This is a genomic window from Thalassobellus citreus, from assembly GCF_044385915.1.
GTDB lineage: Bacteria > Bacteroidota > Bacteroidia > Flavobacteriales > Flavobacteriaceae > Thalassobellus > Thalassobellus citreus.
Map to the genome: position 1 here is coordinate 403700 of NZ_JBISCC010000129.1, position 49484 is coordinate 453183.

At 31.8% G+C, this 49484-nt stretch carries 41 protein-coding genes (1 of these 41 cut by a window edge); 28 read left to right on the forward strand and 13 right to left on the reverse strand.

Going from position 1 to position 49484, the window contains the following annotated elements:
• The 6 genes from ACH5TX_RS17580 to ACH5TX_RS17605 form a co-directional block, all read left to right on the forward strand.
• On the forward strand, positions 1-466 hold the end of the coding sequence (locus ACH5TX_RS17580; protein WP_439340801.1) for an aldo/keto reductase. It extends 521 nt beyond the left edge of the window; only the last 466 of its 987 coding nucleotides appear in the window; its start codon lies off the left edge, out of view; it ends in the stop codon at positions 464-466.
• A 75-nt stretch (positions 467-541) separates the two neighbouring features.
• Positions 542-1480: a family 43 glycosylhydrolase gene (locus ACH5TX_RS17585; protein ID WP_439340802.1), complete on the forward strand. Its 939-nt coding sequence runs from the start codon at positions 542-544 to the stop codon at positions 1478-1480.
• An 11-nt stretch (positions 1481-1491) separates the two neighbouring features.
• Positions 1492-3435, forward strand: a complete 1944-nt coding sequence (locus ACH5TX_RS17590; protein ID WP_439340803.1) for a DUF5060 domain-containing protein — start codon at positions 1492-1494, stop codon at positions 3433-3435.
• A gap of 165 nt (positions 3436-3600) precedes the next feature.
• Entirely contained in the window at positions 3601-5259 is a 1659-nt protein-coding gene (locus ACH5TX_RS17595; RefSeq protein ID WP_439340804.1) for a DUF5060 domain-containing protein, read from the forward strand.
• A gap of 175 nt (positions 5260-5434) precedes the next feature.
• On the forward strand, positions 5435-6562 hold the full coding sequence (locus tag ACH5TX_RS17600; RefSeq protein ID WP_439340805.1) for an alkaline phosphatase: 1128 nt from the start codon (positions 5435-5437) through the stop codon (positions 6560-6562).
• An 81-nt stretch (positions 6563-6643) separates the two neighbouring features.
• Complete coding sequence (locus tag ACH5TX_RS17605; protein ID WP_439340806.1) at positions 6644-7261, forward strand: MarC family protein; 618 nt, start codon at positions 6644-6646, stop codon at positions 7259-7261.
• 115 nt (positions 7262-7376) lie between these two features.
• Here the strand turns inward: ACH5TX_RS17605 and ACH5TX_RS17610 are convergent, their stop codons facing one another.
• From ACH5TX_RS17610 to ACH5TX_RS17620, 3 genes are all read right to left on the reverse strand, one after another.
• Complete coding sequence (locus ACH5TX_RS17610) at positions 7377-9437, reverse strand: DUF3857 domain-containing transglutaminase family protein (RefSeq protein WP_439340807.1); 2061 nt, start codon at positions 9435-9437, stop codon at positions 7377-7379.
• A gap of 365 nt (positions 9438-9802) precedes the next feature.
• Complete coding sequence (locus ACH5TX_RS17615) at positions 9803-11515, reverse strand: leucine-rich repeat domain-containing protein (protein ID WP_439340808.1); 1713 nt, start codon at positions 11513-11515, stop codon at positions 9803-9805.
• 176 nt (positions 11516-11691) lie between these two features.
• Entirely contained in the window at positions 11692-12327 is a 636-nt protein-coding gene (locus tag ACH5TX_RS17620; RefSeq protein ID WP_439340809.1) for an alpha/beta hydrolase, read from the reverse strand.
• Positions 12328-12513: 186 nt separating this feature from the next.
• Here ACH5TX_RS17620 and ACH5TX_RS17625 point away from each other — a divergent pair, with 186 nt between their 5' ends.
• The 5 genes from ACH5TX_RS17625 (at position 12514) to ACH5TX_RS17645 (ending at position 17317) form a co-directional block, all read left to right on the forward strand.
• Complete coding sequence (locus tag ACH5TX_RS17625; protein WP_439340810.1) at positions 12514-12939, forward strand: PaaI family thioesterase; 426 nt, start codon at positions 12514-12516, stop codon at positions 12937-12939.
• Between the two features lie 3 nt (positions 12940-12942).
• Positions 12943-14064, forward strand: a complete 1122-nt coding sequence (locus ACH5TX_RS17630; protein ID WP_439340811.1) for a chorismate-binding protein — start codon at positions 12943-12945, stop codon at positions 14062-14064.
• A 50-nt stretch (positions 14065-14114) separates the two neighbouring features.
• The gene (menD, locus tag ACH5TX_RS17635; RefSeq protein WP_439340812.1) at positions 14115-15797 is read left to right on the forward strand and encodes a 2-succinyl-5-enolpyruvyl-6-hydroxy-3-cyclohexene-1-carboxylic-acid synthase; all 1683 of its coding nucleotides are present in this window, start codon (positions 14115-14117) and stop codon (positions 15795-15797) included.
• A gap of 100 nt (positions 15798-15897) precedes the next feature.
• Positions 15898-16236, forward strand: a complete 339-nt coding sequence (locus ACH5TX_RS17640; protein ID WP_439340813.1) for a DUF2853 family protein — start codon at positions 15898-15900, stop codon at positions 16234-16236.
• A 250-nt stretch (positions 16237-16486) separates the two neighbouring features.
• Complete coding sequence (locus ACH5TX_RS17645) at positions 16487-17317, forward strand: CvfB family protein (RefSeq protein ID WP_439340814.1); 831 nt, start codon at positions 16487-16489, stop codon at positions 17315-17317.
• Here ACH5TX_RS17645 and ACH5TX_RS17650 read toward each other — a convergent pair.
• Positions 17309-17737, reverse strand: coding sequence for a hypothetical protein (locus ACH5TX_RS17650; protein WP_439340815.1), 429 nt, complete (start codon positions 17735-17737; stop codon positions 17309-17311). The genes ACH5TX_RS17645 and ACH5TX_RS17650 overlap by 9 nt on opposite strands.
• A gap of 352 nt (positions 17738-18089) precedes the next feature.
• Here ACH5TX_RS17650 and mnmE point away from each other — a divergent pair, with 352 nt between their 5' ends.
• The gene (gene mnmE, locus ACH5TX_RS17655) at positions 18090-19487 is read left to right on the forward strand and encodes a tRNA uridine-5-carboxymethylaminomethyl(34) synthesis GTPase MnmE (protein ID WP_439340816.1); all 1398 of its coding nucleotides are present in this window, start codon (positions 18090-18092) and stop codon (positions 19485-19487) included.
• Positions 19488-19594: 107 nt separating this feature from the next.
• On the opposite strand, the gene pcaF is transcribed toward mnmE, so the two are convergent.
• From pcaF to pcaH, 9 genes are read right to left on the reverse strand one after another with little or no spacing between them, the layout of a single operon-like run.
• Positions 19595-20806 (reverse strand): 3-oxoadipyl-CoA thiolase, encoded by a 1212-nt coding sequence (gene pcaF, locus ACH5TX_RS17660; RefSeq protein ID WP_439340817.1) that lies wholly within the window; start codon positions 20804-20806, stop codon positions 19595-19597.
• A gap of 6 nt (positions 20807-20812) precedes the next feature.
• Positions 20813-22159 (reverse strand): 3-oxoacid CoA-transferase, encoded by a 1347-nt coding sequence (locus ACH5TX_RS17665; RefSeq protein WP_439340818.1) that lies wholly within the window; start codon positions 22157-22159, stop codon positions 20813-20815.
• Positions 22160-22170: 11 nt separating this feature from the next.
• Positions 22171-23361, reverse strand: a complete 1191-nt coding sequence (locus ACH5TX_RS17670) for a 4-hydroxybenzoate 3-monooxygenase (protein ID WP_439340819.1) — start codon at positions 23359-23361, stop codon at positions 22171-22173.
• Positions 23362-23372: 11 nt separating this feature from the next.
• Positions 23373-24497: a bifunctional 3-oxoadipate enol-lactonase/4-carboxymuconolactone decarboxylase PcaDC gene (gene pcaDC / locus ACH5TX_RS17675; protein ID WP_439340820.1), complete on the reverse strand. Its 1125-nt coding sequence runs from the start codon at positions 24495-24497 to the stop codon at positions 23373-23375.
• Positions 24498-24517: 20 nt separating this feature from the next.
• The gene (locus tag ACH5TX_RS17680) at positions 24518-25501 is read right to left on the reverse strand and encodes a PDR/VanB family oxidoreductase (protein WP_439340821.1); all 984 of its coding nucleotides are present in this window, start codon (positions 25499-25501) and stop codon (positions 24518-24520) included.
• Positions 25501-26568: an aromatic ring-hydroxylating dioxygenase subunit alpha gene (locus ACH5TX_RS17685; RefSeq protein WP_439340822.1), complete on the reverse strand. Its 1068-nt coding sequence runs from the start codon at positions 26566-26568 to the stop codon at positions 25501-25503. The genes ACH5TX_RS17680 and ACH5TX_RS17685 overlap by 1 nt, the downstream gene beginning before the upstream one ends.
• A gap of 35 nt (positions 26569-26603) precedes the next feature.
• Positions 26604-27914 carry a 3-carboxy-cis,cis-muconate cycloisomerase gene (gene pcaB, locus ACH5TX_RS17690; protein WP_439340823.1) on the reverse strand — a complete coding sequence of 437 codons (1311 nt, stop codon included), beginning with the start codon at positions 27912-27914 and terminating at the stop codon, positions 26604-26606.
• A 12-nt stretch (positions 27915-27926) separates the two neighbouring features.
• Entirely contained in the window at positions 27927-28469 is a 543-nt protein-coding gene (gene pcaG / locus ACH5TX_RS17695; RefSeq protein WP_439340824.1) for a protocatechuate 3,4-dioxygenase subunit alpha, read from the reverse strand.
• Positions 28470-28471: 2 nt separating this feature from the next.
• The gene (gene pcaH / locus ACH5TX_RS17700) at positions 28472-29179 is read right to left on the reverse strand and encodes a protocatechuate 3,4-dioxygenase subunit beta (RefSeq protein WP_439340825.1); all 708 of its coding nucleotides are present in this window, start codon (positions 29177-29179) and stop codon (positions 28472-28474) included.
• Positions 29180-29386: 207 nt separating this feature from the next.
• Here pcaH and ACH5TX_RS17705 point away from each other — a divergent pair, with 207 nt between their 5' ends.
• The 16 genes from ACH5TX_RS17705 to ACH5TX_RS17780 all read left to right on the forward strand — a co-directional run.
• On the forward strand, positions 29387-30256 hold the full coding sequence (locus ACH5TX_RS17705; RefSeq protein ID WP_439340826.1) for a helix-turn-helix domain-containing protein: 870 nt from the start codon (positions 29387-29389) through the stop codon (positions 30254-30256).
• A 292-nt stretch (positions 30257-30548) separates the two neighbouring features.
• Positions 30549-31307 carry a cyclase family protein gene (locus ACH5TX_RS17710; protein WP_439340827.1) on the forward strand — a complete coding sequence of 253 codons (759 nt, stop codon included), beginning with the start codon at positions 30549-30551 and terminating at the stop codon, positions 31305-31307.
• Positions 31308-31414: 107 nt separating this feature from the next.
• Entirely contained in the window at positions 31415-32323 is a 909-nt protein-coding gene (locus tag ACH5TX_RS17715; RefSeq protein ID WP_439340828.1) for a helix-turn-helix domain-containing protein, read from the forward strand.
• A 297-nt stretch (positions 32324-32620) separates the two neighbouring features.
• Complete coding sequence (locus ACH5TX_RS17720) at positions 32621-35485, forward strand: TonB-dependent receptor (RefSeq protein WP_439340829.1); 2865 nt, start codon at positions 32621-32623, stop codon at positions 35483-35485.
• 126 nt (positions 35486-35611) lie between these two features.
• On the forward strand, positions 35612-37240 hold the full coding sequence (locus tag ACH5TX_RS17725; RefSeq protein WP_439340830.1) for an arylsulfatase: 1629 nt from the start codon (positions 35612-35614) through the stop codon (positions 37238-37240).
• A gap of 12 nt (positions 37241-37252) precedes the next feature.
• On the forward strand, positions 37253-38464 hold the full coding sequence (locus ACH5TX_RS17730; protein WP_439335753.1) for an MFS transporter: 1212 nt from the start codon (positions 37253-37255) through the stop codon (positions 38462-38464).
• Positions 38465-38576: 112 nt separating this feature from the next.
• Positions 38577-38870 carry a DUF3861 domain-containing protein gene (locus ACH5TX_RS17735; protein WP_439340831.1) on the forward strand — a complete coding sequence of 98 codons (294 nt, stop codon included), beginning with the start codon at positions 38577-38579 and terminating at the stop codon, positions 38868-38870.
• A 6-nt stretch (positions 38871-38876) separates the two neighbouring features.
• Positions 38877-39506 carry an O-methyltransferase gene (locus tag ACH5TX_RS17740; RefSeq protein WP_439340832.1) on the forward strand — a complete coding sequence of 210 codons (630 nt, stop codon included), beginning with the start codon at positions 38877-38879 and terminating at the stop codon, positions 39504-39506.
• Between the two features lie 176 nt (positions 39507-39682).
• Positions 39683-40675, forward strand: coding sequence for a VOC family protein (locus ACH5TX_RS17745; RefSeq protein ID WP_439340833.1), 993 nt, complete (start codon positions 39683-39685; stop codon positions 40673-40675).
• A 45-nt stretch (positions 40676-40720) separates the two neighbouring features.
• A complete protein-coding gene (locus ACH5TX_RS17750) occupies positions 40721-41836 on the forward strand; it encodes an alpha/beta hydrolase family protein (RefSeq protein ID WP_439340834.1) in 1116 nt (371 codons plus the stop codon).
• A gap of 25 nt (positions 41837-41861) precedes the next feature.
• On the forward strand, positions 41862-43001 hold the full coding sequence (locus ACH5TX_RS17755; RefSeq protein WP_439340835.1) for an FAD-dependent monooxygenase: 1140 nt from the start codon (positions 41862-41864) through the stop codon (positions 42999-43001).
• A gap of 17 nt (positions 43002-43018) precedes the next feature.
• Positions 43019-43978, forward strand: coding sequence for a fumarylacetoacetate hydrolase family protein (locus ACH5TX_RS17760; RefSeq protein ID WP_439340836.1), 960 nt, complete (start codon positions 43019-43021; stop codon positions 43976-43978).
• 417 nt (positions 43979-44395) lie between these two features.
• A complete protein-coding gene (locus tag ACH5TX_RS17765) occupies positions 44396-44842 on the forward strand; it encodes a hypothetical protein (RefSeq protein ID WP_439340837.1) in 447 nt (148 codons plus the stop codon).
• Positions 44843-45054: 212 nt separating this feature from the next.
• A complete protein-coding gene (locus tag ACH5TX_RS17770) occupies positions 45055-46392 on the forward strand; it encodes a beta-helix domain-containing protein (RefSeq protein WP_439340838.1) in 1338 nt (445 codons plus the stop codon).
• Between the two features lie 62 nt (positions 46393-46454).
• Positions 46455-47894: a T9SS type B sorting domain-containing protein gene (locus ACH5TX_RS17775; protein ID WP_439340839.1), complete on the forward strand. Its 1440-nt coding sequence runs from the start codon at positions 46455-46457 to the stop codon at positions 47892-47894.
• Positions 47895-47897: 3 nt separating this feature from the next.
• Positions 47898-49484 (forward strand): PorP/SprF family type IX secretion system membrane protein (locus ACH5TX_RS17780; protein WP_439340840.1); only part of this gene is annotated, 1587 nt, incomplete at its 3' end.

Consider the following 49484-nt stretch of genomic DNA (forward strand, 5'->3'; position numbering starts at 1 on the left):
TTTTAATGTATTCCGTCAAAAATTAGTAAACGAATTATTTCCAAAAGCAGAAGAAAAAGGCGTTGGTATTATTGTGCGTTTACCATTAGCTAGTGGCTTACTTACTGGAAAATTTAATGCTGAAACTATTTTTCCAGAAACCGATCATAGAAATTTTAATAGAAATGGAGAATGTTTCAATGTTGGTGAAACTTTTGCAGGTCTACCATTTGAAAAAGGATTAGATATTGTAGAAAATATTAAAAAAGATATTTTACCAAGTGATTTGTCTATGGTACAATTGGCATTACGATGGATTTTAGATCATGATGCTGTGAGTACTATTATTCCTGGTGCAAGTTCAACAAATCAAGTCATTTCAAATGCTGAAGTTTCTAATTTAGATGTTTTGTCTTCTGAAACACATGAGGCTTTAATTCATTTATATAAAACAACTATTCATAGTGAAATTCGTGGTGGATATTAATATTTAAGATAAAGTTATTTTCATTTAATATATTCGTAACAACCAATTAAAAACCAACCAAAGACTATAATAATTATGAATAGATTTTCATTGTCAGCTATCTGTTTTTTATTAGGGAGTCAAGTTTTTTCTCAAAACCCATTTATTACACATATGTATACTGCCGATCCCTCAGCCCGGGTTTTTAACGATACATTGTATGTTTACCCATCTCATGATAAAGACGATGCTGTAAAATTTACTATGGAAGATTGGCATGTGTTTTCCACTACTGATATGGAAACATGGACAGACCACGGTAAAGCATTTTCTTTAGATAACCTTAATTGGGCAAGTTCTCAGGCTTGGGCACCAGATTGCATCAAGAGAAATGGTAAATATTATTTTTATTATCCTGTAGAGCATAGTAAAATTGGTGTTGCCGTTGGTAATAAACCCACAGGTCCATTCGTAGATCCGTTAAGTAAGCCATTAATTCATACTAATACAGAAGGTGTGGTTTGTAATCGCGATTTTATTGATCCTGCTGTTTTTATAGATGATGACGGACAAGCTTATTTATATATGGGGCAACTGGTTGTAAATGCTATAAAACTAAATCAAGATATGATTTCTTATGATGGAGAAGTTCATTTATTAGAAGGAACCGATGATTTTTTTGAAGCCATTTGGATGCATAAATACAAAGGCAAATATTATTTATCTTATGTAGGCGAAAGTGGTGAGATTAAATACGGAATGAGCAATAATCCGTTGGGGCCTTTTGAGTATAAAGGTGTTATTTTACCTAAAATGAATAGTGGTACAAATCATCATTCTATTGTTGAATATAAAGGGCAATGGTATATGTTTTATCATAATTCAGATTTGTATTATAAAAATAATCCAGATGTTGAACGTAAGTTTGGTTGGGGACATAAATCGAGTCCACATCCATATCGAAGATCTATTTGTTTTGATAAACTATTTTATAATGAAGATGGAACCATAAAACCAGTCATACCAACCAAATAACTAAACACAAAATGAGAATTACTTATTTAATTTTTTTAACCTTTGCTTTTGCAGTATTTAGTTGTGCAAAGCCAGAACCGCTAGAGCAAATTGGCTTGTATCGCACGTTCGAGAAAACTTTAGAGAATACCAATGTGTATGCTAATAAGTTTAATGATGTTCAATTGAATACAACTTTCATTTCACCTTCAGGAAAAACAACCGAGTTTTTTGGTTTTTTTGATGGAGATGGAAAAGGTGGAAGAGATGCATCTACAGGTAATATTTGGAAAATGCGTTTTATTCCGAATGAAATTGGCATATGGACATACAAATGGAGCTGGAGTGATGCGACTGAAGGCGGAAAAGCAAAGTTTGAATGCATTTCAGAAGAAGCAGGTAAAGGTGTTTTACAAGCTTATAAAGAAAATTCGATAGAAATTAAAAGAGATACAACAATACTTATACAAAATGATACAACTAAGGTGTACACCTTCAATCCAGTAGAATGGAATATAAAGCAAGGGGTTGTAACTGATGCCGAAGCTTTAGAAAATACTAAAAATATTAATCTAGCACTGCTTGACTATAAGCAAACCGGTAAAGAAGTTTTTGAAATAGGAAGTTTAGATGCTTATTTTAAGGTAGATGTTTATAGTACAAATAGGCAAAAAAACACTAGAGTTTCAATAAAAATACCATCAAATACTCATTTTAAAATGAGTAGTGATACTTTTTTAAGAGTGCAACCAACAGCTGCTCCTGCTTATACTTTGTTATCTGCTACAAGAGAAGATAATGTGTTAATAACTGGGGGTAATTTAATTGGTGATAGATATGAGCATGATTATAGTCCTGTTAATGATGATAAAGGTCGTCAACGTAATGAGCATGGTTATGGTTTTTTAATTTGGTTTATTGGTACTCATAACGCAGTAGTTGATGGAGTTTATACTTTTGGTTCTATAGGAGAAAATATATCTTGTCATGGTACAACTGTTAGAAATCGAGACGGAACTATTAAAATGGGTGAGCGTGAAACTTATAATCTTCTAATAAAAAATTGTATTATTGATGAAGCAAGGAGAAATGGTATTAGTTGTTTAGATGGAACAAAAATAATTATAGATAACTGTGATTTTATAAACACAGGAAAAGGTGAGCAAGCTTATGATGTTGAAGGTAATAGAATATTTAGTAGTTCGGGTACACCTCCATGTTATGCTATTGATTTAGAGGTTTATAGGGAGCGAGATGATGATGGTACATTATTAGAAACATCTAAATTAACTGATATAGTAATAAAAAACTCTCATTTTACCGGTAGTGGTAAAGGTGATATAGATTTATATACTGTTAGTAATGTTTTAATTGAAAATAATTATTTTGAAAGTTGGATAGCTAATATAGCGGCTAACGATATTATTATTAGAAATAACGTATTTATAGGTAATAACAATACAGGAAAGACACCTTCTAAATATGCTATTCTTTTAAAATCTAACATAAATGATTTAGGAGAAGAAATGAACTATAATTATAAAATTTATAATAATTTAATTACAGGTTATTTTAATGCTTTTACGCTAAGTGGAGATAATTATGACGTTTATAATAATGTTATTTCAGATTTTCAATCAGGATTAATGATAGGGGCTCTGTCTAATTCAAAAATACATGATAATGTTTATAATTCTTCATATGAATTAAGCTATGGGCTAAAGTCTAGAGCTACAAAGGCAGGAGTAAACACTGTAATATATAATGAAAAATTTAATGTAAATCACAGACCGATAGATTTTAGAAGATTTAATTCTGATGGTTTAAATCAATTAATAATTAAAGATTGTGTTTTTAACACATCAAATACTAATTTTAAGTTACATGTTACTGATTCAAATAATATATTATTTCAAAATATAACTACAAATACAGATTTTGATTTAAAAGGATCTATTAATATAATTGTCGAATGACTATAATAATTGAATTTCTGAATTTGTTTTATGAGACTTAAATTTAAACTAAAAAGTAATTAGATAAATAGTGATATTGATGTCTAAGTATATTTATGTATATTTTTATATAAATTATAAAGTTATTTCATAACCAGTCATGCCAACCAAATAACTTACCACAAAATGAGAATTACTTATTTAATTTTTTTAACCATTGCTTTTACCGCATTTAGTTGTGCAAAACCAGAACCTTTAGAGCAAATTGGTTTGCATCGCACGTTCGAGAAAACTTTAGAGAATACCAATGTGTATACTAATAAGTTTGCAGATGTTGAATTGAATACAACTTTCATTTCGCCTTCAGGAAAAACAACTGAGTTTTTTGGTTTTTTTGATGGCGATGGAAAAGGTGGAGGCGATGTTACTACAGGCAATATTTGGAAAATGCGTTTCATTCCAAATGAAATAGGCGTGTGGACATACAAATGGCATTGGAGTGATGCTACTGAAGGTGGACAAGCAAAGTTTGAATGTTCTTCAGTTAAAGCAGGTAAAGGTATTTTACAAGCCTACAAAGAAAATCCGAGGTGGTTTGCTTATAATGGAGAAGAACCTGTTTGGTTAAAATCGTATTATGAAAGTGGTCATGGCTCTATTGCACAGCCTTTAGATTGGGTTACAGAAAATGTATACCAACCTATGATAGATCATGGGTATAATCATTTACAAGTTAATTGGCTATTATCTTTATGCTGTTTCGAGCAATATTATCATGATGGACCAGAACCAACAACGCAAGACTTAACATTGTATAAAGAAGGCAAAGCATCAAGTACCATGCGTTTAGATGTCTGGAAACTTATGGAAAACCATGTAGAATGGTTAAATAACAAAAACATAGGCTTACACATGTTTCTTGGTTTTGATGGCAGTAGAAATGATGGCCCAAAATGGACAAGTTTAAGTGATGCTGAAAAAGATTTTTATGTACGTTATGTAGTTGCCAGATTAGCACCTTATGCAAATATTGCAGGTTGGGGCTATGTTTGGGAAGTTCCGGGAGACAGACAAGAAGAAGAACTTGGTTGGGCACAATTAGTTAAAAAATACGATGTGTTTAATCATTTACGTACTTATGAAGATGAGTACCCCATTAATAACGAATACCATCGTGAAGCATACAATTTTGCTGCTATAGAAAATCATTATATATTTTCTGAAGAACGGGATATAGATAGACCTTATTGGAAAGAGCCTTGGACACATCATGAGGCATGTTTAGCTGGCTATGTTCCTGGAAAACCTGTATATATGATTGAAGGAAACGCACTATGGAGACGTTTTTGGCAGAAACGCACAAAGGCAACCTTAGACGATTTACGTCAAGCAGCTTGGGCATGTGTCACTGCTGGTGCTTCTTTTAATTGGTGCGGACAAGCAGGCGAAGATGAGCTGGTCGCTTTTGGTCCTGAAGGTTTACCGTTTTTTAAAGATGATAATCCGTACTTAGCGTCTACTTTAGAATTAGATATTTTAAGTGATGTCATGATGAATGAGATTATATTTCACAAGATGAATCCAACGGATGCTTTACTATCTAATCATGATGCTAAAAAAGTGTGGTGTTTATCTGAAAACGGAAACCAATACTTAGTGTTTACAACAAGTGGAAATCCGTTTGATTTACAATTAGAAGCAGGTGATTATAAAAATGCTATTTGGTTAGATGCTAAAACAGGTAATAAAACAACTTTAGATGCTATTTCTATACCCAATAACGAATCTGTTACTTTTACAGCACCAAATACTTTAACCGATTGGGTTTTGATTGTTAAGAAATAAAAAAAAACGAAAATGTTGTGATGTTTCAGTCATTCCTCTTTTCGACAAGACAAACGTATGGTTTTACATTATCGAGTCATTTCTGCTTTAGGAGGAATTGTATAAAAATCAAAAAAAACATTTTAGTGACATTGATTTAATTAACTTTATCGCTTCAAATTTTAATATATAAATAATGAAATTCATAAAGTATATTTTGTTCATTAGTATCATTGCTTTTTGTTCTTGTAAGCCTACCGAAACGTTAACAGAAACCAAAAAGAATACACCTAAAAACGTCATTCTTTTAATAGGTGATGGTACTGGTTTGTCACAGGTGTCTTCAGCTTTTTATTTTAAAGAAACAGCGCCTAATTATGGTCGTTTTAAACATATTGGATTAATTAATACGTCTTCTTCTAGTCATGATATTACTGACTCTGCAGCTGGAGCTACGGCCTTTGCAGCTGGTGTAAAAACATATAATGGGGCCATTGGTGTTACTAAAGATTCAACAGAGGTAACCTCCTTGGTCGAAATTGTATCACCATTACAGATTAAAACTGGTGTTATATCTACATCATCTTTAACGCACGCAACACCTGCTAGTTTTTTAGCACATGCTTTAAGTAGAAATTTTGATGAAGAAATTGCCTCAGATATAGTAGAATCTGATATTGATTTTCTTGCTGGTGGTGGAATTAAGTTTTTTAATAAAAGGAAAGACGAAAGAAATCTTTTTGATGATTTAACGGCTAAATCATTTAAAATTGACACAACAGCTTTGGGTAGTATTGAAAGTATAAAATCGGCATCAAAGTTTGCATATGTATTGGGTGAAAAACATATGCCGGCAGTAGCAAAAGGAAGAGGTGATTTTTTACCTAATGCAACAGAACTTGGAATTCAATTTTTGAATAAAGATAATTCTAATTTCTTTTTAATGGTTGAAGGTTCTCAGGTAGATTGGGGCGGACATGCTAACGATAGCGATTTTCTTATTTCAGAATTAATAGATTTTGATAATGCTATTGGAAAAGCACTAGATTTTGCCAAACGCGATGGGAATACTTTAGTTATTGTAACTGCCGATCACGAAACAGGAGGATTTACGCTGGCATCTACAAAGAAAAAAGATGAAGACGGCAAAGAATATAGCGATTATAACGATATTACTCCAACATTCTCTACAGGAGGGCACTCAGCAACTCTAATCCCTGTATTTGCTTATGGTCCAGGAGCTGAAGAATTTATTGGTGTGTATCAAAACAATGAGATTTTTCATAAAATATTAAGGGTTACTAACTGGAAACCTAAGAACTAAGCTTTCAACATTAATATAAACACTTTACCAGTCTTGATAAATTAAAAAAAGGATGATTGGTTAATAACTTTAGGAGATTAAATGGATAATATTTTATCATTTTCATTTACAGTATTTACAGGTTTTTTCGCTATTACAAATCCAATTTCTAATATGACGATATTTATGTCGTTGGTTGGAGATTCCGATGAGAAGACTAAGCGAGATATTAGTAGAAAAGCTGCTTTTGTGGCTTTTATAATTGTGGTGCTTTTTGTTGTTTTAGGAAACTTTATTTTTCAATTTTTTGGTATAACCATTCCAGCTTTTAAGATAACAGGTGGTATTTTAATTTTTTATGTTGGTTTTGAAATGTTGGAGTCTAAAAAATCAAACGTTAAGCATTTAAACAAAACGAATATAGATGAAGATATTGCTATTTCTCCATTGGCTATACCCATTATTGCGGGGCCAGGTACTATTGTAACCGCTATGAATTTTGTGTCTAATGCTAATTTTATTAAAATAGGCATCGTTATTTTAATTTATGCTATTATGTGTTTTTTAAATTATACGGCCTTTAATTTAAGTGATTTTATTGTTAAAAAACTTGGCAGAAATGTAATATCTGTAATTGGTAAAATTATGGGGCTTATTATTGCTATTATTGGTACCAACATGATAATTCAAGGCTTAAAAATTTCTTTTAATTTGGTGTAGCTAAAAATTTGATTCTCTGGGCTGGGTACTAAATTTTTATGAGGCGTGTTCTGCGATGTCTTAATCGCACCTCATTTTTATATAATTAATAAAGGTACTTTAGGAAAATCTATAATTAATCTTTGTCCTTATTCATTTTCCAATAAATTAATATTACAATAGCAATAATTACAGCTAAACCTATTAAGAGCTTAATAATGTTCATTATGCCATTCATTATTAAATTGGAAACGATAGGAGCACTGCTGTTAGAATAATTTTCCGGTGCATATAATAAATATGAAATGCTTTGATCTAGCTTATTAATGTCTTTAGTATACTGCTTATATTCTTCAGGAGAAATGTAATCTTTTTGAGTTTTAAAAAAATGAGAGATATCTATTATTTTATCTCTTTTTTGATAATTAACATCCAATTCATAATAAAATCCAGAAGAATTTATATCAATGTCTAATTTTTCAATAGGCCAATCAGTTGGAATTTTTAATCTAATTCTATGTGATCTAGATATAGGGTAGTACAAAGCATAATCTTCGTTTCTAGTTTCTTTTTTTGGTTCAAAAATGACATTAACTAAACTTGTTGGCATAAAAGTAGCAGACACATAACCTTTTTTTTCAATCATAGGCTGCCATAAACTATCTAATTGGTATTCTTCATTTAATGTAAATATATTTTCTTTTATATTATCTGTGTATTTAGGAGGGTTAACCGACGACACATTAAAATAATATGTGGAGTAAAAAGATTCAAGTTCTTTTTTTATAGCACTAATACTATACGATTTAAAATAGTTACGCATATTATCGGCTTCACTTTCATAATAAGTTGTAGTTACTTTTAAATTCGCTCCCTTGCCAATATCTTCTAGGGTGTATTCTTCCATAGTATCTACACGATTATCAAAAGAAGATACAATATCATCAAAAGTACTATTATCTTTAATTAAAACTAAACCACATTCATAATTTGGAAAATACGTGGTATTATATTCGCCTCCTTGATTTGAAATAGTAGGATCGTACCAAAACTCATTTCTAGCCCCATCAATAATTTTTACTACGCAATGATTAAAAAATTTAGGAGATGGTAGTAAAGTTTTAGTAGTATGCTTTAAAGTTGTATTAACAAACATTGGATAACTGGTAATCCCCATTTTATTAAGCATAGTTGCCATTAATAAACTTTTGTCTTTACAGTCACCAAATCGTCTTTCAAAAACGGTGTTTGGTGAAAAAGGTTTATAAGCACCAATGCCAGATTCTAAACCTAAATACCTAACATCGTTTTGTACAAAATTTAGTGTGGCTTTTATTTTTTCACCTTCCGTTTTATAGGTTTTATTTATCTCTTTTATTTTTTTTAAAAGTTCAGGACTTAAAGGTTCTTTTATTTTAAAAAGCTTTACACCCCAATTAACAACCTCTTGCCATGAGTTGTATTCGCTAACAAAAACGGTTGCAAAAAGAAGTTTCCATTCTGGTGTATTCTCTTCGTAATCTAACTTTTTAGTATTTGTGGTGAGCCATTTGTATTGTTGTAAATTTCCTTTTTTAGAAATCTCAGGTTTAACCTCTGTGTTAACCGATTTAATATTTAATGTGTTTGCAGATAAAATACTGCCATGAATTTTTCCAATAGGTACTAAATCGTTTAGGTAAAAAGAAACCGAAAATTTTTTATGTAACGGGTTAAAACCTTTTATTGTAAACGAGTAGTCTATAATATCACCAGCTCTAACATCAGAAATATTTAAAACAGCCGAGAGCGACCCGTCATATAAATACATTTCGGCATTAGGTTCTCGTCTCATTACTTGAAAATTTGCAATATCTAATTTGTTTAGAATCTTTCCGTCTCTAATAATATTAACCTTATGTAAGGCTAGGGTTTGGTATGTAGGATCGTAATTTATAGTAATAGTAGAGGCATTTTGTAAACCAATATTATCAATAATTTTGGTGGTTAATCTAGAATACGCTTCTTGTTTGGGTATATTAACTTGGTTGTCATAAAGTAAGGTAACAGAGCCTTCTGCAACGTCATCTTTATTCATTTCAGATTTATAATAATCTACAGTATCTATCCAAGATGGTTCTTTTTTTTGAGTGACTTGAGAAAATAAGGTAGACGAGTTTATAAAAGTAATTAGGATAGCAATAACGACGTTTTTCATAAAAAAGTATGTGTCAATTTCGTAGAGTAAATGTAAATGTTTGAAAAATCTTATCAAATATATTTTTGAAATTAAATTATTTAAAAGAGAAAATAATAACACGGTTTTGTGTTTCAGTGTTATGCGGTGTCTCAATCGTGCCTCATGTATACTTGACAAACGAGTGTTTTTTATAATTATGGGGCATTTCGACGCAAGGAGAAATTACATAAAGCTTATTATTAAGTTTTGCGTATGAGTGTTCTACGATGACTCAATTGTGCCTTATGTCTACATGACAAACGAGTGTTTTTTATAATCATGAGTCATTTCGAGCGCAGGGAGAAATCACATAGCAATTATTATGTCAAAAAAACTATTGAATTTTATTCGCAAATAGCACTTTCATCTTTTGTAAAAGAATCTAAGGTCATTTGGCAAACTTCATTTGGTATACTTGTAATTGAATTGTTTTCTATTGCTAAATATTTAAGCGTAGAAAGGTTGCTTATTTCCTCAGGTAGACTTGTTAAAACGTTATCGTTTAAGAATAAATATTCCATATTAGAAAGAGTACCAACCTTAGTAGAAATAGTCTCTAAAGCATTTTCACTAATATTAAAAAGTTGAAGGTTAGATAGGTTAAACAATTCATCAGGAATAGTGTGTAATGAATTCTTGTTAAGGTAAAGGCTTTGAAGGTTAGTGAGTTGTCCTATTTCTTTTGGAACAGTAGTCAAGTTATTATCTACAAGGTCTAATATTTCCAAATTTGAAAGATTCCCAATTTCAGGAGCAATAGAAGCAATTGCATTCTGTGTTAAATCTATTGTTTCTAAGTTAGCCATACCGCTTATTTCCTTTGGCAAACTTACTATTTCATTGTAACTAAGATCAAGGTCTCTAAGATTATTTAGTCCGCCTATAGCAATAGGGAAAGACGAAAATAAGTTATTGTTTAGTTTTAGCGTACGTAGCGGAAGATTACTAAAAACTTCTGGTAAAGAAGACAATTCATTATTATTTAACTCTAAAGTATAGAGTTGGGGTAGGATAGCAATTTCTGTTGGTAGCGATGTTAGCTTATTAGACTGCGCATTTAAAAGATACAAATTAGATAAGTTCCCAATTTCAATAGGAAGTTCGACTAAAGCATTATCATATATATAAAGTCTTCCTAATGCACTAAGATTTCCTATTTCTTTTGGTAAGGTGGTTAGTGAATTCCCGTTTAGAGTTAAAAATTCTAACTTAGATAGTTTACCAAGTTCTGAAGGAATAGTTGTTAATTTATTATTTCCTAAACTCAAATCTTTAAGGTTTATTAAGTTACCAATTTCCGCAGGGATAGATTCTAAATAATTAGAACCTAATGCTAAATTGGTAAGTTTGGTAAGGTTTCCTATTTCTGCAGGAATAGAGGTTAAATCGTTGCCAAAAAAGATTATGTCTTCCAAGTTAACAAGCTCTCCTATTTCTTTAGGAACTGAAGCCAGTTTGTTATTATTAATATATAATTTTTTAAGATTAGGAAGGTATCGTATTTCTTTTGGTAAAGCAGAAATATCATCATTAACAAAACTTAATCCTACTACTGTTCCAGCTTCTACAGTAACACCTAACCATGTAGAAATATCCATACTCGAAATATCCCAAGTTAGTTTACTATCTGGGTTAGCATTGTAAAAAGCAATAAGGGCTTCACGTTCGGTTAGTACTTTTGTTAAATTTACCATGTATGTTTCTTCTGTACCATCCTCAGCAGTTACAGTATATTCTACCGTTGAAGAAAAGTCTTGACTCGTTTTATTCAATGGAAAAACGGTTGCTTTAGTAGATATTTCTAGGGTAGGAATGAGAGATGTTAGATCTGTTCCTATTGGGAGTATTGCTGTAATTATTTTGGTATTTTCTTCTATGCTTGCAGTTATATTTGTCGTTAATCCATTATTTTCGGTTGCTAAAAACATCAAGGAAATTAGCTCTTTTTCATTGGATTGGATTTCTGGTTTAGGGTCATCGTCACTACAAGCGCTTACAAAAAGAAGTATAACAATAAGAGTAGGTAATAATTTTAATGATATAATTGGGTATTTCATTAGTGATTTATTTTTTTTTGGTTGACAAAAGTAGGAAATTGTAATCACTATAAGGTTGTTTCTTGATTATATATTTGTTGATTTTTTTTTTAAGAATTTAATAGATAATCTTGTCATTTCTTACCAAAAAAAGTGACTTGTAATTTGTTGTTTTTGTACTATTAAAGACGGTTTAATTATACCAAACCATTTATAATTTCTACATTCACTTCATGTTTACCATCAAACATAGTAACATTCAATTGGTCTTTAAATAAATCATGCGCTTTTTTTGTTTCGGCTTGCAAGCGGTCTTTAATCAAATATTCATCACTAGTACCACAAATTAAGTTCACTTTAGCATTTAAAAAAGCAAAGTCTTCAGCATGTAATTCTTTAGGAATACCTCCAGAATGTAACACGAGTTGTGCGCATTGTAATTGCCGTTTAGCTACGTAGCGCATAGCAACACTAACACCTTGAGAATACCCAAGTACAATTAAATTAACAGAATCGGGAATGCTTTCAGCTTCTAATATGGCGTCAAAATTACGCATTACGTTCTCTGTTTCTTGTGCTGTAGCTTCTTTTGTTAGCCAACTAGCACCTATGTGCTTAAAGTTAGGTTTAATATAGTATTTACTAATTGCTTGAGGCTCAATAATGTAATTTTCGTCTATATTTAATCCTTTAAAATATTTCAGGAAATATCGGCTTAAGTAGCCCATGCCATGACAAACAAACCAAACATTTTTAGTCGATTTATTAAGAGTGTTTAAGGTAGAATAGGAGTTGGTTGTAGTGTATGATATTTCTTTTTCTTCTGAATTCATTTACACGTATGTTTTGTGTTTTTGTTAGTGAATAAAGATATCATTTAATTCTGATTCTTAATTTTTATTATTCTTCTGAAGGTATAATTATTGCAAAAGGAAAATCTCTTAAATTGAACTTAAAGTTCCTCATGATTATCTTTGCATTTTGTACTTTTACCAACACAAAAAGAAACACATTATTTTATGTCAATATCTAAAGAAGCCATTTTAGAGCAAGCTAACAAAGTGAGTAAAAACACCTTAATGGAAACCTTAAACATTGAGATGGTTGATTATGGGGATGATTTTTTGGTAGCTAGAATGCCAGTAAACTCTAGAGTGTATCAGCCAGATGGTGTGTTGCATGGTGGTGCTACGGCGGCTTTAGCAGAAAGTGTTGGGAGTTTTGCGTCGCATATTTTTATTGATACAGAAAAGTTTTTTGTACGTGGTATAGAAATTACTGCTAATCATTTAAAGAGCGTTAAAGAAGGCTTTATATATGCAAAAGCAACATTTATACATAAAGGGAGAACCACTCAATTGCTAGACATAAGAGTTACCGATGAAGCCGATAATTTAATTTCGGTGTGTAAACTATCTACTATTTCGTTACCTAAAAAGCAGTAGTTAATGATCCCTGACGATTTTTTTAAACGTATTGAATCTCAATACAAACATAACTTACCGCTTGTTGTTTATAGAAAACCTAATGAAATTAAGGTTACTAGCATACTTCAAAAAACAGACGATTTAATTTTTGCTAAAGATTTTACAGAAAAAGGCTTTGTTTTTTCTCCATTTGATGATGCCGAAAAAACAGTTTTAATGCCGTTAGAAGAAGCTGAGGTTATTACATTAACCGAACAATTTGTAATTCCTACAGATACAGGAAGTCAATCAATACAAGATAATGCTTCAACAAATTCTAGAAATTCTCATATCAATCTTATAAAAGAAGGCGTAGAAGCCATTCAGGATAATCACTTTAAAAAAGTAGTATTATCTCGTAAAGAAACAGTTCAGCTTGAAGAAGATAATCCCATTTCAATATTTAAGCGCTTATTACATAAATATGCGTCGGCATTTGTGTATTGCTGGTATCATCCTAAAGTAGGTTTGTGGTTAGGAGCTACACCAGAAACATTGGTAAAAATAGAAGGCACTCAATTTTCTATTATGGCATTGGCTGGTACACAAAATTATGAAGGGTCTTTAGATGTGGTTTGGCATGATAAAGAAAAACAGGAGCAAAAATTTGTTACCGATTATATTGTTGAAAGTTTACAAAATAGGGTAGAGCATTTAAAAGTATTGGAAACCGAAACCGTAAAAGCAGGCAATTTATTGCATTTAAAAACCATGATTTCGGCACGATTGAAACCTAACGCTTCTTTAAAAGAGGTTATTACAAATATTCATCCTACACCAGCGGTTTGTGGTTTGCCTAAGCCAGAGGCAAAACAATTTATTATAGAAAATGAAAATTATAACCGCGAGTTCTATACAGGTTTTTTAGGTGAGTTAAATTTAGACATAAAAAAAGCACCACGTTCTGGTAGACGTAATATTGAAAATAGAGCTTATGCAATAACCAAAAAAAGCACACAGCTTTATGTTAATTTACGTTGTATGCAAATACAGGATAACAATGCTGTTATTTATGTTGGTGGTGGTATTACTTTAAGCTCTAATGCGGAAAGTGAGTGGGAGGAAACCGTATCGAAATCTCAGGTAATTAAAAGCATTTTGTAATTAGGGTATTTAATAGGCTATTATTACTTTTACGCTTTGATTAAAAGTATATGATTTATCCTGAAATTCCACTTGCGCAAACCGTTATTCAACTTTGTAAGGCAAAAGGAATACAACATATTATCTTATCTCCAGGTAGTAGAAATGCGCCTTTAACCATAGGATTTACAAACGATTCTTATTTTACATGTTATAGCATTGTAGACGAGCGTTGTGCTGCGTTTTTTGCTTTAGGCATTGCACAGCAAATTAATAAACCAACAGCCGTTGTTTGTACATCGGGGAGTGCACTTTTAAATTATTATCCGGCAGTAGCTGAAGCTTTTTATAGTAATATTCCGTTAGTGGTGTTATCGGCTGACAGACCAGAGCATTTAATTGGTATTGGAGATGGACAAACCATTAATCAGAAAAATGTATTTGAAAACCATATTTTATATTCAGCTAATTTAAAGCTCGATTTAAAAGATGAAAACCATTTTCAAGTATACAATGAAGCCGAAATAGATAAAGCTATTAATTTTTCGAATATTAAAAAAGGACCTGTACATATTAACATTCCGTTTAATGAACCGCTTTATAATATGGTAGACACCTTAAGTGTGTCACCTAAAGCAACAATACCTGCTATAGAAGAAAAGATCATAGAGAATGATATACTTTTAGAATACATAGAAACTTGGAATACAGCATCTAAAAAAATGATTTTGGTAGGTGTAAATCAACCAAATACTATTGATCAAAAACACTTAGATGAATTGGTTAAAGATGATAGTGTGATTGTGTTTACCGAAACAACATCTAACCTTTATGATGATAGTTTTTTTCCTAGCATCGATCAAATTATAGCGCCTTTATCAGAAGAAGAACAGAAACTTTTACAACCCGATATTCTTTTAACTTTTGGAGGCTTAATTGTTTCAAAAAAAATAAAACAGTTATTACGAAAATATCAGCCTAAACAGCATTGGCATATTGATGAAAAATCAGCGAATGATACTTTTTTCTGTTTAAGTAATCATATAGAAACAACACCAAATATATTTTTTGAAGCCTTTTTTCCTAAAATAACATACTCTGTAAAAAGCGATTATAAAGCTAATTGGACAGCAGTTAAGCAGCAGCGATTAGAAAAGCATAAACAATATTTGCAACAAGTACCGTTTAGCGATTTTAAAGTGTTTAATGAAATTTTTAAAGCCATTCCAAACCACTATATTTTACAGATTGGTAATAGTTCTGCTATTAGATATTCTCAGCTTTTCAGTATAAATAAAACTTTAGAAGTATTTTGTAATAGAGGTACCAGTGGTATTGATGGAAGTACATCTACAGCTATAGGTTGTGCGGTTGCTAATACTAAATCAACCGTGTTTGTTACAGGCGATTTAAGCTTTTTATACGATAGTAATGCGCTTTGGAATAATTACATTCCTGATAATTTTAGAATTATTGTTATTAATAACCAAGGTGGCGGTATTTTTAGAATTTTGCCAGGACATAAAAACACCGAGAATTTCGATACTTATTTTGAAACCAATCATAATTTAACAGCAAAACATTTATGTGCTATGTATGGTATTGAATATATTACAGCATCTAACAAAGCTACATTAGATATCAGTTTGGAATCTTTTTATGAAAAAAGTACAAAACCTAAATTACTAGAAATCTTCACCCCTAAACATTTAAATGATGAGGTGCTTATAGATTATTTTAAGTTTATTAGTTAAAATGTGACTTTTCATTATTAGCAGTGTCTAAAAAATAGTTATCTTTAAAACAGTTATCAATTTAAAGTATTTATAAACACATTAAAAACAACAAATTATTATGAGTAAACGTGATGAACTAATTGTTAAGTACGCAGCAGATTTAAAAGACAAATGTGGTGTTACACCAGATATGGATTTATTAACAAAAGTAACTATAGGTTGTGGTCCATCAATTTATAATGCAGATTCTTCAACGGTTTCTGGATCAGATGAGTCTGAATTAGCTACCGTAAAAAATAACTTTTTAATTAAAAAGTTAGGTCTTGCTGATAGTGCCGATTTAGATAAAGGTATAGATGCTGTAATGGAAACTTACGGAAAATCAAATCGTAATAAATACAGAGCAGTTGTTTATTATTTATTGACTAAACATTTCAAAAAAGAGTCTGCATATTAATTTATAGCAGCATTATATATAGAACTCGTTTAAGCTTTTTCTATTTGTTAAAAAATTGCTGTTTTCAGCCCTGTTTTTATCATTTTCTCTTTTCGTAGCGCTGCTATGCAATTTAAAAATGACTTCAACAGAACTAAAAACTTCTAATTTTCACTTAAAGATAAAAAGTTTAAACAAGTTCTTTAAAAAGCGTTACAATTATTGTAGCGCTTTTTCTTTTTCAAAAAACTAATATCATTACCTTTGCCAAATGATACATTTAGGAGAGATAAATACATTAGAAATACTTCGTGAAACAGATCACGGTGCTTATTTAATTGATGAAGAAGATAACCAAGTGTTATTACCAAACCGTTATGTTCCTAAGGAATTTAAAATTTGGGATAAGCTAGAGGTTTTTGTGTATCTTGATAATGAACAACGTCCTGTTGCAACCACCGATATGCCATATATTAAGCGTGGTGAATTTGCTTTATTACGTTGTAACCAAGTTACCGAGCATGGTGCTTTTTTAGATTGGGGTTTAGTTAAAGAATTATTTTGCCCATTTAGAGAGCAAGCCTTTAAAATGAAACCAGGTGGTTGGTATTTGGTACATTGTTATTTGGATGAAAAATCTGAAAGATTGGTTGCTTCTAGTAAAACCAATCGTTTTTTAGATAATAATGAATTAACCGTAGCTCAATTTGATGCTGTAGATTTAATTGTATCGCATCCATCAGATATAGGAATGAATGTGATTGTAAATAAAAAACACTTAGGATTAATTTATAAAGATCAAATTTTCTCTGATATAAGTGTGGGCGATAAGCTAAAAGGTATCGTTAAAAAAATCCGCCCAGGAAACAAACTAGATATTGGTTTAGGTCAAATAGGTTATAGAAATATAGAGCCTAATGCAGAACGTATTATGCATGAACTACATGATAATGGAGGCTTTTTAAATCTTACAGATAAATCGAGTCCTGAAGTTATTAAAGACACGCTTCAAATGAGTAAGAAAAACTTCAAGAAAGCAATTGGCTCGTTATATAAGCAAAAGGAAATAGAAATTAAGCCTGATGGTATTTATTTAGTTTAAAGGAAATAAATCACTTTTTTTTATTTTGTTGTAAACGTTATCAATGGCTTCGTTAATAGTATCGTAGTTTACTTTTGTAGAAAGACAGAAATCATTTTCCATTTCGGCATTCATTTTGCTTGCAAGATCATGAGCAACTACACCGTAAGCGTATAGGTTTTTTGCTCGCTTTTTAAACAATGGTGTATCTAAAAGATTAACAGAATAAGAATTAATTCTGTTAGCAATAACACCATATGGTTTAGATTCTCCAAAATAAGAATTAAGTTCATCAATAATTAATGAAGAATTATTAATATCAAAATGTACACCTTCATTAAGCTCTACAACCGCAATATGATTGAAAAAAAAGATGTTACCTAATTGGTTCTGTACGAATTTTAAAATTTGATTTGAAAAATCTGATTCTATTATTTTCATTTTGTTGTAAATTTATACCTCGTTGTTATGGGTTGGTTTAAACTATAAATTAGTATCATTTTAAATTATCTAAAGTTTTGACACACAATTAAGTAAGAAGTCACTCGTATTTTTTATCTTACTTTTAAATAAGGGTTTTTAAACATAGTTCATATGTATTATATTGTAAGTTTAAAGTATTGATAAACAGCTTGTTGTTGGTTGGTTTGTGGTTTGAAAAAATTACAAATAAAAGATGTTTATTTATTTTTATACTATGAAATATTTTTTTTGATGTTGTTCTGATTAAAATTGAAATGTTTTGTGTTGAAAGATGTAGTGTATAGCATTTCAAATTTAGTATTTTTGTGATATGATTCATAAAGACACCATAGTAGCATTAGCAACCCCTTCAGGGGCAGGAGCTATTGCAGTTATTAGATTATCTGGAGCAGATGCTATATCTATAGCAGATAGCTGTTTTCAATCTGTTAAAAGCAAAAAATCACTTAGTAGCCAAAAAACGCATACCATTCATTTAGGACATGTTATTGATGGAACTAAAACTATAGATGAAGTTTTGGTGTCTGTTTTTAAAAACCCAAATTCTTATACAGGTGAAAATGTAGTAGAAATTTCGTGTCACGGGTCAAATTATATTCAACAAGAAATTATTCAATTATTTCTTCGTAAAGGATGCCGTATGGCAACAGCTGGTGAGTTTACATTACGTGCTTTTTTAAATGGCAAGTTAGATTTATCTCAAGCAGAAGCAGTAGCCGATTTAATTTCGAGTGATAATGAAGCGTCTCATCAAATAGCTATGCAACAAATGCGTGGTGGATTTTCATCTGAAATTGCGAAACTGCGAGAAGAACTTATGAATTTTGCTTCACTCATAGAACTTGAATTAGATTTTGCAGAGGAAGATGTAGAGTTTGCAGATAGATCTCAGTTTAAAGATTTAGTAGAGCGTATAAGCTTTGTTTTAAAACGATTAATCGATTCATTTGCTGTTGGTAACGTTATTAAAAACGGGATTCCTGTTGCTATTGTTGGTGAGCCAAATGTTGGTAAATCAACACTTTTAAATGCTTTGTTAAATGAAGAACGCGCTATTGTTTCAGAAATAGCAGGAACTACCAGAGATACTATTGAAGATGAAATATCTATAGGAGGCATTGGGTTTCGTTTTATTGATACTGCAGGTATTCGCGAAACAAAGGATGTAGTAGAAAGTATAGGTATTAAAAAAACCTTTGAAAAAATAGATCAAGCTCAGGTTGTTGTTTTTCTTGCAGATAGTAATAATTTTAAAGATGAATCTTTTGTACATACGTTTAAAATAGAGGTAGAGAAGATTAAAAATAAATACCCTTTAAAACCCTTATTAATTGTTGCTAATAAGGTTGATAAATTAAATGAAGATCAGATAAAAATACTTCAAAAGGATATTGAAAATATTCATTTGTTATCAGCTAAAAAGGGATTAGGTGTCGATGAGCTAAAAGATAAATTACTCAGTTTTGTTAATACAGGTGCTTTAAGAAATAATGACACAATTATTACTAATTCAAGACATTATGATTCTTTATTAAAAGCTTTAGACGAAATAGATAAAGTTAAGCACGGATTAGAATCAGGACTTTCAGGAGACTTAATGGCTATAGATATTCGACAAGCTTTATACTACTTTGGAGAAATTACTGGAGAGATAACTAATGATGATTTGCTAGGTAATATTTTTGCTAATTTTTGTATTGGAAAGTAATACAGCATTAGTTAAAAACAAGTACTTAAATTATTATTTTGCTTTCTAAGCTAAATCAATATATAATTTTAAGTACCTGTTAGTTTTTTTTTTAAGACTTGTAATTATTATTTATTGGTATTTTCAATAATAATGGCATAACCCATACCAACACCTACACACATAGTTGCTAATGCGTATCTGCCTCCTTTTCTAATTAATTCGTTTGTTGCTGCTTGCACTATTCTTGTTCCAGACATACCAAGTGGATGCCCAATAGCAATAGCACCTCCATTAGGATTGATTCTTGGGTCGTTATCCTTGAGTCTCAATTGTCTTGTACAAGCTAAAGCTTGTGCAGAAAAAGCTTCGTTAAACTCCATAACATCCATGTCGCTTAGTTTTAATCCTGCTTTTTGTAACGCCTTTTTTGTAGCGTAAACAGGACCAATACCCATAACTTTAGGTTCAACACCAACAACTGCAGATGTAACAATGCGGGCCTTTGGTTTCAAATTATATTTTTTTAAAGCTTCTTCAGATACTACTAACATGGCTGCAGCTCCATCATTTAATCCAGACGCATTTCCAGCAGTTACTGTGCCATCTTTTTTAAATACCGTTCTAAGTGTTGCTAGTTTTTCTAAAGATGAATTAGGTTTAATAAATTCATCTTGGTTGATAATTATAGGGTCTCCTTTTCTTTGTGGTATTTCTACAGGACAAATTTCTTCTGCTAAAACGCCGTTTTTTTGAGCTTTACTAGCTTTCATTTGAGAATTATAAGCAAATAAATCTTGGTCTTCTCTACTTATTGAATACAATTCAGCTAAATTTTCTGCGGTAATTCCCATGGCATCTGTACCGTACATTTCATGGAGTTTTTTGTTTACAAAGCGCCATCCAAAACTAGAATCTTCCATTTTTGAATTGTTTCCATAAGCTAATGTGGGTTTCGAAATTACTAATGGCCCGCGAGACATATGTTCCATGCCTCCAGAAATAAAAACATCGCCATCATTAGCTTTAATAGCTCTGTTAGCATGAATAATTGCAGACATACCAGAAGAACATAATCTATTAATAGTTTCTCCAGGCACAGAGTAGGGTAGTCCAGCTAGTAATAAAGCCATGCGAGCTACATTACGGTTGTCTTCTCCTGCTTGGTTGTGGCAACCAAGAATCACATCATCAATAACATCTTTAGGTATATTAGGATATTTTTCTAATAAAGCTTTTATTGGTATTGCAGCTAAATCATCTGCTCTAACAGGTGCTAATACGCCTCTAAAACTTCCTATAGGGGTTCTTAAAGCGTCAATTATATATGCTTCTCTCATTCTTCTTTAATTTAGTTTTTCAATAAATTTGGCTTCTGTTTTCAATCTCACTTCTTCTAATGAGCTTCCTGGTAATATTTCAATTAGTGTTAATTGACTATCTATAAATTTAAAAACAGCTAATTCTGTAATTAACATATCTACACAATTATAATCTGTTATAGGTAATGTGCACTTTTCTACAACTTTAGATGCGCCAGATCGATCTGTGTGTCTTAAAGTTATAATTAATTTTTTTGCTCCAGATGCTAAATCCATAGCACCTCCAACACCTAATAATGGTTTTCCTGGTACGGCCCAATTGGCTAAGTTTCCAGAGGCATCTACTTCTAAACCACCCATTACAGCAACGTCTATATGGCCACCACGTATCATTGCAAAACTATCGGCGCTATCAAAATAACTGCTTCCAGGTAATGCTGTAACAGGCACTTTGCCTGCATTAACAGGGTAATACATAGCGCCTTTTCCGTCTGCTGGTTCTGGACCAACACCTAGCATACCGTTTTCGGTATGTAAAATAATGCCGTCTTCAGGTTTTATTAAATCTGCAACAAGTGTTGGTATTCCTATGCCTAAATTTACAACATCTCCTTTATTTAATTCTGAAAAAGCTCTTTTAGCCATATTCATTCGCTTTTCGTCAATAACTTTAGAAGATCCAACGGATGCAGAAGTTCCTAAGTCTGCTTCAGATAATGTTTTTTGAACTAAAAAATCAACAAAACAACCTGGTGTATGAATTTCGTTAGGATTAATGTCTCCAACTGGAACAATTTCTTGAACTTCAGCAATTACTATATCGGCTGCTGTGGCCATAGCTCTGTTAAAGTTTTGCTCGGTCATTCGGTATTGTAAATTTCCGGCAGTATCAGCTTTCCAAGCTCTTATAATAGCAACATTACCACGAATACCTTCGATAAAAACTTGTTCTATACCATTAATGTTTTTTGTCTCTCTGTTTTTTGCAATTAATGTACCGGCAGAAGTTGGTGTGTAAAATCCGCCTATTCCTGCTCCTCCAGCTCGAATAGCTTCTGCTAATGTGCCTTGAGGTAATAATTCGTATTCAATAGTGCCTGCTTGAGCTGCTTTTACAGCTTCTGGGTTTGACGTAAAGAAAGAGCCAATCATTTTTTTTAATTGGCCATTGTTTAATAACCGTCCTCCACCCATATTAGGTTCACCTACATTATTGGCTATAAAAGTTAAGTTTTTAGTATTAGTTTCTGCTAAAGCGTGGATAATATGCACAGGGTTTCCTGTCATTCCAAAACCTCCACCAAGTATAGTATCTCCATTCTTTACTAATGCTGCTGCTTCTTTTGCAGTTATTTGCGGTACCTGTTTCATATTTTATAATATTATTCAAATGATTTAAATGGCATGCCTACATAGTTTTCGGCAATGGTTGTTTTGTATGCTTTTGACATTTTTATATAATCAATTTTTGCTTTTTGTAAACGGTATGTGTAAGAGTCGTGTGTATCTTGTTTATGAAAAAGCGTGGTCATGAAGTTTGAAAAATCTTGTGCTCTCCAAATTCTTTTAAGTGCTTCTTCAGTATAATTATCTAGTTGTTTTGTTGAATTGTTTTTGTAATAATCTACAAATCCATCAACTAAATGTTTAACATCTGCAACAGCTAAATTTAAGCCTTTTCCTCCTGTAGGAGGTACAATATGGCCAGCATCTCCTGCTAAAAATAAATTGCCAGAACGAAGGTTGTCAATCATGTGACTTCGCATTGGTGTTATGCTTTTGTCAAAAATGGGGCCTGGTTTTAATTTCCAGTCTTTGGTTGCTAATCGTGTTGAAAGTTCTTTCCAAATACGATCGTCTGGCCAATCATCTAAATTTTCATTATTATCTATTTGTAAATATAAGCGGCTAACAGTTTCAGAACGAAGACTGTGTAATGCGAAACCATTTTCATGATACGCATAGATTAATTCATCAGTAGATGGTGCAACATTAGCTAAAATTCCTAGCCAACTAAAAGGGTAGGTTATATCATAAGATTTATAGCTGTCTTTTGGCATTGTTTTTCTTCCTATACCATGAAAACCGTCGCAAGCAGCAACAAAATCACATGCTATAACACCTGGTTTACCATCTTTTTCAAAATGAATTTTTGGATTATCTGTATCAAAATCTACAATCTCTTTGGCGCCAGCTTCAAAATAAAGTTGTCCTCCTTGTTCTAGCCAAGCGTCAGTTAAATCTTTTACAACTTCTTGTTGGCCATAAATTGTTATTTTTCTACCGTCAGTTAATTCTGAAAAAGGTACGTGTATTCGCTCTTCGTCAAAACTTAAATACACACCATCATGCTCAATACCTTCTTTTTCTAAGCGATTGCTTAATCCTAATTCTTTAATAATATCAACGGTGTTTTGTTCTAATAATCCTGCTCTTACTCTGCCTTCAACATAAGGTCTTGAGCGCAGTTCTATGATAACAGATGCAATACCGTGTTTTTTTAGCCAATGTGCTAAAACTAATCCCGCAGGACCAGCGCCAATAATGCCAACTTGTGTTTTAATTGCTTTCATTTAGGTAGAAGTTAAATTCCTAATTCGTTAAAGACTTCTTCTGCAGTATGTATGGCTTCATTAGCAGCAGGAAGCCCACAATAAATACCAGATTGCATAATAACTTCTTTGATTTCATTTTTAGTAACACCATTATTAAAAGCAGCTTTAATATGCATTTTAAATTCAGGTTTTCTGTTAAGTGGAATTAACATTGCTAATGTTATTAAGCTTCTATTATGTTTATTTAGTCCTGGTCTTGTCCAAATTTCTCCCCAAGCGTAATGTGAAATAAATTCTTGAAAATCACTGTTGAATTCATTTTTGTTTAGAGTAGATTTATCAACGTGTGCGTTTCCTAAAACGGTTCGTCTAACATGCATACCTCTATCGTAAGTTTTATTTCCTACTATAAAATCGATGAGTACTTCCGCATAATATGCCGGTAATTCTGTGCTAGGTAAATGTCTGGCGTTAAATACTTTTAGTTCTGCACCTGCAATTTCTTTTTGCATAATTTTTGCCTGAGTTATATTGGTAACTTCATCTTCATCTCCTGTGATAATAAGGGTTTCTAAAGAGATTTTTTTGATTTCCGATCTAAAATCAGCGGCTCCAATGGCAGCACAACAAGCAGTGTAGCCTAATGTGCTATTGGCTAAAAACACCTCTTTCATTTCTGCAATTCGAGAAGGATTCGTTTTATGAAAACTCTCTGTAAACCATTTTTCCATAGTAGCATTTGCAATAGCTTGCATACCTTGTTCGTTAATGGTTTTAATACGTTCATTCCATCGATTTACTGTACCAATTTTAGAATCGGTATTACTGATAATTAACTTGTGTAGTCTTTCTGGGTGGTTTATGCCTAGATATTGTCCAATTAATCCTCCCATAGATAATCCGCAGAAATAGACTTTATCAATATGAAGCTCGTCAAGAAGGTTAATAACATCTTGACCAAGCATAGCTATAGTGTAAGTTCCTTCAGTTAATTCACTTTGTCCATGTCCACGAGTGTCATATTGCAGAACTCTAAAATACGGCAATAAATATGGTACAAGTTCATCCCACATTTTTAGGTCTGCTCCTAAAGAATTAGAGAACATTAGTACTGGACTATTGGGGGTTCCTTGAATTTTATAATTAGTTTTCATTTTTATTTTCAGTCTTTATATTAAATGTTGCTTCTGTAAGCGGTGTCGATTACTACGTGTCCGTTAGCAACTCTGCTTACGCAAGCGCACATTTTTAAGTTTTTACTTTTTTCTTCTTCACTAAAAAATAAATCGCGGTGGTCTATATCACCAGTATATTCTATGATATCAACTTGACATAAGCCACATTCTCCCTTTTTGCAATCATACATGATTTCTAAATCTTCTTCTTCTAAAGCTTGCAATAAAGTTTGGTTTTCACTTACTACTAATTCTTTATTAAAACGTGGAATTTTTACTGTAAAATTTTGTGGTGCAAATAAGCCGGAAGCTCCAAATGTTTCAAAATGTAAATGGGTATTTTCAAATGGACTAGCTTCCCAAGTTTTACGAACACTGTTCATAAGTAATAAGGGGCCGCATAGGTATATGTGTGTCTGGTTATTTGCTAAAGTGTTTAGTTTATTCATATCAAAATACCCGCTTTCGTCACTGTAATGTAACTCTAGTCTATCACCTAAGAGTGTTTTTAAATGTTCTATAAAAGGCATTTCTTCTTTATTTCGACCTAAATATAACATTCGTAAACTGATGTCTTTTCTTGAGCACAATTGCTCTGCCATACCTAATATTGGTGTGATTCCAATACCTCCAGCGATAAGTAAATAATCACTGGCATTGTATTTTAATTCGAAATGATTGGTTGGCTGAGAGATTTTTATTTGGTTTCCTTTTTTTAAAGACCACATATAGTTTGATCCGCCACGACTAGAGGGTAGGCGTTTTACAGCAATGGTATAAGGCTTTTTTTGTTGATATTGACCTACTAACGAGTAACTACGAATTTCTGTAACTCCATTTATTAAGATGGAAACGTCTATATGTGAGCCAACAGTAAAATTTTTAACACCATTTTCAGGAGTTAACTGTATTTTCATGACATTGTTAGCTATTAATTCGGTATTGTTAATGGTGGCGTTAACCCAAGTGTTTCTGTAGCGCATTAGTCTTGATTTTCGTTTTCAACCATTTTGTCTGTAATTCTTCTAGCCCACATAGCACCAGCATCTATATTTAAATTATAAAATTCTCGTGTTGGATTTGTGTTTATAGCTCTCTGTTGTGCTTCGAGTATATCTTCGTCTTGTGCAAAGATGGAAGCTACACCGTTTTTTAGTTCGGTGGTATTGCTTTGATCTTTAAGATTGTAGTTTCTGCTAAAAGCCCAAAAATAATAGCAGGTTTGATTTGTAGAAGGTGTAATGGTATTTAATACATAGCCATTAACTCCTTGAGATCTATCGCCTTCGGGAGCACCTGTGCCGCTAACAGCAACACCTACATCTATATTCACGGTACAAGGTGCTTCAAATTTTATAACTTGCCAACGATCAACTAAGCCATCATGCTTTATTTTTTTATTTAATTGACCATGCCAAAATGGAGGTGGTTTAATGCCTTTCATCCAACGGGTTACTGTAGCTGTATGTTCATCATAATGTACATCAAAAGGAGCTTCGGCTACATTTCTATCACCAATACTTTCAGAATGTACAAACGTTTCGTGTGTTAAATCCATTAAATTGTCAACTACTAATCTATAGTTGCATTTAACTTCAATCATTTTTCCGTCTCCTGCCCATTCAGGATCATTATTCCAATGCATATCTGGTATTTTATTGCTGTCTGCAACTGCAGGATCGCCCATCCATACCCAAATAAAACGATGTTTTTCTACAGTAGGATACGAGCGTACGCAAGCAGAAGGATTAATGGTTTCTTGAGAGGGCATATAAGTGCATTGACCTTCGTTATTAAATTCTAATCCATGATAACCACAGACTACGGTATCTCCTCGTAATTTCCCTTTTGATAACGGAAGTAAGCGGTGCCAACAAGCATCTTCTAAAACTACTGGAGTGCCATCTTTTTTACGATAAAGGACTAAGGGTTTGTTGCAAATGGTTCTTGGTAACAACTCATGCTTTAATTCTACATCCCATGCTACTGCATACCAAGCATTCATTGGGAAAGATTCATTCATTGTGAATGTAGTGGTGTTCTTGGTCATTTTATTTAGTTTTAAGTTGTAGTTCTTAATAAAGTTTAAGAATAATTATTTAGAATTTTTTCAACCCATTTTATACTATTTCCAATAGCATTTTCAGGTTGAAATAGTGCGTCAATATTTTTTATTTCAGGGTGTGTTTCTATAATTATTTGTTTTAAATGTTTTCCTTCAGAAATAGAGCGTTTACATGCTTTTTTGATAGCTTCATGTGCTTGCATTTTACCTAAAGTATTTGATAATACAAAAGCTACTTTTTCTGCATAAATAAGACCGTTTGTTATTTCTACATTTTGAAGCATGCGTTCTGTGTCTACTTCTAAATTTTCAATTAAATCAATACTTTTTTCAATAGAACCGCATGTTAAACCTATTAATTGAGTTAATGTTTCCCATTCGGCATGCCAATAACCTGCAGACCGCTCGTGTTCTTGTAGCATACTCGATAGCATTGTAGATACTAGTCCAGGTGTTCTGGTGCTATTACTTAATATGAGTGCGCATGTTACAGGGTTTCTTTTGTGTGGCATAGTACTAGATCCTCCTTTGCCTTCTTGAGCGCCTTCAAATACTTCTGCAACTTCTGTTTGCATCATTAAGGATATGTCTTTCGCAATTTTGCCTAGAGAACCGCTTAGAATTCCAAGAATACTAGCTAATTCGTTTAAACCATCTCTTTGCGACTGCCATGGAGAAGTGTTTTTTAGATTTAAATGTTCGGCAAATTTAATTTGAACTTCATCTGTAATATTGTTGTTGCCGCTACCAACAGCACCACTTAATTGTATTTGTAGAACATTAGCTTTAACTGTTTGCAATCTAATTTTAGATCGGGTAATACTTTCTAACCAATTTGCAGTTTTTAATCCGAAAGTTATAGGGCGTGCTTGCTGTAGTAAGGTGCGACCTATAACAATAGTGTCTTTGTGTTCTTTAGTAATATGTATTAAGCTTTTTTCTAGAATGTTTAGTTTGTTTTCCATCCAAGAAATAACTTGTTTTATTAAAAGGATAGAAGAGGTGTCTATAATATCTTGGCTAGTAGCGCCAAAATGCACATATTTTGAAGCTTCAAAATTAGAATTTTTTATAACTTTTGTTAATTGCTGTACTAATGGAATAGCGGCATTTCCACCTAGTTTTATGTCGGTTTTTAATTTGTCAATATCTATGTATTCAACATTGCAGCTAAATGCAATAATTTCGGCAGCTTCAATAGGTATTAAACCTAATTCAGCTTGAGCTTTGGCAAGTGTTGCTTCAGCAGTTAGCATATTAATTATTACAGATTTATCAGATAATAGCTGATTTATTTCAGTAGAGTAAAATGTTTCAGAGTATAAAGACATGAATATTGACTATTAAATTTGAAAAAATACAGTTTCTTTTAATCCCTGCATATGTATATTAAACTCGTAACCTTCACTTGTTTTATTCGCTATTACTGTATGTTGTCTTTCTTTAGGGATAGATTTTAGAGTAATATCGCTATTGTTTAGTGCTTCATCAGAAAAATAAATGCGTGTATATGAGTGTAATAATTGCCCGCGCATGAAAAGAATAACGTTTATATAAGGTGCTTGACCATCAACAGAATTAGGTTTTATAGTTGAAAAAGAAAATTGATTATCTGCATCGGTACCTGTGCCATATCTACCAAACAATTTAGTTTCTCCATCATTTTGCCATAATTCTATCATGGCATCATTTATTGTGTTGCCTTCACCATCATAAACTTTACCGTAAATGTTTATTGCGTCTGCGTTTTTTAAAGGGTCGACCATTTTATTGTCAATCCAACTTTTAAAATTATAGCCATATTGCTCAGGTGTTAATCCGTAAGCAAAATAAGGGCCTATTGTTTGTGAAGGTGTTTGTAGTGATGTTTTATTTGTTGTTGCCATGGTTATTTGTTTTCAAATGGTGTTGCGTTGTGTCCTCTTAAAACAATATCAAATCGATATCCTAATGCGTATTCGGGTTCTGTTACAGAAAGGTCGAAACTTGAAATTAATAATTCTCTTCCTCTTTTAGGAATGGCATTATATATAGGGTCAAATTCTAATAAAGGGTCACTTGGAAAATACATTTGTGTAATAAGTCTGCTAGAAATATCGCCTCCAAAAAGCGAAAAATGGATATGATTTGGTCGCCATGCATTCGGATGATTTCCCCAAGGGTAAGCACCGGGTTTTATTGTGTAAAATTTATAATTCCCATTTGCATCAGTCATACATCTACCAGCGCCTAGGAAATTTGGATCTAATGGAGCATTGTGTTGGTCTACTTTATGCACGTATCTTCCAGCAGCATTCGCTTGCCATATTTCCATTAAAGTATTAGGAATAGGTTGTCCTAATTCATTTGTTACTTTGCCACTAACTACAATACGCTCTCCAATAGGTTCGCCATCTTTTATTGCATTTTTAGTTAAGTCATGATCTAAGGCTTCTAGTTCAAAATCTTTAAAAACAGGTCCTGATAATTCAGATAGTGTTTTTTTTGTGATAATTAAAGGTTTGCTGGGAGCTCTAAGGATAGTAGATTTGTAATCTGGAGCCTTATATGAAGGTTGTACCTCCATATCAAATTGGTTATAAATTAGTTTACTCATGACACTTATTTTGTTTCCTTCAAAAATATTTAATTAGACAGGTTTAGTGTTGGATTAAATAATTTTATAATTGTACAAAATTAACATTTTGTAAAATATTGTTTTCTTTTTTTTGCTAATTAATAATATAAATGTTTAATTTACAGTAAATTAAAATTTAATTTGTTTTCATGTGTAATTAACTATAGTGTAATATATTAACATATTATGAAGCCTATATTACAGTTTAAGGGACCTTATGGTGATAACCAAGCCTCTTTTATATCAGATTTTATTCATTTTGAGTCCTTAGAAAAGCGAAGCAAAATATATGCATGGGAAATAAGTCAGCATGTGCATTCAGAATTATTTCAGATGTTTATAATACGCTCAGGAAAAGGTGTGTTGATTTCTGGGAAAAATAAAATAGTTATCTCTAGTCCGTGTGTTATTAATGTTCCAGCATCTATAATGCATGGCTTTAGTTTTGATTCTAATATAGAAGGAGATGTATTGACGTTTTCAGATAATTATTTTGAAAGTATTTTAAAAAATAATGCACAGTTGTATTTGAAATTAAATAAGTTAAACCAATTTGTTTATAATGATAATATCAAATCTTTCGATGATTTTACATATTTAGTTCATAAATTAAAGAATGAGATTTTAGAAGACCGTGTTGAAAAACAATTTAGTCTTCAATCTTATTTTCAGTTACTTTTTTTAAAGTTATATAGGAAAGGGTATGAAAATGAATATGTTGAATTAAATGCGCCTAACAAAACACTGGTGCATTTTAGAAATTTTCAAAAACTAATTAAACAGTCGCTACAAAATCCTTTAACAATTGAGCAGTATTCAGAGAAATTAAATATAACACAAATGCATCTTAATAGGGTGTGTCATGCGGTTGTAGGGGAGTCAGCATTAAAGGTTGTTCAAGGTTTTGTAATTAGTGAGGCAAAAAAATACTTATTAAATACCTCTTATTCGGTTTCGGAGATTGCATATTTTTTAAATTTTAATGATCCTGCTTATTTTAGTAGGCTTTTTAAAAAAGTAGTAGGAGTGCCACCTGGCGAATTTAGAAAAGCTTAGTATTTGAAGTGCTTTAGAATACAATATGCTATACATATCTGTTTTTAGTGTAAAAAAGGATTGATTTTGAATGTTTATAGCTTATGATTGATTCTTGTGAATGATTTTTTTTTGTCATTTTTGTAAAATATTTACAACTTATTTGTCAAATAGTTGGTTTTTAGCCTTGTTGTTTGTGGATTTGAGAATTTTAATTATCGCTTATAAATATTTAAGTAATAGTTTTTTTTGAATTAATAGGTTGAATTTTGTTAAAAGATTAGGTGATAATAAATTTTAAAAGAAATTAATTATGCGAGTTATAGATTTATCAGTTACAATATCTGAGAAGGTAAAAGAGCCACTTCCAACCAAAATTGCTTATGAAAACCATGAAGAGTGTGTAGAGAATATTGGAAAAATATTGTTTAAAGATGTAGAAGGAGATATTTTTATGAATGGCAAAGGGTTGGCTGGAGAAATAATAAGCTTAGCTACTCATTCTGGTACTCATGTTGATGCTCCGTATCATTATTCACCAACCTGTAATGGAGAGCCTTCAAGAACTATAGACGAATTACCATTAGAATGGTTTTTTAGTGATGGTGTAGTTTTAGATTTTACAGATAAGCCAGACGGATATTTAATTGAACCTGAAGATTTAATGGAAAAACTGGCAGCTATTAATTACACGTTAAAACCTTTTGATATTGTACTTGTAAGATGTGATGCAGATAAAAGAATACATGATGATGATTATGTGAAAATTCATGTTGGTGCTTCGGCAAAAGCAACACATTGGTTAATTGATCAAGGTATAAAAGTAGTAGGGACAGATGGATGGGGTTGGGATATACCTTTGCATATTCAAGTAGAAAAATATAAAAAGGATCCAAAACCAGGAATTATTTGGGAAGCACATTATGTTGGGATTGATAAAGAATATTGTCAAATTGAAAAACTATCTAACCTAGATCAGTTGCCTCCATATGGTTTTAAGGTGTCTTGTTTTCCAACTAAAATAGAAAAGGCTAGTGCAGGATGGACAAGAGCTGTTGCTATAATAGATTAAAATTATAGTTATAAGATGCTTGAAAATAATTTTGGTTTTTGTTTCTGAAATATATTTTTTTTAGTTTAAAATTTCATTTTAATGAAAATAAAATGTAGATTTAAAATATGTCAGAACAAAATAAAATACCAACTTTAAATGTATCGGAAATAAGTAGTTATCACGATTCTCTTTTTGGTTCTATCCCTAAAACATCTAATGTTAAGTATAAAGATTATCATGTTAACAATCTAGATATTATTAAAGATAAAGCTGCTTTTAAAGTGCGTCCTCACCGAAAAACAGTTCACGATTTTTTGTTTTTAACAAAAGGATATTCAAAAAGAAGTAAGGGGCTAAATAACATAGAATTTGATGGTCCAGCAGTATTTTTTCTACCTGCTTTTCAAATTACTCAACATTCAATAATGAGTGATGATGCTGAAGGTTATTTTTGTCATTTCGATCAAAGTTTATTTGATTTTTTACCAAAAGGCTATTTAATAGATCGTTTTTCTTTTTTTAAATTACAGTCTAATCCAGTAGTTAAATTATCAGAAGAAACAAGAGTAAATTGTGAAAACATATTAAAACGAATGTTGCTTTTGTATAAGACAGGAGAGAAGACAAGAAGGAATCTTGTTGCTTCTTATTTGTTAACTTTTTTCGAGGAAGTTCATAAAGAAGTAGTTGTTGAAACTAAGAAAAGTAAGAATTCTTATTTTAGAATAACTGAAGCATATAAGCAAGCCTTAACAGAGTATATTTATAAGTATAAACAAATTTCTGATTATGCCGATTTATTAAATATATCACCCAACTATTTAAATAAGTGTGTAAAGGCGAGTGTTAATAAAACTGCTCAAGATTTATTAAAGGAAATGTTAGTTTTAGAAGCTAAATCTCTTATAAAGTATTCAGATTTACACGTATCAGAAATCGCTGTTAAATTGTGTGATCAAACTCCAAGTAACTTTGCTCGTTTTTTTAAAAAGCAAACAGGAATGACTCCTAAGGAATATTCTCAAATGAGTTAATTGTAATAGTTTTTTCTTAAAAAGGAAAAGGCTAGTATATTCTCTTGAGTAAGTAATATTCAGGATGTAAACAGAGGTGAAGTTATTTAATATTTTTTCGTTATCGAATAAGTTGGTAAAATAGGCTTGTTACTGTTTTTAGATTGATAATGAATACTTTTGCCCTTTTTTTGATTCTCATCGTGCATTATTATATCCTAATTTTGGAGAGTTGAATTTTGTCATAATAATATTTTTTTAAATAAAATATGATAAATATCATAAAAAATAGCAGATATTAATAAATACCAATTAACTATGAAAACAATTATTAAACTAAGTTTGGCTTTATTTTGTTTCTTTTTGAACATTCAGATTAATGCTCAAGAAAGTGAAATTACAGGAAAAGTTAGCGATGAAAGCGGGATGTCTTTACCTGGTGTCTCTATCTATATTGATGGAACATCTAAAGGGGCGGTAACCAATTTTGATGGAGAATTTACTATCAAAAACATTGAAAACGGAGAGCATCAATTAATTATCTCATTTATTGGGTATGCCAAACAAAGAAAATTGGTAACAGTGCCTTTAAAAGAATCTCTAAATGTTGTTATGTTAGAAGATTTATCAAAACTTGATGAAGTTGTTATAACAGGTGTATTTGATGCTAGAAGCAGAATGGATGCTTCAGTAGCTATAACAACTATAGGTGCTACACAATTAGCAAGAGTTGCTCCAACGAGTTCATCTGATTTGTTAAAAAACATTCCTGGTGTTTTTGTTAACCAAGCAAGGGGAGAAGTATGGAACTCTGTATATTCTAGAGGGTTATCAGCTAACTCTATTGATAATATTAATGGATATAGGTATGTGTCTTTACAAGAGGATGGATTGCCAGTAACAAATGTAGAATTATTTCCAGATTTATTCTTGAGAGCAGATGCTATGACAGAACGTGTAGAAGCTGTTAGAGGTGGTACTGCATCTATACTTGGTGCAAACGCACCAGGAGGAATATTTAATTATGTTTCTAAAACAGGAGGAAACGAATTTGCAGGTGAAATTAGAGCTAAATATGGTCTAGAAGGAAATGGTAAAAATCCATATTATAGAGCTGACTTTAACGTAGGAGGTCCTCTTTCAAATGGTTGGACTTACAATGTTGGAGGTTTTTATCGTAAATCTGATGGTGCTAGAGATCGTGGTTATCCTATAAATATTGGAGGGCAAATTAGATCTAACTTCCTAAAAAAATACAAAACAGGATCTTTTAAATTAAATCTAAAATATTTAAATGATAAAAATGATAGAATGGCTTTTATTCCATCAACTAATTGGAATGATCCTCAAATAGCAGATGGTTTCTCTAAGTATGACTCATACGCTCTTTATGATTTTTCTATTGAAATACCATTCAATGAAGAGGGTAACAGGACGTTTAATTCTACAGATTTATTACATAATATAGATCGTTCTATTGGTTTTAATTGGAGGCAAGATCTTGGCAATGGATTTTCATTGAAAAATGACTTTAAATACTCTAGAAAAGATGACGAAAGAAATGGTACAGCAGTAGTAACACCTATTAGTACTACTAACTTTTTATTCTATGCTATACCTAGTTTACTAGGTGGTCCAAACCCAGCAAGAACAGGTACTTATAATTTTGCAGATCCACGTACTGGACAGGTATTTGGTACTGTAGATCTTGCATTTGATCCTACACAGCAAGGACCTCCATTTCGATTAACACCTGGTGCTAATAATAATTTTCCAGGGTCTAATATACAACCAAATTCATTATTGTTTATGCCAATGTTTTATCAAGATATAGATAGAAATGAATTTGCTAATCAATTAGTTTTTAGTAAAAAAACAGAAAAAGGTAGTTTTAATTTAGGAAGTTTTTATAGCCGTTCTAAGTTAGATGTAACTAACTGGAGTAAAGGAATGGGTTTAAGTGGTGGTTTAATTCAAGATCGTCCTGTGCCTGCTCAAATAACATTATCAGCTAATAACGGTAATACTTATGAAGTAACTAGTCCAGAAGGTTTTATGAATGTTGGTTGGACAGGTTCAGACAATGGAGAAACTACTCAAGGTATATTTGCACTTTTCTTTGGTCATAACTGGAAAATAACTCCAAAACTAACTTTAGATTATGGAATTAGATATGAAAATGTAACCTCAGAAGGATTTAATAATGTTGGAGTACCAAATCCACGCCAAGGAGATCCAAGTTTTGGAGGATTAGATGGAGATCCATTAACTATTTGGGATAATGGAGGAGGAACAGAAGGAGCTCCTGTTAATTATGATTATAACTTAGATAGTTTTTCATACACAGCGGGTCTTAATTACAAGTTTAGTGAAGAACAAGCTATTTATGCTAGATTTGCACGTGGAAATAAAGCACCGTCTACATTCTTTTACTTAGACTTAAATGATGATTTCTTAGTTGAAAATACTCCAGCTCTTTTAGAGGAAATTACACAATTTGAAATTGGTTATAAAGTTAGTACAGATAATCTGAAACTGGTATTTACACCTTTTTATAGTAATTTAAATAATGTGCCTAATATTCAAACTTTTTCTAATACTGATGGTACACGTTATTCACCAGAATTTCAATTTAATGAGTATACAACATTAGGTCTTGAAATTGAAACAACTTATAACATTACCGATAAATGGTTAGTTAGAGCCAATGCTGTTTTTCAAAAAGCAAAGGCTGATAAATACACTGCTTGGGATGAAGGTAGAGATGGACCAGGTGATGATTCTATTATCGATTATTCTGGTAATGAAGCAGATAATAGTTCTAACGTAATTTTCAATATTAATCCTATTTACAACGGTAAAAAATTCTATGGTTCTTTAAACTATAGCTACATGGGGGCTAGACAGGCTAACGTACCTAACTCTTTTCTTTTACCAGCCTTTGGTAGTGTTGATTTAGCTTTTGGATATGATTTTTCTAAAAAATTAGGTTTACAGTTAAACATTAATAATGTTTTAGATAACTATGGTATTATGGGGTGGCAAGGTCCAGGAGGTTTCCCTTCTGCTTTAAACAGAGATGGATTTCCACCAGAATATATAGCTAACAACCCGAATGCAATATTTTCAACGCAAGGAAGTATGCCTAGAGCTTATTTCTTAACAGCAACTTATAGATTCTAATGCTATTGTTTTGAACTAATTATTTCTAAGGACACCAGACTTTTAATATTTGGTGTCTTTAGGAATACTTTTAATAATAATTAGCTTTTTTCTTAAATTGATTAATTCATTTTTAAATTAAATATAATGAGAACACTTGTTTTAGTTGTAATGACTCTGTTTTTAGTGAGTTGTAAACAGTCCAATAATCAAAATAATGTAATAGCTCAAACTGATAAAAAGCCAAATATAGTTTTGATTATGGCAGATGATATGGGGTTTTCAGATTTAGGTAATTATGGTTCTGAAATTAGTACACCAAATATCGACCGACTTGCAACTGAAGGCACGCGATTAAGAAGATTTTATAATAACACTATTTGTGCGCCCTCTAGAACAAGTTTGCTTACTGGGCAGTATCCGCATAAAGCAGGTATTGGTTTTTTTAATGAAGATTTAGGTATTCCGGGGTATGAAGGGTATCTAAACAAAGAATCATTAACACTGGGAGAAGTATTTAAAAATGGTGGTTATTCAACATATATGTCTGGTAAATGGCATGTAGGTAATGAACGAGCTCATTGGCCTTTGCAAAGAGGTTTTGATAATTTCTTTGGTTTTTTAGATGGTGGCGCTAGTTATTTTGATACAAAGCCAATATTAAAAGGCCCTCCTTCATCGGCATTTTTATACGCTGATAATGAGGTTTATAATATAGATAAAGAAGATTTTTACTTAACAGACGAATTAACAAGTAGAGCAATTGAATTTGTAAAAAGCACTCCAGAAGAGAAACCATTCTTTTTATACATGGCTTATAATGCACCTCATTGGCCTCTTCATGCAAAGCCAGAAGATATTGCAAAATATAAAGGAAAGTATGATGCAGGTTGGGACGAATTACGAAATATTCGTTTTGAAAATATAAAAAAAATGGGATTGGCAGATGAAAATTGGACTCCAGTAAAAGATAAATTACTGCCAGCTTGGAATAGTTTAAGTGAAGAAGAAAAAAGTGATTGGGCATTAAAAATGGAGGTTTATGCTGCTATGGTAGATAATTTAGATCAAAACATAGGAAAATTAATTAGCTATTTAGAAACTACCAATCAATTAGATAACACCATGATTATTTTTCTTTCTGATAATGGTGCAGAAAATATGGATGTTGGTAAAATGCCTTTTGTAGTAAAGCGTAATGAAGGATCGGTAGGTACAGCAGGATCTATGGAAGCTTACACAAAAAAATGGGCTCAAGTATCAAATAGTCCTTTAAGAAGTTACAAGTCTTCTCCTTATGAAGGAGGTACAGCAACACCTTTTATTGTTCGCTACCCTAAGCAGGTTGGAGCTGGTAAAATTTTAAAAGGAGGCGCTCATGTGGTAGATATTATGCCAACCTTGTTAAACTTTGCAGGTATTAATTATCCAGAAACTTTTAATGGCATAAAGGCTAACGCTCTTGCAGGAGAAAGTTTTTTACCGCTATTGAAAGGAGAGAACTGGGAAAGAAACCAACCTATTTGTTTCGAATGGTTTGGTGATCGAGCAGTTTGGATGGGTGATTTAAAAGCTGTTTCAGTTTATCCAGGGAATACTTGGGAGTTATATGATTTAGCTATTGATAGAACAGAATCAAATGATATTTCAGCTTTACATCCAGAAACTATATCAAAAATAGATGCTATTTATAAAGATTGGGCAAAAACAAATGGAGCTATAGATTGGACAGATGAAATGACAATAAAAACAGGATTTAGAAAACAACCACATTAAATTTTATAAATAATGAAAAAATTATTCACATACGAAAACGGTATTGTAACCTTAATGTCACTTGTTTTTGGTTGTTTGTTTTTTGACCGTTTAGCACTTAATTATCTTATCCCATACGTGGCAAAAGATTTAGCGTTAAATAATACGCAAATAGGTTTATTAGCAGCAGGTCTATCTTTAGCATGGGCTGCGTCTAGTTACTATACTACTGCTTGGTCAGATTCTAGAAACAAAAATAAAGCAACTTTTATTATTGCTATTTTCATTTTTTCTATCTGTTCCTTCGGGTCTGGTATGGCAATAGGATTTGGTACTTTACTGGTTGCTCGTATTGTTATGGGGCTAGCAGAAGGTCCGTTAATCCCATTAGCTCAAGTTTTTGTAGAGAGAGAATCTTCGCCGCATCGTTTAGGTTTAAATGTAGGGCTTTTACAAGGTGTTGGTGCAGCTCTTTTTGGATCTATTTTAGCCCCCATTATTTTAGTAGCTATCGCTGAAAATATAGGATGGAGAAATGCTTTTTACGTAGCAGCAGCTCCAGGTTTTCTTCTGGGAGTTATAGTGTATTTTTATGTAAAACCTAGTACTGCTGAAAGTGTAGGTATTGCAAAAAAATCTAGTTTTTCGGTTTCAGAATTACTTAAATATCATAATATGAAATGGGGTATTCCATTGGCTTGTTGTGTTTTTGGTTGGTGGTTTGCTACTATACCATTCATCACAAAATATTTTACTACTACTCAAGGTATGACAGGTGATGAAATGAAAATGACTATGGGGCTTTTAGGTGTTTCAATGTTGGTAGCATCTCTTGTGCTTCCTGGTATTTCTGATAAAATTGGAAGAAAAAAAGCACTTTATATCGCTGTTATTCTAGGAATTTTATACCCTTTTGCCGTTTATTATTTAAATGGTTCAGTATTACATAGACCAGCCATGTTTCTTTCTTATTTTATGGTAGGAGCTATACCACTTGTTGCAGCTATTGTTCCATCAGAGGCGGTTCCAAATCATTTAAAAGCAAAAGCTATAGGTTTAACAACAGCAGTAGCTGAAATTGTAGGTGGTGTAATAGTACCTGCTATTTCTGGAGCGCTTTCCGATATAATTCATGAATCTGCTTTCTTATGGGTAGCAGCAGTATTAGCGGTTTTGTCTTTGTTTTTTCTTTTCAAGTTAAAGGAAACAAAAGGGAAAGAATTTCCTGTTCATGTACTTGATTAAGTTTTAGGAAAATAAAGCTTAGAATTAGTTAAATATAGATTAAGTCTTTTTTTAGTTGATAGAGAAGTATTGCAATTAGTAATGAAATATAAAATTTTTTGATTTTTAGAATATGAATAAAAAGGCAAATAAATATAAACTAAGGTTAGAGCTTTTGGAGCTGCTAAGACCAGATGATAAAACGTATGAACCTATTGATTTAGAGTTTGATAATCATGATAATATATTTACGATTATAGAACGGATGAAACAAAGAGATAGATTTAAAACAGAACAACAATCTGTAGAGTTTGCAATTGGATTAAAATTATTTAGCGAGGTTATGTTGAAAAACAAGGATAATCCTTTGTTTGAAGATTTTAGACCTGCTTTTGGTGAATTAATGAAGAAAATAAAGTCAAATTAATCATTTATGAATCTAGATCCTAGTTTTAAAAAAGTTTTAGACGATTATGATAAACGTTTGAATGATGAAAATCATTTAATGAAATCATTATCTGGAATTGATGCAATGAAGCGTCGAGATGAGTTTTTGCTTCCTGTTGGTGAAGATGCTGCTATTTTTATGAATACTTTAATAAAAGCAGCTAAATCTAAAAGCATTTTAGAGATAGGAACCTCTTATGGTTATTCAACACTTTGGTTAGCCGAAGCAGCTAGAACAAATGGAGGTAAGGTTATTACTTTAGAGAATAACTTAGATAAAATGATGTATGCCAAAGATAAAATATCTAAAGCTGGTTTGTCAAAATTTGTTGATTTCAGACTTGGTGATGCTTTATTGAACATAAAAAATGCTAAAGAAACTTTTGACTTTGTTCTTTTAGATTTATGGAAAGAATTATATGTACCCTGTTTCAATTTGTTTTCATCCAAATTAAATGATGGGGCATGGGTATTGGGTGATAATATGATTTTTCCACCAATTTCTAAAAAAGAATCAGAAGCTTATCAAAATATAATTAGAACGAAAGAGGCTTTTACATCAATATTGTTACCCATAGGAAGTGGAATAGAAGTAAGTCAATATCATTCACGATAAAGATTAAATATTCATTTTGGATTAAAATGAATAAAAAAAGTGTCAAATTATTCTTAAAAACAAATAAATAGATTGATTTTGAATATTAATAGAATGTATTTGATTCACTAAAAGTAGGTTGCTGCTTTATTTTTGTAATAATAAATTAATAAAAAAACGTATAAATTTTAATAGATATGGCAAAGAATCCGCATTATTTTTCACAAATGGCACATGTAGAAGTGCTAACCAAAGATCTAGATAAATCAGTAGAATTTTTTGGTGATATAGTTGGAATGGATATAACTGGTAGAGAAGTAGGTTCAGTTTATCTAAGAGCTTGGGGTGATTATTTTCATCATACATTAAAGTTGACTCAAAGTGATACTTCAGGACTTGGCCATATAGGATGGCGTGCAGATAGCCCTGAAGCTTTAGATGAGGCAGTAGAATATTTAGAAAGTATTGGTGCTGGTAGAGGTTGGAATGAAGGAGACCAGGGTCATGGAAAAGCATTTAGATTTCAATCTCCCGAAGGTCATATGCATGAAGTGTTTTGGGATGTTGTATGGTTAAGAGAAGAAGGAGAACGTGGTAGTATTTATGCAGATAGATATGCAAGTAACAGAGGGAATGGAGCTAATCCACGACGTTTTGATCATGTAACATATATGGTGTCTAAAGGAGCATATCCAGCTGAAAAGGAATTTTGGAAAGCCTTAGGGTTTAAAAACCCTGATGAAATAAGAATTTCTGATGAACAGCCACCAATTGGCGGATTGCATACTCTAGCTAATCTATCACACGATATTGCTGTTTTTACAGACCCTAATATAGAGCCAAATCAAGGTGTTTTAAACCATATTTGTTGGAATGTAGATAGTAGAGAAGAAGTGCTTTTAGCTTTAGACTATTTTACCGAAAAAGGTTATAAAAGTGTTATGGGAGCGCCAACTCGACATAAGGCAGATGAAGGATTCTTTATCTATATTATAGATCCTGGAAGTGGCGTGTTATTTGAATATTATGCTTGTGCAAGATTGGTGTTTGCACCAGATCATTTAGATGTACATTATTTACAAGATAATCCAAATGATGCATGGGGCTTTGCAAATCCTTTCAAAGAAATGGGGAAAGGTAAAAAAATGGGGCTTTCAGAAGATGGCACCGTTAAACCAGCAGATATTTAATTTTTCAATAAATAGAAATTTTTAATTTTAAAAATATATAAAACTATGTGGCATTTTTTTCCAGGTAAGTATATGCCTTCTTATCAAGTAAATAGAGCATTAACACAGGCGCATTACGGCGGTGGTGAATTTGCTGAAATTTTAGAAGCGGCTGGTAATATTGACCCAGATAATAGAGAAACATTTAACATTGCTTGGTTAAATAAAGGAAACGAGGTTTATGAATGGGCAGAAGAATATGAAAATAAAAAGGCCTTTGTTTCTGCTAGACGTACTTATTTAAGAGCTTTTAATTATTTGCGTACAGCAGAGTTTTTTATGAATCTTCAAGATGATAGAAAAATTCCAACGTATTTAAAGGCTCGTGATGCTTTTATAAAAGCAACTAAATATTTTGAAGAAAAACCGTTGCAGGTTGAAGTTCCTTTTGAAGGTTCTTTTTTGCCAGGGTATCTTTTTAAACCAAAAGGTGTTAAGAATCCGCCCGTAATGGTCATGTTTGGAGGCTTGGATAGTCTTGCCGAAGAACTTTATTTTGGAATTGGAGACCACTTGATGGAGAGAGGAGTCGCTTTATTGGCTATGGATGGTCCAGGGCAGGGAGCTGCGTTAAGATTAAATCATATTCATTCTCGTCATGATTATAATGTTGCTGGTACTGTGGTTTTAGATTGGGTACTAGAAAACTTAAAAGAAGAAGTAGATACTACAAGTGTAGGTATAGCAGGAGTTTCAATGGGTGGTTATATGGCGGCACGTTGTGCAGCATTCGAACCTCGCTTTAAAGTATGTATGGTATTTGGGGCTGTTTGGTCTTACTATTCTGTTTGGGCAGGTAGAAGTGGTAAACATCCATTAGCAGAAATTGTTCAGCATATCATGGGAGTGAATAGTTATGAAGATGTTCTTAAGAAATTAGAAGGTTTTACTTTAGAGAATGGTATAGCAGAAAAAATATCTATGCCAACATTCATAATGCATGGTGGTGGTGATAAACAAAACTTTGTTGAACACGCTATTAATTTAGAAAAACACCTGACTTGTGAACATCAAATGAAAATTGTTCCTGATGGAGAAAGTGGATCTCAACACTGTCAGGTTGATAATTTCATGCCTGCTTTAGACATGTTTGATTGGATAGCCGATAAAATCCATGAATAATTAACCAACTAAAAACCAACAAACTATGAAGACAGTAAATAAAGTATTAATTGTAGGAGGTGGTATTGGCGGTCAATCTGTTGCAATTGCTTTAGCTCAAAAAGGGGTTGAAGTTGAAATAGCAGAAAAACTAGATGCTTATGATGTATATGGTGTTGGTATCATTCAACAAATTAATGCACTTAAGGCATTAGATGCTTTAGGTCTTGCAGATGAAACCATGAAACATGGATATCCTTACGGACAGTTAAAAATGCATACTTCAACAGGTCATTTTATAGGTCTTGCAGGTGCTCCTTCAATGGGGAAATATCCTAGTCATAATGGTATTTCTAGGCGTACTTTACATGAAATCATGTATGATAAAGCTATTAAGATTGGAGTGCAATATAGAATGGGGACAACCGTAACACATATTGAAAATTCTAAAGATGACGTTACTGTAACATTTTCAGATAAAACTAAAAAGACTTATGATATTTTGATTGCATCAGATGGCATAAATTCTGATATGCGTAAATTGATTTTTGGAGATTTTAAACCAAGCTATATGGGAGTATCTGTGTGGCGTTATGCTTTTAAAAAGCATGAAGATTTAGATACCGCTTATATGTATTACGGCAAACGTAGTAAGATTGGGTTTGTTCCTATGTCTGAAGATAGTATGTATATGTTCTTAGTATCTGCAGAAGGAGACGATAATCCTAGGATTAAAAAATCAGATTATATTCCTATGTTAAAAGATTATCTATCTGAATATTCTGTAAAGATTGTAAAAGATGTAATAGGGCAAATAACCGAACCAGACTTGGTGAATTACAGGCCAATAGAGGCAAGTCATTTACCAGATCCTTGGTTTAAAAATAGAGCTATAGTTATTGGTGATGGTGCTCATGCAACCGTTCCGCAATTAGGTTCTGGAGCTGCACTAGCTCTAGAGGATGGTGTTGTTTTAGCTGAAGAATTGGATAAAGCTGCAACTATTAATGATGCTTTTAATGCCTTTATGAAAAGACGTTATCAGCGTTGTATGGCTATTGTAGATGCATCAGAAACCTTGGCAGAATGGGAACTTCTGGAATTTGAAGGGAAGTCGTTACCTGAAGGTGCGAATGTTGGAAAAGTAATAGGTCAGGCTACGGGTGTTTTAATGAAACCATTTTAAACAATTAAAAATATACTATGAAATTAGTTACTTTTCAGAAAAAAGATGAATCAGTACATATTGGTTGGTTAAAAGGTGATGGTGTTGTTGAAATGCAAAAGGCAGATAAGCGTTTGCCAAATGATATGCTAACCTTTATAGATAATCATGAGGTATATTTTAAAATTATAAACGATAATAATTTAGAAAGTTTAGAAACACATTATAAATTATCTGAAGTTAAGTTATTAGCTCCATTACCCAATCCAAGAAGTTTTAGAGATTATGTTGCTTTTGAAGAACATATGCTTAACGCATCTAAATCTTTTGGTCATAATGTAAGTGAAGCTTGGTACGATATGCCTATATTTTACTTTACTAATCATCAAGCTATTTATGGACCTGATGATAATATTAAACGACCAGTTGGTGAAGAGAAAATGGATATTGAATTAGAAATAGCTGTTATTATTGGAAAAAAGGGTAAAGATATAAAGGTGGAAGATGCTGATGATTATATTTTTGGTTACACTGTTTTTAATGATTGGACAGCAAGAGCTATACAAAGAAAAGAAATGACAGTTCCGTTAGGGCCGCATAAAGGAAAAGATTTTGCGAATTCCATAGGGCCTTGTATTGTTACTAAGGATGAAATGGAGTCTTTTAGATGCTCTATTTCTCGAGAATCACATCCTAAACATTTAGCCATGCCTAAGCATACCGATGGTAGGCTAGATTTAAAAATGACTGCCAAAATTAATGGAAAAACCATTTGTGATGGTAATTATAAAACGGTTCATTATACATTTCCAGAAATGATGGGGAGAGCTTCTGAAAACAATGTTACACTTATGCCTGGAGATATTTTAGGAAGTGGTACTGTTGGCTGGGGAAGTTTAATAGAGAATAATTTTTCAGTGCACAGGCCTCTAGAACCTGGAGATGTAGTAGAATTAGAAATTGATAACATAGGGATATTAAAAAATACAGTAGTTTGAGTTAGTTTACTTTTTTGTGTTAATACTGTAAAAAAAAATGCCCAAAACAAATTGTTTTGGGCATTTTTATGTTCTATTAATGTTACAGTGTTTTCTGAATAGGTTTGTATTAAGCATGCTAAAACACCAATTATAACATTTTCACAAGGCCTTAATTTTTTTATATAATCTCTTTATAGAAAAATGAATGTTATTTTTAATGAATCTAGCTATTGCATAAGCTATTTATATACTAAATAACTGAGCAGAAGAAATTACTTTGTTATTTAGTATGTTTTTTAATGGGTAGCTAGTGTATTTAAATTTACTATCTGTTTGAAATCTGTTATAAATAAAAAAAGACAAAAAAATCGATAAAAAGCTTGTTTTTAGCGATAAATTACATAAATTTGTGATTTAAATCCTTAAATCTAAGATATGAATATTAGAATTGTGCTACTTAGCTTTAGCTTCCTTTTCATTACAAGTATTAGTTTTGCTCAAAAAAAGAAAGAAGCAAAAAGTATAATTTCTAACGTAGCTATAAAGAAATACCACAATAAAGAAGATCTAGAACGTATGCAAAAAGGTGAATTACTTGTTTTGTATGTTGAACGTATTGAAAGTCTTGTTAAGTTATTACCTTATATTGCTTTTGCTACAAAACCTGGTGTTACAATGACTACCTTAGGAATACCAAATGATAGTGATAATAGAAAATCATTAGAAGATCAATTTGAAGCTACTGACGATTTTTTAGAATCAACAGGAAAGTTTCAAAGGCGTATATTACCATATTCTGATACAGATAATTTAATTGCGGCCATTTTATTTTACGAAGAAACTATGAAATCTCTACACGAATATAGCGAATTCCACCAATAATTAATTTTTATATAATTATTTAATAAAAGAGATGATACAATGTATCATCTCTTTTTTATTTATTAATTCAATGCATTTCATCGGTTATTATTTGTTAAATAATTGTTTAATTAGTGTATTTCATCGAAATAATTGGTGTTTCATGGGTTTTTTTATATTTTTGATTAATGTTTTAAGTTCCCCAAATCTGCTTAAACGATAAATATTTAGTTATGAAAAATTTTACATTTACAATATTGATATTTCTCCTTGTTATTGGAAATGTCTTTGCTCAACAAGAAAAAGGAATAGTTGGTAGTAACAATTGGTTGTATAATTGGACAGAGTTTGAACCAAGTCAAAATGATTATGGTGAGCCAACACAAATTTTAGCAGGTAATATTACTGAAGATTTAACACTTTCTAAAAGAGATACTTATTTGCTTTTAGGGAATGTTTTTGTAACTAATAATGCAACTTTAACTATTGAACCTGGAACTTTAATAATTGGAGATTATGATTCTAAAGCATCTTTAACTATTTCTAAAGGTTCTAAAATGATAGCAGCTGGATTGGAAACAGACCCTATTGTTTTTACCTCTAATAGAAGTGTTAAAAGAGCAGGAGATTGGGGAGGTTTAATTATTCTTGGTGATGCACCAACTAATAAATTTGGCAATGGATCTGTATCTTCTTTTTATACGCAATTAGCGCAAGATAATTATGTAAACACAAATTATGGTGGAGAAAATTATCAAAGTAATTCTGGAGTATTAAGATATGTAAGAATAGAATACGCTGGAAAAAGAATAAAAGCAGCTGGGTATTTTAACGGATTATTATTAGCAAGTGTAGGAAACCAAACTGTTTTTGAAAACATTATGATAAGTCATTCTGCTGGAGATTCATTTGAGGTTATAGGAGGTGATGTTTGTTTAAACAAAGTTGTTTCTTATAAATCAAATAGTAACGATTTTAAATTCAATTTTGGTGCCCAATGTAAAGTTGATAATTCATTAGCAGTAAGATCTCCATATATTTCAAGTAGTGAAGGCTCTAGGTGTATGCAGATTCTTTCTTATGATAAAAAAGAAATGGTAGATTTTACTAAAAAAGGCACTTCGGTTGTGTCTAAGAATTTAACATTAATAAATATTAGTGATGATTTAAAATCAGACATTGAAATGGGATTAGTTAAAGAAGCCGTTTTTATAGGTCAAAATGCATCTCTAGATATGGATAAAAGTGTTATTTCTGGTTTTAATCCAGCCGTTTTATTTGATGATAAAATTCAAGTTAATCAAGAGAGTTTAGAAAAAATCAAGTTTGCGAATATGTATTTTAATAATTGTAATGGAAACATTTTTGTAGAGAACAATTCAAATAATGAAGATTTAGAAAACTGGTATGGTGATAGTGCTTTTTATAATGTTTACTCTAAAAGTGATAATTCAGAAACGTTTATTGATTTAAAAAACAGCAAAAAACCAGACTTTAGATTACGTATTAATAAAATAATAGCATCTAAAGTTCATTATGCCTCTGAAGATTTATTAAGTGTTGATGATTAAAGGTATTGCTCTATAAAAGAATAATGCACTTAGGTGTCTTTTATAAATAAAATTAATATCTAATGAAGAATTATGCTATTATTAATCTATCGGTTTTTGTTTTTTTATGTTTATTTCAAACTATAGAGGCTCAAATAGTTATTAGTACACCAAGTTTAGGTTTTACACAAGCTTGTGCTAGTCCTTCTTTTAATACGTATAATGTTTCATTTACTTTTTCTCCTGATACTTCATTAGGAGCAACAAATCAATTTATTCTTGAACTTTCTGATGAATCAGGCAGTTTTTCAAATGCTACAGCTATTTATACAACAGCACAAGGAGCTATTACTTCGTCACCAGCTAATTTAACTTTTTCTTTTCCAACCACAATTGCAGGAGAAAATTATAAACTTCGAATAAAGAGTACAACTCCAGTAGCAACTAGTACTGGTTCTGTTTCGTTTGCTGCTTATTATAAAATTCAAGATGAACCCTTTACTATTAATAATTTAATTTCTACGGGAGTATATTGTTCTGGTGGTAGTTATTTGTTAACTATTGATAACCCTGGAAGTAATTCAAATAATTCGCCCTTAAAATATCCATCACTTACCTTTAATTGGTATAAAGAAACGAGTCTTACTACATCTGTTTTTGTGGCTTCAGGTAACACTTTATCTGTAAATGAACCAGGAGTTTATTTTGCTGAAACAAATTATGGTACGTGTACTTCACAATCATCTTCTAACCATGTAACAGTAAGTGAATCTACAACTGGAGGTATTTCTACAATTAGTTCTAGTTTAGGTAATCCATACTGTTTAAGTCAAGGTGCAACAACATTAAGTGCTATAAACGCAAATGGATATCAGTGGTATAAAGATGGTGAAGTTATAACTGGTGCAACTAATCAAATGTATCAAACAAACGAAGCTGGAGAATATTCAGTAGATATAGATTTAGGTGATTGTAATACAAGTGCTTCTATTAATTTAGAAAACACAGGATTTACTAGTAGTATTGATGTTTTAGAAGTTAATCCTATAGAAGAAAATGAAACTTTAATTGCTACGGTAACAACTACTGCAGTTAATCCAGAGTTTGTATGGTATTTAAATGATGTCGCTATATCTGGAGCCATCAGTAATAGTCATGAAGCTACTCAAGCAGGAAATTATAAAGTTGTAATTACTCAAACCACAGGATGTTTAGCGTCAACCGAGTTTCAATTTACAGTAAGTACACAATTTCCAAGTGTTGCAAATATTCCAAATTTAATAAGTCCGAATGGAGATGGTGTAAATGATACATGGATAATTCCTCAGGAGTATGTAAGCGGAACAAATACAGAAGTTATAATAATGAGTGCTCAAGGAGAAGTTATTCTAAAAACCAATGATTATCAAAATAATTGGCCAATAAATCAATTAGATTTTAAAGAGATAAACCCTGTTTACTATTATATAATTACAACCGAAGCTAACAATACAAGAAAAGGCTCTATAACAGTTGTCAAATAAAAAATGAAAAAATATCTATTACATATAGTCTTATTTTTCTGTTTTTCGCAACAGTTTTACTCTCAAGAGGGTGGGGTTGTTGCGTTTGAGTTACCTGTTAGAAATTCTTTAAAATTTAATAGATATGCTATTAACCCAACTTTTAGTTTTGTTAGAGAGCAAAATAAATATATCAGTTTTACTAATAAAAGGCAATGGGTTCAGTTTGATAATGAACCACAAACGTATTTATTTAGCTATGCAGGGAGGTTTAAAGAAAATATAGGGGCAGGAGTTGCTGTTTTTCAGCAAGATTATGGTGTGTTAACTACTTTTGGAGGTGTTTTAAATTTTGCTTATAATGCTGTTTTGGGTAGAGATAGTAATTTAACTTTCGGTATGAATCTTGGGGCTTATAAAAGTGGGCTAAATACAGGTAAAGTAATTACAAATTTTGATGATTTATCATTAAATCTCATACCTTCAAATACTATTTTTACTGTAAATCCTGGTGTAAATTATGGAACAGGATTTATAGATTTTGGAGTTTCTATAAATAATCTTGTTTCTTATAATTTAAAAACTTCAAAACTTATAGAAGATAATGCTGAGCAAAGTATACAAGGTCATGTTATGTATACCGGTTATTTGAATAGTCGTGGTTTTTTTGATGAAAGTAAATTCTCTGGAATAGTTAGATCTGAATTTAAAAAAGAAAAAACAGTTGTTTCTGGAATAATGATGCTAACAGTTCCTAAAGGAATATGGGCACAAGCAGGATATAATACACTATATGGTGTTTCAATAGGAGTAGGTTTGAATATTACCAATCAAATTTCATTGGAGTATAATTATGAACAATCTATGGGAGATTTATCAACCTTTGGGAATTCTCATGAAGTTACTTTAGCCTATAAATTTAAAAATGTATTTAAATATGATTACAGTGGTGATGATGATGAACAATCGGTATTTAATTCAGCTAAAAAATCAAGGCGTGTAATTGCAAAATCAAAATCTTCAACAACAGAAAAAGTAGATAGAGCTGCTATAGCAGAAGCTAAAGAAAAGGCTAGGATAAAAGCTTTAGAAAAATTAAAGACAAAACAAGAAGCTAGAGCTAAATTAGTTGCTGAAGCAAAAGCGAAAAGAGAAGCTAAAATTAATGCAATAGCTGATGATAAGAACTTGACAAAAGGTTCTCAAGAAGCCAAAGAACAATTAGCTACTGAAACGAAAATAAAAGATGAAGCTAAATTAAAAGAAGAATTAGCTAAACAAAAATTAGCAAAGGAAGAAGCGGATTTAAGATTAAAAGAAGAAGAGCAGAAGCGAGTTGAAGAAGCAACTAAGCAACGATTAATAGATGAAGCTAAAGCAAAAGAAGAGGAAGCATCCAGAGTTAAAATAGCTATAGAGCAGGCTAAAGCAGAAGAATTGGCTAAACAAAAATTAGCAAAGGAAGAAGCGGATTTAAGATTAAAAGAAGAAGAGCAGAAACGAGTTGAAGAAGCAACTAAGCAACGATTAATAGATGAAGCTAAAGCAAAAGAAGCAGAAGCATCCAGAGTTAAAATAGCTAAAGAGCAGGCTAAAGCAGAAGAATTGGCT

What these genes read in the sequence shown, in the direction of transcription:
- ACH5TX_RS17585 (WP_439340802.1), top strand. Translation starts at nt 542, where the DNA reads ATGAATAGATTTTCATTGTCAGCTATCTGTTTTTTATTAGGGAGTCAA.
- ACH5TX_RS17590 (WP_439340803.1), top strand. Translation starts at nt 1,492, where the DNA reads ATGAGAATTACTTATTTAATTTTTTTAACCTTTGCTTTTGCAGTATTT.
- ACH5TX_RS17595 (WP_439340804.1), top strand. Translation starts at nt 3,601, where the DNA reads ATGAGAATTACTTATTTAATTTTTTTAACCATTGCTTTTACCGCATTT.
- ACH5TX_RS17600 (WP_439340805.1), top strand. Translation starts at nt 5,435, where the DNA reads ATGAAATTCATAAAGTATATTTTGTTCATTAGTATCATTGCTTTTTGT.
- ACH5TX_RS17605 (WP_439340806.1), top strand. Translation starts at nt 6,644, where the DNA reads ATGGATAATATTTTATCATTTTCATTTACAGTATTTACAGGTTTTTTC.
- ACH5TX_RS17610 (WP_439340807.1), bottom strand. Translation starts at nt 9,437, where the DNA reads ATGAAAAACGTCGTTATTGCTATCCTAATTACTTTTATAAACTCGTCT.
- ACH5TX_RS17615 (WP_439340808.1), bottom strand. Translation starts at nt 11,515, where the DNA reads ATGAAATACCCAATTATATCATTAAAATTATTACCTACTCTTATTGTT.
- ACH5TX_RS17620 (WP_439340809.1), bottom strand. Translation starts at nt 12,327, where the DNA reads ATGAATTCAGAAGAAAAAGAAATATCATACACTACAACCAACTCCTAT.
- ACH5TX_RS17625 (WP_439340810.1), top strand. Translation starts at nt 12,514, where the DNA reads ATGTCAATATCTAAAGAAGCCATTTTAGAGCAAGCTAACAAAGTGAGT.
- ACH5TX_RS17630 (WP_439340811.1), top strand. Translation starts at nt 12,943, where the DNA reads ATGATCCCTGACGATTTTTTTAAACGTATTGAATCTCAATACAAACAT.
- menD (WP_439340812.1), top strand. Translation starts at nt 14,115, where the DNA reads ATGATTTATCCTGAAATTCCACTTGCGCAAACCGTTATTCAACTTTGT.
- ACH5TX_RS17640 (WP_439340813.1), top strand. Translation starts at nt 15,898, where the DNA reads ATGAGTAAACGTGATGAACTAATTGTTAAGTACGCAGCAGATTTAAAA.
- ACH5TX_RS17645 (WP_439340814.1), top strand. Translation starts at nt 16,487, where the DNA reads ATGATACATTTAGGAGAGATAAATACATTAGAAATACTTCGTGAAACA.
- ACH5TX_RS17650 (WP_439340815.1), bottom strand. Translation starts at nt 17,737, where the DNA reads ATGAAAATAATAGAATCAGATTTTTCAAATCAAATTTTAAAATTCGTA.
- mnmE (WP_439340816.1), top strand. Translation starts at nt 18,090, where the DNA reads ATGATTCATAAAGACACCATAGTAGCATTAGCAACCCCTTCAGGGGCA.
- pcaF (WP_439340817.1), bottom strand. Translation starts at nt 20,806, where the DNA reads ATGAGAGAAGCATATATAATTGACGCTTTAAGAACCCCTATAGGAAGT.
- ACH5TX_RS17665 (WP_439340818.1), bottom strand. Translation starts at nt 22,159, where the DNA reads ATGAAACAGGTACCGCAAATAACTGCAAAAGAAGCAGCAGCATTAGTA.
- ACH5TX_RS17670 (WP_439340819.1), bottom strand. Translation starts at nt 23,361, where the DNA reads ATGAAAGCAATTAAAACACAAGTTGGCATTATTGGCGCTGGTCCTGCG.
- pcaDC (WP_439340820.1), bottom strand. Translation starts at nt 24,497, where the DNA reads ATGAAAACTAATTATAAAATTCAAGGAACCCCCAATAGTCCAGTACTA.
- ACH5TX_RS17680 (WP_439340821.1), bottom strand. Translation starts at nt 25,501, where the DNA reads ATGCGCTACAGAAACACTTGGGTTAACGCCACCATTAACAATACCGAA.
- ACH5TX_RS17685 (WP_439340822.1), bottom strand. Translation starts at nt 26,568, where the DNA reads ATGACCAAGAACACCACTACATTCACAATGAATGAATCTTTCCCAATG.
- pcaB (WP_439340823.1), bottom strand. Translation starts at nt 27,914, where the DNA reads ATGTCTTTATACTCTGAAACATTTTACTCTACTGAAATAAATCAGCTA.
- pcaG (WP_439340824.1), bottom strand. Translation starts at nt 28,469, where the DNA reads ATGGCAACAACAAATAAAACATCACTACAAACACCTTCACAAACAATA.
- pcaH (WP_439340825.1), bottom strand. Translation starts at nt 29,179, where the DNA reads ATGAGTAAACTAATTTATAACCAATTTGATATGGAGGTACAACCTTCA.
- ACH5TX_RS17705 (WP_439340826.1), top strand. Translation starts at nt 29,387, where the DNA reads ATGAAGCCTATATTACAGTTTAAGGGACCTTATGGTGATAACCAAGCC.
- ACH5TX_RS17710 (WP_439340827.1), top strand. Translation starts at nt 30,549, where the DNA reads ATGCGAGTTATAGATTTATCAGTTACAATATCTGAGAAGGTAAAAGAG.
- ACH5TX_RS17715 (WP_439340828.1), top strand. Translation starts at nt 31,415, where the DNA reads ATGTCAGAACAAAATAAAATACCAACTTTAAATGTATCGGAAATAAGT.
- ACH5TX_RS17720 (WP_439340829.1), top strand. Translation starts at nt 32,621, where the DNA reads ATGAAAACAATTATTAAACTAAGTTTGGCTTTATTTTGTTTCTTTTTG.
- ACH5TX_RS17725 (WP_439340830.1), top strand. Translation starts at nt 35,612, where the DNA reads ATGAGAACACTTGTTTTAGTTGTAATGACTCTGTTTTTAGTGAGTTGT.
- ACH5TX_RS17730 (WP_439335753.1), top strand. Translation starts at nt 37,253, where the DNA reads ATGAAAAAATTATTCACATACGAAAACGGTATTGTAACCTTAATGTCA.
- ACH5TX_RS17735 (WP_439340831.1), top strand. Translation starts at nt 38,577, where the DNA reads ATGAATAAAAAGGCAAATAAATATAAACTAAGGTTAGAGCTTTTGGAG.
- ACH5TX_RS17740 (WP_439340832.1), top strand. Translation starts at nt 38,877, where the DNA reads ATGAATCTAGATCCTAGTTTTAAAAAAGTTTTAGACGATTATGATAAA.
- ACH5TX_RS17745 (WP_439340833.1), top strand. Translation starts at nt 39,683, where the DNA reads ATGGCAAAGAATCCGCATTATTTTTCACAAATGGCACATGTAGAAGTG.
- ACH5TX_RS17750 (WP_439340834.1), top strand. Translation starts at nt 40,721, where the DNA reads ATGTGGCATTTTTTTCCAGGTAAGTATATGCCTTCTTATCAAGTAAAT.
- ACH5TX_RS17755 (WP_439340835.1), top strand. Translation starts at nt 41,862, where the DNA reads ATGAAGACAGTAAATAAAGTATTAATTGTAGGAGGTGGTATTGGCGGT.
- ACH5TX_RS17760 (WP_439340836.1), top strand. Translation starts at nt 43,019, where the DNA reads ATGAAATTAGTTACTTTTCAGAAAAAAGATGAATCAGTACATATTGGT.
- ACH5TX_RS17765 (WP_439340837.1), top strand. Translation starts at nt 44,396, where the DNA reads ATGAATATTAGAATTGTGCTACTTAGCTTTAGCTTCCTTTTCATTACA.
- ACH5TX_RS17770 (WP_439340838.1), top strand. Translation starts at nt 45,055, where the DNA reads ATGAAAAATTTTACATTTACAATATTGATATTTCTCCTTGTTATTGGA.
- ACH5TX_RS17775 (WP_439340839.1), top strand. Translation starts at nt 46,455, where the DNA reads ATGAAGAATTATGCTATTATTAATCTATCGGTTTTTGTTTTTTTATGT.